We start from the raw sequence: 55398 nt of genomic DNA, 5'->3' as shown, positions 1-55398 counted from the left end.
TCGGCCGCACCCACCGGGTTCCGCCGCCGCGGATGCGCCTGGCGCTGCAGTTGCGCGATCGGACCTGCCGTTTCCCGGGCTGCACCCGTCCCGCGTCCACGTCCGAGGCCGACCACACCATCGAGTGGCGCAACGGCGGCGAGACGGCGCTCGAGAACCTGTGCTCGCTCTGCGCCGGCCACCACCACGTCCGTCACGGCGACCGCTGGACCTACGTCCTCCATCCGGACGGCACCGCGGAGTGGGCCACCCCGACCGGACGCCGAGTCACCACTCGCCCGCCCGGCCTGTCCGAGGACTCACCCGAGCCGCCTCCGTCACCGCGCTTCACGGAGGCGCCACCATCCTTCTGACCGACCTCTCGATGGGCGAGCCCGATCACGTGCGCGTCCGGATCGGTCCGATCCCCGGTGCTGACGCTGCCGCCTGCTCAGACGCCCCAGTTCGCGGACGGCGCGCGGATCGCCGAGATGGTGACCTCGTCGTCCGCGATCGCCATCACCGAATTCACCAGATCGTTGCCGTTCGAGGACCCGACCGAGGTCTCGTCGAACAGGAAGAGCCCGGCGGACTCGGGGCCCGCGCCCTCGAGGATCCCATCGGGGTGCTCCACCCGCACGTCGGCGGTCGCGTCGCCGACCGAGACCCCGCCCAGGGTGCTGACGGCGACATCGCCGACCGCGGGGGCGGTCGCGCCGACCATGAAGTCGGGCTCGGGGAACTCCAGCTCCGGATCTCCCGCGTCGTAGACCTCGGTGTCCTTGAAGTCGAATCCGGGCCACGAGTAGGCCCGCGAGCGGAAGCCTTCATAGGGCACGTCGTCCGACTCGGTCGGCGTGCTGCCGAACGCCTCCGTGAGCGCCGCGATCGCGCCCGTCCCGTCGCGGTAGTCCCAGGTGCCGAGCTCGGCCCCGGAGGCGTCCACCAGCGAGAACGAGATCGGACCGATCAGGAGGCTCGTCGCATCCGCCATCGCGGGCGTCTCGCCGGGGGTGGGCGTCCCGGTACCCGAGTCACTCGGCGCGGAGGAGGAGCTCGGCGCGGAGTCCGTCGATGTCGGCGCGGGGGCCGCCTCGCCGGCGGAGGACGTCGGGTCCGCTCCCGGCTCGGCGGGGACGCAGCCGGCCAGAGCGGTGGCGACGACGACCGTCAGGACGGCGGCGGTGAGTGTGCGGGAACGGATGTGCATGGCGGAGACCCCCGGAGAGCGGACAGCGGAGGCCCGGATCGTCCCCCTCCGCTCATCCTCGGGCCGTCGAGTCCGCGCTGCGCGCGCGGCGCGGTAACGATCCGGTAAGACCTCCCGCGGCGACGGTGATCGCCGCGACCTCATGACTGCAGGCGTGCTCCTCCGGTGTCCTGATCCGAGAAGTCGAGGAAGTCGAGATCCGAGATGTCGGTCATCTCCTCGCTCCACGCCGGCCGGGCCGGCTGCATCCGCCGCGTCTCCCGCTCGATGGACGCGATCACGTCCTCGTCGACCGGCTCGTCGCCGTGGCTCTTCTCGACCGGGATCGAGAACAGCTGGCTCCCCGGACCGATCAGGAGGTGCGCGTACGCATTGCTCCCGCCCTCGGTGACGACCGGGATCGTGACGACGTCGGACTTGCCGACATCGGCGAGAGCGCGGGCGTAGCGGAGCACGGCCTTGCACGTGATGTCGGCGACGAGGACGAACCCGCTCGCGTAGTGGAGTCTTCTCATGCCTCCCACCGTGCGCGCTCCGGGAGCCGGGGCACAGGGGGTTGCCGATCGCGAGGGCCGCGGAACGCCTGCGCGGGTAGGGTGTGACCAGCGTTCACGCCCTGCTCCTGCGGAGATGCGTCTTCATGACGACGACCGAAGGTCCTGTGGTTCCCGTGCTGATCATCCCTCCCCGCGGTGCCTCGTGACGGGCGCCGCGACCGCCCGCTCTCCTGACGGCGACGACGGGGACGGCGACGCCGGCGAGCTCGCTCCGCTGCTCGCGTCGTTCGTGACGATGCTCCCCGTCGACGACGCCGCCGCCTCCACGCTGAGTGATCCGTTCGACCCCGAGGTGCTCGTCGCGACGAGCACGCGCGCCGGTGCGCTCGACGAGGCGCAGATCGATCTCGGCGAGGGACCGGCCTGGCGGGCTTACCGGAGCGGGCGCCCGGTCGAGCTGCACGTCTCCAGCGCCGAGGACGTCGGCTCGTGGCCCTTCTTCTACTCCGATCTCGCGGCGGCCGAGGTGCAGTCGGTGCTGTGCGTCCCCCTCGTCCTCGGCACGCTCGGCGTCGGCGCCGTCTCGCTCTACTGCGACGCACCGGTCGTGTTCGAGCGCGAGGATCTGCATCTGGCGAAGGGCCTCGCCGCGGTCCTGGCCTGCGCGATCATCGCGCAGGCGCTCGAGAGGGCGCAGAGCGGCGCCGGCGCGCACGACGCGGCGCTGTCCCGCCGCGAGGTCCATCAGGCGACCGGGATGGTCTTCAGCCAGACCGGATCCTCCACCGACGAGGCACTCCTGATGATCCGCGCGCACGCCTTCGCCACCGGCACGACCGTCCGCGAGGTCGCGTCGCGCGTCGTCGCGCGAACCCTGGACTTCACTCCCGACGCTGCGTCGGACGACGGAAAGTAGGACCTCGCATGCCCACCACGACTCACGAGCAGATGCTCCTCGAGACGCTGACCGCCGTCGCCGACACCCTCGTCGACGACTTCGACATCGTCGAGTTCCTCCACGACCTCGTCGAGCGGTGCGCCGCGATCTTCGACGCCGTCGACGTCGGCATCGTCCTGGCCGACCCGCACGGCGACCTCGTGGTGATGGCCTCGACCAGCGAGCGGATGCACCTCATCGAGGCGCTGCAGCTCTCGGCCGGCGACGGCCCCTGCATGGAGTCGTACACCACCGGCTCCGCGATCACCGCGGGCACGCTCGACGACATCCAGAGCCGGTGGCCGGCGTTCGCCGAGGGAGTGGGGGAGTCGGGCTACCAGTCGGTGCACGCCGTGCCGCTGCGCCTGCGGAGCGAGACGATCGGGTCGCTGAACTTCTTCAGCGACCGCGCGGGCGAGCTCGGGCCGAGTGACGTCCGGGCTGCGCAGACCATCGCCGACGTCGCGACCATCGGGCTCGTTCAGCAGCGCACCGTCCGGGAGGCGTCCGTCGCCCGCGATCAGCTGCAGCTCGCCGTGAAGGCGCGCGTGCTCATCGAGCAGGCGAAGGGCGCCATCGCGCACAGCAGGACCGTCGACATGGAGACGGCGTGGGACATCCTCCGCGACCTCGCCCGCTCGCGCCGGGCCAGCGTCTCCGACACGGCCCGCGGCATCATCGACCGGGTCGTGCCGCTGGACGCCTAGGGCGACGGCGAGCGGTCGGCCGTCTCGGCGCGGTGGTCGAGGGCGACGATGAATCCGCCCACGAGCCGTTCGAAGCTGCGATCGATGCCGGCGCTCCACTGGAACGCCCCGGCCGTCTCGTACGAGACGAACCCGTGCAGCGTCGAGCGGAAGGCGCGGATGGCGTCGACGGCGTCGTTCCCGTCGAGCCGGTAGGCGGTGAGCACGTCGGCGATCACCTGGACCGCGGCGACCGAGATCGCCTCGTCCTCGACGTCGCCGGGAGCCGGCATCCGGTTGGCCGCCTCGTAGCGGGCGGGATGCTGCAGCGCCCATGCGCGGTAAGCGTGGGACATCGCCGAGATCGCCTCCGCTCCCGAGCGGCCGGCGGAGGCCCGCGCGAGCACCTCGCCCAGATCGCGCTTGGCCCGGACTGCGATGTCGCGGTGCAGGCCGGCCATCGAGTCGATGTGCTTGTAGAGGGAGGGCTGACGGACGCCGAGCCGCTCGGCCAGGGCGGAGAGGGTGAGCGTCGCGAGACCGACCTCGTCGGCCATCGCGGCGGCCTCCTCCGCGACGCGGTCGCGGGTCAGTCCGGCCCTAGGCACGGGGGCCGTCGTTCAGTGGAGTCATGACCTCATCCTGCTCGTCTTGTCAGCTAATATCAATAGCTAATGGCTATTGACTATAGCTTTGGGCTGGGCCACGCTGAGTCCATCACCCACCGCGAACCCGGAACGGAAGACATCATGAGCATCGTCCTCGCCACCACGGTCGACATCACCGCCACCCCCGACGAGGTCTGGGAGGTCCTCTCCGACTTCTCCTCGTACGGCGAGTGGAGCAACTTCTCCCGCATCGACGGAACGCCGGAGCTCGGCACCACGCTGACGATGCGGATGCCCGGGTTCTGGTTCTCGTCCGACGTCACCGACGTCACCGAGGGCCGCCTGCTGCAGTGGTCGGCGACGATCCTGACGGCGCGCCTCTTCCTCGGCGAGCACACCTTCACCCTCGTCGGCAACGACGCCGGCACGACCCGGGTCCACAGCACCGAGACCTTCTCCGGGATCCTCACGAAGCCGTTCGAGGGCCTCTTCGCGAAGAACCATGACGACGGCGGCTACGCGGCGTTCAACGCGGCGCTTAAGGGCCGGGTCGAGGCCCGCGCGCTGCAGGCCGCCTAGCGCCTGCTCAGTACACGAACCACTGCAGCCACTCGCGGTTGTGAGCGTGCACGAGCGCGAGGAACACGACCAGGTCGAAGAGCAGGTGCACGCAGATCACATAGGTGAGCGACTTCGTCTTCGAGAAGATGTAGCCCTGCAGCAGCGCGAAGGGGATCGTGAACGCCGGAGCCCACTCGCGGTAGCCGAGCTCCCAGAGGAACGACACGAAGACCACCGCCTGCAGGATGTTCGCCTGCCACATCGGGAGGTGGCGGCGCAGCACGGCGAACACGACGCAGATGAAGAACAGCTCGTCCCAGATTCCGACGAACCCGACGCCGACGAACAGGCGCGCGATCTCGTCGGGCGCAGAGATCGCCGGCCAGTTCAGGTAGGCGCCCGAGCGGATGAAGTAGAACGGCAGCAGGATCCAGCCGAGCACGACGACCGCCGGCAGGTAGGACTTCTCGAGGGTCGTCCAGCGCTGACCGGTCCGCAGCGGGAAGCGGATGATCCGCCGCTTCGTCCCGTAGTGGTCGATCGCCCAGGGCACGGCGACCGCCGCCGAGAGCACGAACCCCATCAGCGCCATGTTGGGGTAGTCGAGGTTGGCCTCGACCGAGATCGTGCTGACGACGACCAGCCCCGCCGCGATCAGCGACAGGTCGACGGCGAGAGTGCGGTCGATGAGGAGCGCCAGCAGGAGGCTCGCCGCGAGCACGAGGTAGCCCGCGATCGGCAGGCGCAGACCGAACAGCAGCAGTGCCGAGAGCGAGATCCCTGCGGCCGGGGCGAGCGCGGGTTTCACGGTCCCAGGGTAGGCGGAGGATCCTGCTCCGGGGTACTTTCACAGTGAAGTGTTATCACCATGAAGCTATCGTGGTCGGAGGCGGCACGAGGTCGCCTCGGAACGGAAGCGATCCACCATGCCCCCCACCTCCATTCCCCGCGTCCTCGTCACCGGCGCGAGCATCGCCGGACCAGCCCTCGCCTGGGGCCTCGAGCGGTCCGGCTTCGACGTCACACTGCTCGAGCGCTCCCCGGCCCAGCGCGAGACCGGGCAGAACATCGACATCCGCGGGATCGGCCGAGACGTCGTCGATCGGATGGGCATCCGCGAGAGGGTGATGCAGAACCTCACCGGGGAGCAGGGCACCCGGTACGTCGACGACGCGGGGCGCCCCTACGCCCTGTTCCCCCGCGCGGAGGGGGAGGACGGCCCGACCGCCGAGATCGAGATCCTCCGCGGTGCCCTCGCGCAGATCCTCGTCGATCTCGTCTCCGACTCCGTCGACCTCCGGTACGGCGACTTCATCGCGGGGGTCGAGCAGGACTCCGCCGGCGTCGACGTCCGATTCGACAGCGGAGCCGCCGAGCGCTTCGATCTCGTCGTCGTCGCCGAGGGGCGCAGCTCGCGGACACGGCGGCTCCTCTTCGCCGACGAGACCGAGTACCGCGACTTCGGCGTCAGCATCACCTACGGCACGATCGACCGCCTCGACTCCGATGTCGACCAGTGGGACTGGTACACCGCCACGAGGGGCCGGGTCGCCTCGATCCGTCCCGACAACCTCGGGACGATCCGGGCGAGCATGTCGTTCGAGTCCGAGCCGATGGGGTTCGAGACGCTGCCCGTCGACGTGCAGCTGTCGATCCTGCGCGAGCGGTTCCGCGGTGCGGGCTGGCAGACCGAGCGCATCCTCGACGGATTCGACGCTCGCCCCGACGAGTTCTACACCCAGCGGATGGAGCAGGTCGTCGTCTCGCGCTGGAGCAGGGGCCGCGTCGTCCTCCTCGGCGACGCGGCATGGGGATCGGGTCCGACGGGCATGGGCACGACGCTGTCGCTCGTCGGCGCGCACATCCTGGCCGGAGAGCTCGCGGCGGCCGCCGCTCCGCAGCAGGCCTTCGCCCGCTACGAGCGGCTGCTCCGCGGCTACGCCGACAGCGCGCAGGGCCTTCCCCCGGGCGGGGCTCGACTCCTGCACCCGTCGACCCGGGCCGGAGTCAGGGCGATGCGGACCCTGTACCGCATCGCCTCCGCTGCGCCGCTGCGCCGCTTCGCGCAGAGCACCCTGCTCACCAGCGCGCGGAACGTGCCCGACCTGCCGAGCTACCCGAGCCTCGCGAGGTGACGGGCGCCTTCCGCGACACGGCAGAATCCCAGGCATGACCGACCTCCGCTCCGAGACCCTCGAGGCCCTCCGCCGCTACGCGGTGCGCTACCAGGAGTCGTCGCACCACTTCGCGACGTGGATGCGACTCCCCACGACCGACGGCGTGGCACTGGGCGAGATCCTCTGGGCCGAGAACGCGGGCGACCCGCTCTCGGCCGCGCGACTCCGGCTGCGGATCGGTCTGACGTCGGGCGCGACGAACGCCCTCGTCAACCGCCTCGAGGAGCGCGGCCTCGTCCGCCGCAGCCGCGAGAGCACCGACCGGCGCATCGTCAGCCTCCGCGCGACCGAGACGGCACGGCGCGAGAGCAGCGGGTTCCTCGGCAGCCGTGCCGAGGAGCTGGACACCGCCCTCGCGGAGTACGACCCGGCGACCCTCGCGACGATCCGCGACTTCCTCGATCGCTTCGCCGACGTCCTCCCGGTCGGCGAGCCCACCTGATCCGCGAGCCCACCTGATCGACGAGCCGCACCCGCGGCGTGTCTCCTCCGCGTGACGCGCCTGCCGGACGCGTGCGCACGGCAGAATGGGGCGGGATGACCTCCACACCCCCGCCTCTCGGCCTCCTCCTCGACGTCGACGGCCCCATCGCGAGCCCCGTGACCCGCACGATCTCGATCCCGGCGATCGCCGACGACCTCGTCGCGCTCGCCAACGCGGGCATCCCGATCGTCTTCAACACCGGGCGCTCCGACGCGTTCCTCCGCGAGCGGGTGCTGCCCTCGCTCCTCGAGCGCGGTGTCTCGGCCGACGCCCGCATCGTCTGCGTCTGCGAGAAGGGCGCCGTGTGGTTCACGGTCGACTACCGCGGCACCTCCGAGCCGATCGTCGACGAGTCGCTCGCGATCCCGGAGGCGGTGGCGCGCGATCTCGAGCGGATGATCCGCTCCGACTACGACGACCTGGTCTTCTTCGACGAGACCAAGCGCGCGATGGTGTCGGCCGAGCAGCTCGTCGACCTCGCGAGCGAGGACTACCTCGAGCGCCAGCTCGTGTTCGACGCCGATGCGCTGCAGATCATGACGGCCGCGGGCCTCGGTGTCGAGCGACGCGGCATCCGCTACCCGGACGACTCGGGGAAGGTCGAGTACCGCATCGACCCGACCGTCATCTCGACCGACATCGAGTCGAACCGCCTGGGGAAGGACCTGGGCGCCCAGCGCGCCGTCGAGCTGCTCGGCGCGACGGGGGCGATCCCGCAGCGCTGGCGCACGGTCGGCGACTCCCGGAGCGACTACGCCATGGCCGACTGGCTCTTCGAGCACGCCTACGACGTCGCCCACGTCGACGTCCGCCCGGCCGAGGGCGTGCCCGAGAAGCCCTACCCCGTGCTCGTGGTCGACGGCCTGGTCAACGACGAGGCCGGCGCGAGCGTGCTGAAGCGCTGGACCGAGCTCGTCGCCGACGAGACGACCCCCGAGGTCGGCGGCGGGATCTCGCTCCACTCCCGCGACTGATCCGCCACCCCTCGTCCGGATCCGCGGGGGTCGCTAGCGTTCGAGGCATGAGAATCGCAGTCACCGGTGGATCCGGCAAGCTCGGCCGCAGCGTCGTCACCCGCCTCCGGGCATCGGGCCACGACGTGTTCAACCTCGATCGTGCGGGGGAGCGCGGGGCGGGCTTCGTCCGCATCGACGTCTCCGACTACGGCCAGGTCGTCGACGCGCTGCAGTCGGTGAACGACCAGTACGACGGAGTCGACGCCCTCGTGCACCTCGCCGCGATCCCGGCTCCCGGGATGGTCCCCGACATCGCCACCTTCCACAACAACATGACGTCGACGTTCAACGTCTTCCACGCGGCGATCCGCGCGGGCATCCGCACCATCGTGCACGCGTCGAGCGAGACCGTCCTCGGTCTGCCGTTCGACGAGGCGCCGCCCTACATCCCCGTCGACGAGAAGTACCCGGCCCGCCCGGAGTCGGTGTACTCGCTGACCAAGGTGCTCGAGGAAGCGCTCGCCGTCGAGCTCTGCCGCTGGCACCCGGACCTCAAGATGATCGGCCTGCGCTTCTCGAACGTCATGGACGAGGCGGACTACGCCGAGTTCCCGTCGTTCGACTCCGACGCCCTGGCCCGCAAGTGGAACCTCTGGGGCTACATCGACGGCCGCGACGGAGCCCAGGCGGTCGAGAAGGCGCTCGAGCTCGACGCGACCGGGTACGACCGCTTCATCATCGCGGCCGCCGACACCGTCATGACGCGGCCCAACGCCGAGCTGGTCGCCGAGGTCTTCCCCGGCGTCGAGATCCGCGGCGAGCTCGGAGTGAACGACACCCTGCTCTCGATCGACCACGCCCGCGAGGTCCTCGGCTACGCCCCCGAGCACTCCTGGCGCGACTCGCAGAGCTGACGCCACACCGGGAGCCCTCTCGGGAGCACCTCCGGCTCGTAGAAACACGTTCGGCTCGCAGGAATCCGCGGATTCTGCGAGCCGAACGTGGTTTCACGAGCCGGAGGTCAGGTCAGACGCTCAGTCGGGGATGTAGTTGAACGAGTCGGGGTCGGGCCCGGTCCGCTGGTCGCGGTTGAGCGCCGTGATCGCCGTCATCGACTCGTCGTCCAGCTCGAAGTCGAAGAGCGCGAAGTTCTCCTCGACGCGGGCGCGCGTCACCGACTTCGGGAAGACGATGTCGCCGCGCTGGAGGTGCCAGCGCAGCACGACCTGAGCGGGGGAGCGGCCGACGTTGCCGGCGATGCGCGTGATGGCCTCGTCGTCGAGGACGAGCCCCTGCGCGATCGGCGACCACGCCTCCGTGGCGATGCCGTGCTCCGTGCCGTAGGCGCGCAGCTCCTCCTGGGTCAGGTAGGGGTGCACCTCGATCTGGTTCACGGCCGGGACGATGGTCGCCTCGGCGCGGAGGCGGTTGAGGTGGTTGGTCTGGAAGTTGGAGACGCCGATCGCCTTCGCCTTGCCGCTGCGGTAGATCTCCTCCATCGCCTTCCAGGTCTCCAGGTAGTCGCCCACGTTCGGCAGCGGCCAGTGGATCAGGAAGAGGTCGACGTAGTCGAACTGCAGCTCGCCGAGGGTGACGTCGATCGCGGCGAGAGCGTCCTCGCGGGCGTGGAAGCCGTTGTTCAGCTTGCTCGTGACGAAGACCTCCGAGCGGTCCAGGCCGGAGGCGCGGACGGCCTCGCCCACGCCGGCCTCGTTGCCGTACATCTCGGCGGTGTCGATGTGGCGGTAGCCGACCTCGAGCGCCGCGAGGGTGGCGTCCTTGGTCTCGGCGGGGTCGATCTGGAAGACGCCGAATCCCAGCTGGGGGATCTCGACTCCGTTGTTCAGGGTGATCGTGGGGACAGTGTTCTCGTCCGTGCTCATACTCGAGCGTCCTTTCGTCGGTGTGCAGGTTCCAGTCCAGGCCCCGGAGCCTCTCGGCTGCAAGGCCTTGCGCGGCGCGCGAACACGACGAAGGCCCCGGCGCGGACGCCGGGGCCTTCGAGTCGCGTGATGCTTACGCGCGGGACTTGCGGCCCGTGATCGCGCCGTAGATCAGCAGGACGATGATCGCGCCGACCACCGCGAGGATGATGCTGACGAAGTTGAAGCCCATCGGGTCGTCGCGCCCGAAGAGCGCTCCGCCGATGAATCCGCCGAGCAGCGCGCCGACGATGCCGAGGATGATGGTGATGATCCAGCCACCGCCCTGCTTGCCGGGGAGGATGAGCTTTGCGAGTGCCCCGGCGATGAGGCCGAGGACGATCCAACCGATGATGCCCATGGTGTTTTCTCCTTAGTGTCAGTGCTCGATCGGCCGTTCCGATGCGAGCGTCGACGCCGGTCGTGATGGCGTCGTGAGTCGAGTGGTGACGGTCAGCGGAGGGAGCGCTGCACCTTGTCGCGAGCCTTGGCTGCGACCTTGGCGAAGTGCTTCGCTTCACGCTTCGAGGTCTTCTTGAGCTTCTTGCGCGTCTTCTTCGTGGCGGGGTCGTTCCACACGCCGAGCGCGAGATGGCGGAGCTCTTCGTAGCGACCACGGCCGGCGCGAGCGCCGAAGACGTAGGCGGCGAGAGCGACGAGTGCCAGCAGGACGAGGCGGGGATTCATGCAGTGACCCTTCCGACGGAGAGCACGGGGCGTGCTCGTCATCTACTGTGGCTCGCCGGGAGACTCATGACAATTCAGGGCCAGACCATTGACAGCGGCCCCTGTCGTCGTGCGACGCGGGCGCGCTCAGGGTCTCAGGCCGAGGAGCAGGCTCGCGCGCCGAGGTCCGATCCGCTCGCGAAGCGCTCGTGCAGGTAAGCGCCGTAGCCGCCCGCGACGCGGTTGTCGCGGCGGCCGGAGGTGACCACCTCGCCCCGGTCGGTCGCCCCCACCGCCGCGCCGGTCGCGCGCAGCCGGTCGACCAGGCGCACGTCCTCGTGCAGCGCCTCCGCTCCGAAGCCGCCCGCGGCGAGGTAGGCGCTGGCGCGGACGCCGAGGTTCGCTCCGTGGATGCTGCCGATCGACTCCTCCCGGGCGCGGGTGTCGAGCCACCGGCCGTACATCTCCGGGTCCAGGTCGGCGGGCTCGGGGCGCACGGTCCCCAGCAGGGCGTCGTGCTCGCGCGCGTGCTCGACGTGGGCGCGCAGCCAGTCGACCGGCACGATCGAGTCACCGTCGGTGTTCGCCAGCCAGATCCGGTCGGAGGCGGCGCTCGCGTCGGCGAGGGCGTGCGCGATCCCCGCGGCGCGGGCCGCTCCGACTCCGCAGCGCTCGATCTCGAGCACCTCGGCGCCGGCCGACCGGGCGCGCTCGGCGGTCGCGTCCGAGCAGCCGTCGGCCGCGACGACGAGCCGCACTGCGACCCAGGGGTGCGACCGCGAGAGGTGCTCGGCGCTCGCGACGACCGAGGCGACGAGCCCGCCGATGCGCTCCTGCTCGTCGTGCGCGGGGACCACGACGAGGACGTGCTCGATGGGGACCGCCTCGATCACAGCAGCCCCGTTCGCCGCGCGGCCGAGCGCCCGTCGCGGGAGTGCACCTCGAGCAGGACGTCCTCCTCCTCGTGCCGCACCAGCCGGTGCAGGCCGAGGCGCCCGACGGCGCGCTGCACCGCGTCGCCGTCGAGCTCGACGCCCTCGATCGGGTGCCGCCAGTGCACCGTGACCAGATCCCCACCGGGCGCGAGCTCGTCGAGGATGCCCGTCAGAGCGTCCTCGAGCGCCGGCTCCCCGAGGTAGTAGCCGACCTCCGAGAGCACGACGAGATCGAACGGACCCTCCGGCACGCCGCGGGTGATGTCGTGGTGCTCGACCCGGACGTGCTCGAGGGCGGCGAGACGGCGAGCGGCCCGGTCGACCGCGGCGGCCGAGACGTCGACGGCGAGCAGCCGGTCCGCGCGAGCGGCGAGAGCCTCGGCGAGCACGCCGATCGAGGCGCCGATCTCGAGGACCGATCCGTAGCGCTGCTCGGGCAGGCTCGCCAGGGTGAGGGCGCGCTTGCGCTCCTCGTACCAGCGGCTCGTGTACCCCCAGGGGTCCTCGTGCCGCGCGTACAGCTCGTCGAAGTAGCTCATCCGCGCACCCGCACCAGTCGGTCGCCGCCGGCGAAGGTCCGGAGGAAGAGCGGATGCAGCACCGCGTCCGTCCCGCCGGGTCCCGGCGAGGTCTGGCTCCGGTAGCAGTCGAGGGCCGCCCGCTTGCGCCCGGCCGCCTCCGTGTCGAGCTCGACCCGCACCAGCTCGGGCCACGGCACCTCCTCGTGCGCCGGGTCCGCCCAGTGCCACAGCCAGATCGGCGCCGCTAGCGCAGGATGCCCGAGCTCGGCGGCGACCTCGGCGCAGATCTCGCCGACGACGCGGTGGTCGCGGTGGCCGTCGCGCGCCCAGGTCGAGATCAGCAGCACGCTCCCTGCCGGTCCCGAGGCGCGTGCCCGCACCTCGTCGACGATGCGCTCGCGGTGGTCGGGCGTCGCCGAGTCGGGCACCTCGAGGTAGGCGAGTCCGATGCCCTCGCCGAGCCGCGCCAGCGCCTGCTCGGCCTCGTGTCTCCGCTCGTCGGCGAGGTCGGCGGAGGCGTCGCCGTGCGCCGCCGCTCCGTCCGTCACGATCACGACGTCCACCGGTGTCCCGAGACGGCGCGCGAGCGCGATCGTGCCCCCGCAGCCGAGCGTCTCGTCGTCGGCGTGCGCCACGACGACGAGGATCCGCTCGACGGCCGGCGCCGCGAGAAGACCCTGCTCGAGCACGGGGAGGCGGTCGAACCGGCCGTCCGCCCGCCAGACCTCGAGCGGCGTGCCCTCGAGGTGGCCGTCGAAGCTCACCACCGGGCCACCGCCCCGGAGGCGAGGACCGCGCGGCCGAGCGACTCGTCGTCGCGCTCGGCGTGGTGCTGGCGGAGGTAGAGGGAGAGGTCGGCGACCCGCTTGGCGTGCTCGGCGTCGAGGGCGAGCGGAGCCGGTCCGAGCGCCCGGCCGGCACGCAGGAGGATCTCCTCCGCGGCCCCAGCGACGCTCGCGCGGACCCGCTTGGCGAGCAGGGAGCCGTCGGGCCCCTGCGCCCGGCCGTCGTCGATCAGCGCGGCGGCCTCGTCGAGTGCGCGCCGAGCGGCCGACAGCGCCGTGTCGATCGCGCCGAGGTGCGCGAGCAGGTGCGGATCCGCGCGCAGCTCGGCCGCCCGCGCGACGGTCGCCGCCACTCCGAGGGCCCCGCCGTGCCAGCAGGCGGCCACGCCGATGCCGCCCCAGGCGAAGCCGGGCCGCGACAGGTACCAGCCCGCCTCGCCGACCGCCCGGGCCGGTGCCGCGGCGAAGCGGACCGGGCCGCTCGGGATCTCGACGAGACCCCGCGCGTGCCAGGCGCCCGCCTCCGGGACCGCCCGTCCGTCGCCGAGAGCGACGGCGAAGAGACGGCGCTCACCGGAGGCGTCGCCGACGTGCGCGGTGACCAGCGCGGCGTCGAGGCGGTCGGCCAGCGAGCACCACGGCTTCACTCCGTCGAGCAGCCAGTCGGCGCCGGAGGGGCGTGCGACGAGCGGCTCGTCCCCGCCCTCCGCGGCGAACACTCCCCAGGTCGCGTCGGCGGCGATGCCGACGTCGGAGGGGGCGAGTTGCGCCTCGGCGAGGATCGCCCGCGCGTCGAGGTGCGGCTCGACGGCCCTGGCGACCCCGAGGTCGTGCCGGGCGAGCCGCTCCAGCAGCGCGAGGAGCTCGGCGGTGCGACCCGACCCGGGCAGCGGCGCGTCGGCGCCGATCCCGCGGGCCAGGGCGAGCGCGCCGTCGACGTCGTCGGGCAGGCGGTCGTCGGGCAGGGGGGCGGGGTCGAGGGGATCCATCCCACTCGACGCTACGCAGTCCGAGAGCCCCCGGGAGCCCGATTGCCGCGGGAGCCCCCGCGGTGCTAGCGGAGGGACCGCCGTCAGACGCCGAAGTCGAGGGCGTTGATCCGCTGCAGGAGCCCCGCGAACAGCTCGACGTCGCCGACGTCCCAGCGGCGCAGCTCCTCGTGCATCAGCGCCCGGTTCGAGCTGCGGATCTCGCGCAGCCGCTCGGCCGTGCGCTCCGTCACCGCGAGGATCGTCACGCGCCCGTCCGCCGGGTCCGGTGTCCGCGCCAGGAATCCCAGCCGGTCCAGCGCCGAGATCTGGCGGCTCAGCGCCGACTTGTCCATCTCGAGCAGCTCGGCGAGGGCACCGGAGGGGAGCGGGCCGCGACGCTCCAGCGCCGACAGGATCCGGTAGCCGAGCGGCGACAGCTCCGGATGCAGCTGCTCGGCGTACGAGCGCATCGCCGCTCGGAACCGGGTGAGGAGGGTGCTCAGCTCGCCCTCGACCGAGGCGATCGCGGAGTCGGCACCGGGCGACGAGGACGGAGCGGTCATGACTCCATGATTCCCGTCCGGCCACCGCCCCGCCGACTCCGACTTGCGCCGGACCCCTGTCGCGTCGTACGCTCTCCGGAGCCAAAGACCGCCGGTTTCCGGTGTGCGCACGAGCAGGGGCCCAGGCCTCCGCGAGATCGCCACCGGACGAAGGATTCGCAGAGCGAATGGCCCGCGCAGGTGTGCAAGAGAATCAGAACCGCGATTCATCGCGACTCCCGAAGCTCCCGCGCTCCTGCGCCGGAGCTTTTTTCTTTGCCTGCTTTCGGGCTACCGGCACGAGAATTCACAGGAGTAACCATGGCGAACAAGGAAGCCTCGGTCGCCGAGCTCACGGACAAGTTCCAGAGCTCGACCGCCGTTCTGCTGACCGAGTACCGCGGTCTCACTGTTGCTCAGCTCAAGACGCTGCGCAAGGACATCAGTGAGCACGCGACCTACGCCGTGGTGAAGAACACGCTGACCAAGATCGCGGCGAACAACGCCGGGATCACGTCATTCGACGACGAGCTCGCCGGCCCCTCGGCCATCGCGTTCGTGCACGGCGACCCTGTCGCCGTGGCCAAGTCGCTGCGTGCCTTCGCCAAGGCAAACCCTCTGCTCGTGGTCAAGGGCGGTTACTTCGACGGTAACCCGCTGACCGCAGAAGAGGTGGGCAAGCTCGCCGACCTCGAGTCCCGCGAAGTTCTGCTCGGCAAGCTCGCCGGCGCCTTCAAGGCCTCGCTGTTCGGTGCCGCATATCTGTTCCAGGCGCCGCTGTCCAAGGCCGTTCGCACGGTCGAGGCGCTGCGCGAGAAGCAGGAGTCCGCGAGCTGATCCGTTCCCCTCGGGAAACGGTGCGCACGCGGTTCGTAGACAAGAAAAACTAGGAGAAAAATCATGGCAAAGCTCACGCAGGACGAGCTCATCGAGGCTTTCAAGGAGCTCACGCTCATCGAGCTCTCTGAGTTCGTCAAGAAGTTCGAAGAGGTCTTCGAGGTCACCGCCGCCGCGCCCGTCGCCGCTGCAGGCGCCGCCGGACCGGCCGCCCCCGTCGAAGAGGTCGAGGAGCAGACCGAGTTCGACGTCGTGCTCGAGGCCGCCGGCGAGAAGAAGATCCAGGTCATCAAGGAGGTCCGCGCGCTCACCAGCCTCGGCCTCGGCGAGGCGAAGGCAGTCGTCGACGGCGCCCCCAAGGCTGTCCTCGAGGCCGTCAACAAGGAGACCGCCGAGAAGGCCAAGGCCCAGCTCGAGGCCGCCGGCGCGACCGTCACCGTCAAGTAGTCAGCACTCCCCGGCTCCGGCCGGTCGCAGGGCGTCGTCTCCTCGGAGGCGGCGCCCTTCGTCGTTCCCGGGCTGCTTCCGCGCGGGCTCTAGGATCGGAGGGTGACAGCACCCGATCCGCTCGCCGGCCTGCCGGCCCGCGACGTCCCGCCCAGCGAGGTCTCGCTGAGCGAGCTCCTGAGCGACTTCGTCTCGGTCACCCACCGGATCACGCGGCTCGCGGCGCAGGCGACCGACAACCAGGAGTCGCAGGCCGTCTGGCGCACCCTCTCGGTGCTGCTGTCGATGGGTCCGATGCGGCTCGGCGAGCTGGCCGTGCAGAGCCGGGTGTCGCAGCCCACCATGACCAAGATCGTGAAGAACCTCGTCGAGGCGGGCTGGCTCGACCGCATCGCGGACCCGGCCGACGCGCGCGCCTGGCAGATCGCCCTCGCCGGAGCCGGTGCGGACGCGCTCGCGGCGTGGCGCTCGCAGCTCGGCGACGCGCTGACCCCGATCTTCGACGACCTCTCGCCGGAGGACCGCCGCGTCCTCGAGCGCGCGGTCGAGATCATGCACGAGCGCCTCGTGGTGGCCCCGCGCCCCTGACCGTCACGCCCCTGACCGTCACGCCCCTGACCGACACGCCCCTGTCCGTCAGGCCCCGGTCCGCACGCTCCTCGGCGCCGAGGTGCTCGTCCTGATGACGAGGGTGGCCGGGATCGTCGTGTGACGCGCCGGGGGAGGAGCCTCGCCCCGGGCGCCCGCCGCCAGTGCCTCCAGGAGGAGCTCGACCGCCAGCTCGCCCTGCTGCCGTGGATCCTGCCTGATCGAGCTGAGCCCGAACAGCTCGGCGAGGGGATGGTCGTCGATCCCGATCACCGAGAGGTCCTCTGGCACCGACAGGCCGAGCTCGCGCGCCGCGAGGATGATCCCGATCGCGATCTCGTCGGAGGCGGCGAAGATCGCCGTCGGCCGTGTCCTCGGGTCGCCGAGGACCTGCCGGCCCGCCCGGTGCCCGCCCGGGATGTCGAACCTCGTGGGGACGAACGAAGCCGGGTCGTACGGGAGGCCGGACGCGCGCACCGCGTCGCGGAACCCGTCGCGGCGCTTGGTGTGCACGTGGAAGTCCATCTCCTCCTCCGCGAGACCGCCGATGTGGACGATGCGCTCGTGCCCGAGGGAGAGCAGGTGCTCGGTGGCCAGGCGGGCGGCGGCGACGTCGTCGATGCTGAAGGTGGGTATGCCGGGGAGCTCGCCGCCGATGCCGACGACCGGCCTGCCCAGCGCGAGGAGCGCCTCCGTCTCATCGGGCGAGATCTCGAGGGTGACCGCGACGATCGCGTCGACGCGCTTGCGGACGAGGTAGTACTCGAAGACGCTGCGGCGCGCGTCGAGGTGCTTGTCCATCGTGTACAGCAGCAGGTCGTAGCCCGCGGCGAGGAGGGCGTGCTCGATCCCCTCGATGATGCCGCCGAAGAACCACTGGTTGATCCTGGGGATGATGACGGCGATGTTGTTGCTCCGCCCGGTGACCAGGCTCGAGGCGTTCGCCGAGACGACGTAGCCGAGGCTCGCTGCGGCGCCCTCGACCCGCTGCTTGGTGCTCGCCGAGACGTAGCCGCGGCCGCTGAGGGCGCGCGAGACGGTCGCCTTCGAGACCCCGGCGAGTTCGGCGACCTCTTCGATGCCCGGCACGGCGTCCTTCCCGACCGTCCGGCGTCGATGCTGGAAACGGTTCCAGGAATGTATACCCCGTAGGGAGGAGGACGGCCACCTCCGGATCGGCGCCCGAGGCCGAGACCCCCGCTAGAACCCCGGTTCGACGCCGAATCGTTATCTCAGAGAGCGCTCTATCGCGGCCGTTGTGATTTCATCGGAGTTGTGGAAAGGTTTCCCCCCGTGGGTCCCGCCCACAGCAACCCGGTGATCGGCTCGGAGTTCCTCCTGGCCTCGCCGTCAACAGCATCAGAGTCCTGGCGACCTCGGCTTCGAGCCGCCACAGCCCGCCGGTCCCCGGTCGGGTGCGGCTCACCCGGTCGATCCGAGGCCCGATGCTGAATCACCACTCAATGAGGAGGAAGAATGCGGTCATCCCTGCACCGCCGTATCACCGTCCCGGTCGCCGTTCTGGCAGCCGCGGGAATCGCACTCGCCGGCTGCTCCAGCAGCAGTGACCCCAACGACCCCAACGCCGGTGGCGGAAGCGGAGCCGGCTCGGTCGGCACGGCCGACGGCGTCGTCAACGTCTACGGCACCATCAACGGCGACGAGGCCACCCTCCTCGAGGAGTCCTGGAAGGACTGGGAGGACGAGTCGGGCATCGACATCCAGTACACCGGCGACAAGGGCTTCGAGCAGCAGATCGGCATCAAGGTCCAGGGCGGCGACGTCCCCGACCTCGCGATCTTCCCCCAGCCCGGACTCCTCGCCGACACGGTCGCGTCCGGCAAGGTCCAGGAGCTCCCCGAGGCCGCGCTGGCCAACGTCAAGGAGAACTGGTCCGAGGACTGGCAGAAGTACGGCCAGGTCGACGGCACCCAGTACGGCGCGCCGCTGATGGCGTCGGTCAAGGGCTACGTCTGGTACCAGCCGTCGAAGTTCGCCGAGTGGGGCGTCTCGGTCCCCACCACGTGGGACGAGATGGAGGCGCTCGGCAAGACGATCGCCGAGAAGACCGGCGGACCGTCGTGGTGCGCGGGCTTCGCCTCCGACGCCGCGTCCGGCTGGCCGGGCACGGACTGGATCGAGGACGCCGTCCTCCGCGAGGCCGGCCCCGACGTCTACGACTCCTGGGTCGCGGGCGACACCTCGTTCACCGACCCCGAGATCAAGGCCGCGTTCGACTCCGTCGGATCGATCCTCCTCGACCCGACCCAGGTCAACGCCGGCTACGGCGACGTCTCGTCGATCAACTCGACCGCGTTCGGCGACGTCGCGCAGAACATGGCCAACGGCACCTGCGCGCTGACCCACCAGGCCTCGTTCTTCGAGGGCTTCCTCACCTCCGCGGGAGCCACCGTGGCCGAGGACGGCGACGTGTGGGCCTTCCTCACCCCGCCGGTCAACGCCGATGACGACCAGGCCGTCACCGGTGGTGGCGAGTTCGTCGCCGCGTTCTCGAACGACGAGGACACCGCGAAGGTCCAGGAGTACCTCTCGAGCGCCGACTGGGCCAACAGCCGCGTCTCGCTCGGTGGCGTCATCTCCGCGAACAAGGGTCTCGACCCCGAGAACGCGGGCAGCGACGTCCTGAAGGACTCCATCGCGATCCTGCAGAACCCGGACTCGACGTTCCGCTTCGACGCGTCCGACCTCATGCCCAAGGCCGTCGGCTCCGACAGCTTCTTCAAGGGCATGGTCGACTGGATCGACGGATCGAGCACCGACCAGGTCCTCGAGTCCATCCAGGCCGGATACACCTCCTAGCAGTCACCTGGAGGGTCGTCGCTCCCCGGAGCGGCGGCCCTCCTGTGATGTCCCGAGTCGGGACCGCTGCGGCGGACCCGGGTCTAGGCTTCACCTGAGTTCAGAGTCGCACTCGAAAGGGCGTCCATGTCCGCATTCTTCCAGTGGCTGGCGAGCATCCCCCCGCTCGCTCAGATCCCGCTCATCCTGATCGCCTTCGCGGCGGTCGTGGCGATCATCCTCTTCTTCGTCGAGATCGCCCCGCGTCGCGGCACCGGCTACACCGTCATGAGGCTCGCGATCTGCGTGCTCGTGCCCGTCGCCCTGCTCTTCGCCTTCGGTCTCTACAACTCCGTGATGTGGGTCGCCGTGGTCGCGGCCGTCCTCGGCGGTGCGCTCTTCCTGCTCGACTTCCGATCCCGCAAAGGCGCGGGCTACGGTCTCCAGCTGATCGCGTTCATGGCCCCCGCGGGCTTCTTCATCCTCATCGGCCTGATCTACCCGACGATCACCACGGCGCTCAACGCGTTCATGAAGAACGACGGCTCCGGATTCGCGGGGCTCGACAACTTCGTCTGGGTGTTCACCAGCCCCGACGGCATCACGGCGTTCCTCAACACGGTCGTGTGGGTGCTGCTCGCACCGATCACGGCGACGGCGATCGGCCTCGCGTACGCGGTGTTCATCGACAAGAGCCGCGGCGAGAAGTTCTTCAAGCTGCTGGTCTTCATGCCGATGGCGATCTCGTTCGTCGGCGCGTCGATCATCTTCAAGTTCTTCTACGACGTGCGCCAGGGCGAGCAGATCGGTGTCCTGAACGGCATCCTCACCGCCTTCGGCGCCACCCCGGTCGACTGGCTGGGCCTCGAGCCTTGGAACACGCTGTTCCTCGTCGTCGTCCTGATCTGGACCCAGGCCGGCTTCGCGATGACCGTGCTCTCCGCGGCCATCAAGGGCGTCCCGTCCGAGCAGCTCGAGGCGGCGTCGCTCGACGGCACCAACGCCTGGCAGTCCTTCTGGAACGTCACCGTCCCCGGCATCCGCTCCTCGATCGTGGTCGTCCTGACGACCATCTCGATCGCGTCGCTGAAGGTCTTCGACATCGTCTCGGCGATGACCGGCGGCCGCTCCGACACCACGGTCCTCGCGTTCGAGATGGTCCGTCAGTTCCAGCTCGGCGCCCGCAGCGGCTACAGCGCGGCCCTCGCGGTCATCCTGTTCCTCCTGGTCCTGCCGATCGTCGTCTACAACGCCCGCCAGCTCGCGAAGCAGAGGGAGATCCGATGAGCGCCACCCCGATCCAGGTCCCGGTCGATCGCACCACCCAGCGCCGCCTCGCTCGAGGCGAGTCGAAGATCGAGACCGCCAGCGGCAAGGTCAAGAAGGCCACCGCGTCGCGCGGCGCCACCATCGCGGCGCTGATCATCGCGGTCATCTGGACCGTGCCGACGCTGGGGCTGTTCATCTCCTCGTTCCGCCCTGCGAACGACATCAAGACCACCGGCTGGTGGACGATCTTCGCCAACCCGGGGTTCACCCTCGACAACTACGCGAACGCGCTGAACTCGGGCGACAGCCTGACGCTCGGCAAGGCGTTCGTGAACTCGCTCGTGATCACGGTGCCCGCCGCGCTCATCCCGATCACCATCGCCAGCCTCGCCGCGTACGCCTTCGCGTGGATCGACTTCAAGGGCCGCAACACGCTCTTCGTCCTCGTGTTCTCGCTCCAGATCGTGCCGATCCAGATGGCGCTCGTGCCGCTGCTGCAGCTGTTCTCGGACGGCCTGCGCATCGGCAACCTCTACATCCTCCCCGGCCTCGGGGTGAACGGGTTGGACGGCTCGTACGCGAAGGTGTGGATCGCGCACACGGTCTTCGCGCTCCCGCTGGCGATCTTCATGCTGCACAACTTCATCTCGGAGATCCCCGGCGAGGTCATCGAGGCGGCGCGCGTGGACGGAGCCGGCCACGGCCAGATCTTCTTCCGCATCGTCCTGCCGCTCTCGGTGCCGGCGATCGCCTCCTTCGGCATCTTCCAGTTCCTCTGGGTGTGGAACGACCTGCTGGTCGCGACGGTGTTCACCTCCGGGCAGGGCTTGCCGATCACGAAGGCGCTTCAGGATCTCTCGGGCTCCTACGGCCAGTCGTGGGAGCTGCTCACGGCGGGGGCGTTCATCTCCATCATCGTCCCGCTCATCGTGTTCTTCAGCCTCCAGCGGTTCTTCGTCCGCGGCCTGCTGGCCGGCGCCACGAAGGGCTGACGCTCTCCCGCTCCGCCTCCTCGGCCCGGTGCTCCTGCTCGCAGGATCGCCGGGCCGTCGGCGTTGGTGCAGAGCACGACTTCGCCGTGGGCGGAAGCCTCGGGCGGTGTCGGCGGGCGGGGATATGGTCGAGCGATGAGCAGGATGGGTGACGTCGCGGCGGGCGGCGGGATGCGCGGCGGAGGGGCACGCGGCAGGATCTCGAGCAGCGACCCCGACCGCCAGCGGCAGGCCAACGCCGACGCCCCGCGGATCGACGGGCTGTTCCGCCGCATCGCCGAGCTGTTCCGCGATCACCGCGCCAAGCTGAGCCTCACCATCGCGCTCGTGCTGGTCGGCGCGGCGCTGACGGTCGTGCCGCCGCTGCTCACCCAGCTCGCGTTCGACCAGGGGCTCTTCCCCGCGGAGGGCGGGCCGGACTTCCCCGTGCTGCTCGAGCTCGTCGGCATCATGGTGCTCGTCTGGGTGCTGTCGGCGATCCTCGGCGTCTGGCAGACCTACCTGACGGCGACGGTCGGCAACACGGTGATGGGGGAGCTGCGGATCCGGCTCTTCCGGCACCTGCAGGCGATGGAGCTGGGCTTCTTCACCCGCACGCGCACCGGAGTCATCCAGTCGCGCCTCGCGAACGACGTCGGCGGGGTCGCGAGCGTGCTGACCAACACCGTGTCGAGCGTGCTCGGCAACACGGTCACCGTGATCGCGGCCGTGGTGGCGATGCTGCTGCTGTCGTGGCAGATGACGATCGTCGCGCTCGTGCTCACCCCCGTCCTCGTGATCGCGCAGCGCCGGGTGGGCCAGGTCCGCGCGCGCATCGCGACGAAGACGCAGGAGTCGCTGTCCGAGATGACCGCGATCACGCAGGAGACGCTGAGCGTCTCGGGCATCCTCCTGGCCAAGAGCTTCGGACGCCAGGAGTCGGAGGTGACCCGCTACGCCGACGAGAACGGCCGGCAGATCGACCTGCAGGTGCGCCAGCAGATGTCGGGCCAGTGGTTCTTCGCGACGGTGCAGATCTTCCTCTCGGTGATCCCCGTCGTCGTCTACCTCGTCGCCGCGTGGCTGATCCTCGGCGGGACGACCGTGACCGCCGGCACCGTGGTCGCCTTCACGACGGTCCAGGCGCGACTGATGTGGCCGCTGCTCGGCCTGATGCGCGTCGCGCTCGACCTGCAGACCGCCGGCGCCCTCTTCGCGCGCATCTTCGAGTACCTCGACCTCCGCCCGGCCATCGCCGACCGGGCGGACGCCCGCGAGGTCGAGGGGGAGCTCGGCCGGGTCGAGCTCGACGACGTCGTGTTCCGCTACCCCGACCAGACCGACGAGGCGCGGCCGACCCTCGACCACGTCTCGGTGTCGATCGCGCCGGGTGAGTTCGTCGCCTTCGTCGGGCCGTCGGGGGCGGGCAAGACGACCATCTCGTACCTCGTGCCGCGCCTGTACGACGTGACGGGCGGCTCCGTGCGCTTCGCGGGGGCGGATGTGCGCGAGCTGCGCCAGGAGTCGCTCGTGTCGCACATCGGGATCGTCAGTCAGGAGACCTACCTCTTCCACGCCTCGATCGCCGACAACCTCCGCTACGCGCGCCCCGATGCGACCCAGGAGGAGCTCGAGGCGGCGGCGCGCTCGGCGAACATCCACGACACCATCGCGTCCTTCCCCGACGGGTACGACACCCTGGTCGGCGAGCGCGGCTACCGCCTCTCGGGCGGCGAGAAGCAGCGGCTCGCCATCGCGCGGGTGCTGCTCAAGGATCCGGCGGTGCTGATCCTCGACGAGGCGACCAGCGCGCTCGACACGGTCTCGGAGCGGATCGTGCAGACCGCGCTCGACGACGCGTCGCGCGGTCGCACGACGATCGCGATCGCGCACCGGCTCTCGACGGTGGTGTCGGCCGATGTCATCCACGTCGTCGACGGCGGTCGCATCGTCGAGTCGGGCACCCACTCCGAGCTGCTGGTGCGCGGGGGGCTCTACGCCTCGCTGTACGCGCAGCAGGTCGAGACGGCCGTCGGCGCCTGACGGGCCGGCCGGGTCCGGACTCCGGGTCGGACGGGGTGCGATTCGCAGGCGATCGTGGCCCGGGAGCGCCCTCCATCGCGCGATTCCCGCCTGATCGGGGTGCTCCTCCTGCAGATCGCACGGCCTCTTGCAGAGTGCACGGGGCTCGTGCGCCGGGCGGACCGCGTCGGCGCCCTCCGGGTCAGGCAGCGGGGCGGTCGGCCAGCATCTGCTCCATCAGGGAGATCTCGGCCTCCTGCGCCTTGACGACCGAGGTGGCGAAGTCGGTGGCGACCGTGTCGCGGCTGCGGGCGAGGAGCGCCTCCGCCATGTCGATCGCCCCGCGGTGGTGGGTGATCATCAGCTGCAGGAACAGGCGGTCGAGGTCGCGCCCGGACGCAGCGGTCAGCTCGTCGATCTGCTCGGGGGTCGCGAGGCCGGGCATGCTCGACGGCACGACTCCGTCCTCGGTGCCCATGCCCATCGACGAGTGCTCGTCGGCGGCGCCGGCGAGGGTCGGGCGCCCCATCCACGTCATCGACGGCTCGGGGGAGGCCTGGGGGAGGCCCCACGAGGTCAGCCAGCCGAAGAGCTGCCCCGACTGCTGCTGCTGCGTGAGCAGGATGTCCTTCGAGACGGTCAGCACCTCGTCGTCGGTGCTGCGCTCGTGGGCGATCAGCGCGAGCTGGGCGCCCTGCAGGTGGTGGACCTGCATGTCGCGCGCGAAGCCCGCCTCCGCGCTGGTGCTCGACGGAGTCGCGGTCTGCGAGAACGGGGCGAGGGCGCCGAGCACGTAGCCGCCCGCCGCCCCCAGCAGCAGGGCGACGATCGCGACGGCGGCGATGAGGAGGCGGCCCTTGCTGCTCACCGGGGGCGTCACTGCTTGCCGGGGGCGTCGATGCCTCCGGTGCAGGGCGCGCCGGGCTCGGGCGCGGTGGAGGCCTGCCAGAAGCGCTCGACGAACGCGTCGATCCGCGGGTCGTCGGGGGAGTCGATGGCGACCTGGGCGTCCCAGGCGCTCAGCACGATCGGCGACTCGAGTCCCTCGTAGGGCGAGACGACGGCGTACGTGTCGGGCATCGCCTCGATCAGGGCGTCGACCTCGCTCTGCGGGAGGGAGGGGTCGTAGGTCGCCCAGACGGCACCGTGCTCGAGATCGTGCACCGCGTTCTCGTTGGGGACGGGCTGGTCGTAGACGCCGCAGTTCATCCAGACGGAGTTGTGCGGGCCGCCCGCCGGCGGCGTCTGCTCGTAGTCGACGGTGCCGGCGACGTGGGTGGCGTCGTTCTCGAAGGTCTGCAGGCCGTCGATCTGGCGCGCCTCGACGATCTGCTGGTTGCCGATGACCGTGACCGCGACGATCGCCCCGACGGCGAGGACGGCGAGGGCCGAGAGCGACCAGATCCAGATGCGGCCGCTCCGCTTGCGCTTCTCCTGCTCGCGCCGGTAGGCCTCGAGCTTCTCCTGGCGGGCGCGGTTCTTCGCGGACATCGTGTCTCTGGGCACGCGGCGTCTCTCGTTCTGGTGGTGGATGGCGCGCCGGCAGCGGGCGCAGCGCCTGAGAGGCGCTCACAGAGGATAACGAGACAGCCTCCGGATCGGATCAATGCCGGCCGGGACCCTTGATCAGGGGGCGAAGGTGAGCCAGAGGAGCAGGCCGTTCAAGACGATCAGGAAGGCGGCGGCGAGGGTGGCGCCGAGGGTCGTGAACCAGCGGTTCGCCTGGTCGCTCATCAGGCGGCGGTCGCGGGTCAGGATCACCAGCGGCACCAGGGCGAACGGGATGCCGAACGACAGCACGACCTGGCTGAGCACGAGGGCGCGCGTCGGGTCGAAGCCGATCGCCAGCACCAGCAGCGCCGGGATCAGCGTGACCAGGCGCCGGGCGACCAGCGGCACGCGGACCTGCAGCAGCCCGTGCATGATCTCGGCGCCGGCGTAGGCGCCGACCGAGGTCGAGGCGAGTCCGGAGGCGAGCAGGCCGACCGCGAAGAGCGTCGCGACGACCGGGCCGAGGGCGGCGCCGATCGCGGCGTGGGCGCCCTCGAGGCTGTCGGTGCCCGCGACTCCCGAGAGCGAGTGCGCGGCGAGCAGGAGGATCGCGAGGTTCACGGTGCCGGCGATCGCGAGCGCGACGGTGACGTCGATCCGGGTGGCGACCAGGATCCTCCGCCGGGCGCCGACGCCGTCGACGCGGCCGAAGCGGTCGCGGGCGAGCGCGGAGTGGGCGTAGATCGCGTGCGGCATGACGGTCGCGCCGAGGATCGAGGCGGCGAGGAGCACCGACTCCGACCCCTCGAACCGCGGGACGAGGCCGGCGATCGCCGATCCGGCGTCGGGCGGATCGACGACGACTCCGACCGTGAAGCCGACCGCGATCATGACCATGAGCAGCGTGATGACGCGCTCGAACGGCTGCGCGCCTCCGCGGGTCTGCACCAGGAGGAGGACGAGCGACACCGCGCCCGTCACCAGACCGCCGACCAGCAGCGGCAGGCCGAAGAGCAGGTTGAGGGCGATCGCCCCGCCGATCACCTCGGCCAGGTCGGTCGCCATCGCCACCGTCTCGGCCTGCAGCCAGTAGGCACGCCGGCCCCAGCGGCCGCGGAGGTGCTCGCCGAGCAGCTCGGGCAGGCTCCTGCCCGTCATCAGGCCGAGCTTCGCCGAGAGGTACTGGATCAGCCACGCCATCAGGTTGCCGAGGACGACGACCCAGACCAGCAGATACCCGAAGCGGGCGCCCGCCGTCATGTTGCTGGCGACATTGCCCGGATCGAGGTAGGCGACTCCGGCGACCATGGCCGGACCCAGCAGCCGCAGGAGGTGCGCATCGGCCGGACGCCGCGGCGGTGCGGCGATCGGAGAGGTCATTCGGGGTCCGTTCCGTTCACAGCGGCGGCGCTCGCGGACCCCCACGATAGGGCACTCCGGATCGCGGCGACAGCACCTCGCGCGACCCGGCCAGAGGCCTCTCGAGGGGCTGTCGGGGGCTCCCGTCATACGCTCCGAACCGGTTGGTACCCTGGCGGTATGACCCTCGATCGAGCCCTGTCAGCACGCCCGGAGACCGGGATGGCCTACGCCGAATCGGTGCTCGACCTGATCGGCGACACCCCGCTGGTGAAGCTCGGACCGACCGCCTCCGGAGTGAGCGCGACCGTCCTGGTCAAGGTCGAGTACCTCAACCCCGGCGGCTCGTCGAAGGACCGCATCGCGACCCGCATCATCGACGCGGCCGAGCGCGACGGACTCCTGAAGCCCGGCGGCACGATCGTCGAGCCGACCAGCGGCAACACCGGCATCGGCCTCGCCCTCGTGGCGCAGCAGCGCGGCTACCGCTGCGTCTTCGTGCTGCCCGACAAGGTCGGCGAGGACAAGCGCAACGTGCTCACCGCCTACGGCGCCGAGATCGTCGTGACGCCCACGGCCGTCGCGCCGGAGGACCCCGACTCCTACTACTCCGTCTCGGACCGCCTCGCCCGCGAGATCCCCGGCGCGTTCAAGCCGAACCAGTACGCGAACCTCAACGGTCCGCTCAGCCACTACGAGACCACCGGCCCCGAGATCTGGCGCGACACCGCCGGGCGGCTGACCCACTTCGTCGCGGGAGTCGGCACCGGCGGCACCATCAGCGGAGTCGGGCGCTACCTCAAGGAGGTGTCGGACGGCCGCGTGCAGATCATCGGCGCCGACCCCGAGGGCTCGGTCTACTCGGGCGGCGGCGGGCGGCCCTACCTCACGGAGGGCGTCGGCGAGGACTTCTGGCCGAGCGCCTACGATCCGAGCGTCGTCGACCGCATCATCGCCTCGAGCGATGCGGAGTCGTTCGCGATGACCCGCCGCCTCGCCCGCGAGGAGGGGCTGCTCGTCGGCGGCTCGAGCGGGCTCGCCGTCTCGGTCGCGCTCAAGGCGGCGGCCGACCTGGGGCCCGACGACGTGGTCGTCGTGCTGCTCCCGGACGGCGGGCGCGGCTACCTCGGCAAGATCTTCAACGACCGGTGGATGCGCTCCTACGGCTTCCTCGAGATGCCCGAGGAGGGGACGGTCCGCGACGTCCTCCGCGCCCGCGCCGCGAATCCGCAGACCGGCGAGCTGCCCGCGCTCGTGCACGCGCACCCGAGCGACACCGTCCGCGACGCGATCGAGATCATGACCAAGTACGGGGTCTCGCAGCTGCCCGTCCTCACCGCCGAGCCGCCCGTCGTGATGGGCGAGGTCGTCGGAGCCGTCGACGAGCGCGAGCTGCTCGACCGCGTGTTCAGCGGCGCGGCGGCGATGACGGATCCGCTCGGCGCCTCCTCCGGCGACTCGCTGCCGCTGATCGGCCTCGGCGAGAGCATCTCGTCGGCGCGCGCGGCCCTCACCGAGGTCAGCGCCCTGCTCGTCACCGACGAGGGCAAGCCGGTCGCCGTGATCACGCGGCAGGACCTGCTCTCGTTCGCCACCGGGTGACCGGCGCACCTCCCTCCCCTCCACCTCGACCCGGAAAGCATGCAGCCATGCCCAAGAAGCAGCACTTCGACACCCGCGCCATCCACGCCGGTCAGGAGTTCGACCCGACCACCGGCGCGGTCGTCCCGCCCGTCTACATGACCTCGACGTTCGTCCAGGACGGCATCGGCGGATTCCGCGGCGGCTACGAGTACGCCCGCTCGGCGAACCCCACCCGCGACTCCCTGCAGGAGCTGATCGCCTCGCTCGAGGGCGCCGACGTCGCCTACTCCTTCTCCTCGGGCCTCGCGGCGGAGGACACGCTGCTGCGCGCCGCGCTCGCCCCCGGCGACCACATCGTGCTCGGCAACGACGCCTACGGCGGGAGCCACCGGCTGATCGACCGGGTGCACGGCGCCTGGGGCATCCGCAACACCGCCGTCGACATGTCGAACCTGCGCGAGGTGCAGCGGGCGATCGTCCCCGGCGAGACCAAGATGCTCTGGGTCGAGACGCCGTCCAACCCGCTGATGACCGTCAGCGACATCGCGGAGCTGGCCGATCTGGCCCACGCGCACGACCTGATCGTCGTGGTCGACAACACCTTCGCCTCCTCGGCGCTGCAGCAGCCGCTGGCGCTCGGGGCCGACGTGGTCGTGCACTCGACCACGAAGTACCTCGGCGGGCACTCCGACGTGGTGGGCGGGGCTCTCGCGCTGCGCTCGGGGCCGCTGGCCGAGAAGATCGGCTTCCTCCAGTTCGCGGTCGGCGCGATCTCGGGGCCGATGGACGCGTGGCTGACGGTCCGCGGCATCAAGACGCTCGCGGTGCGGATGGAGCGGCACTCGAAGAACGCGCAGGCGGTCGCCGAGTACCTCGTCGGGCACCCGGCCGTGACGGCCGTCTACTACCCGGGGCTGCCGAGCCACCCGGGGCACGAGCTGGCGAAGCGCCAGATGTCGGGCTTCGGCGGGATGCTCTCGGTCGAGCTGGCGACGCCGCGGGCGGCGCGGAAGTTCGCGGAGTCGACGAAGCTGTTCCAGCTCGCGGAGTCGCTGGGCGGGGTCGAGTCGCTGATCGGGTACCCGAGCGAGATGACGCACGCCTCGGTCAAGGGCACGCCGCTCGAGGTGTCGGAGTCGCTGGTGCGGCTCTCGGTCGGCATCGAGGACGCGGACGACCTGATCGCGGACCTGGCGGCGGCGCTGCCGAAGCGGTAGCGGCTCCGGGTCGAGCTCGGGCTCGTGGAATCGGGCCGGAGGTGCCACGGCTGGCTCGATCGGTTCGGCGGCTGGCAGTTCTTCGCGGGACAGCGTGTTACTGCCACCGCCAGGATCGGACGCATGACCTCCTCCGCGCGCCGTCTCGTCGACCTCAGCCACACCGTCTCGGACGGCCTGGTGACCTACCCCGGTCTGCCGGCGCCGCGCATCCGTCCGCACCTGACTCGGGAGGCGTCGCGCGCCTCCTACGCGCCGGGCACCGAGTTCGCGATGGACGTCATCGAGCTGCTCGGCAACACCGGCACCTACCTCGACAGCCCGTACCACCGCTACGAGGGCGGGGCGGATCTGGCCGACCTCGCGCTCGAGACGCTCGTCGACCTGCCCGCGGTGGTCGTGGACGCGCGGGGGAGTGGGCGGGCGATCGACGCGGAGGCGCTCGCCGGCCTCGACGTCGAGGGCGCCGCCGTGCTGCTCTCGACCGGCTGGGACGCGCACTTCGCCACCCCGGCCTACGCCCACGGCGCGCCCTACCTGACCGAGGCGGGTGCCGAGGCCCTCGTGGCGGCGGGCGCGGTGCTGGTGGGCATCGACTCCCTCAACATCGACGACACCGAGGGAGGCGGCGCGCGGCCGGCGCACAGCCTCCTCCTCGCCGCGGGCGTGCCAGTCGTGGAGCACCTGACAGGGCTCGAGGCGCTGCCGCCGAGGGGAGCGCGCTTCACCGCGGTCCCGCCGAAGGTGCGCGGATTCGGGACCTTCCCGGTGCGCGCCTACGCGATGTTCGACGCCGACTGACCGACGTCGGGCGCCCAGCGGGCCCTGACTATCCTGGATCGATGCATCCCGCCCTCGCCGCGCTCGGCCGCCGCCTCCGGCCCCGGACCCGGCTCGCCGCGCTCGGCCGTCGGGTGCGCCCGAGGACGCGGATCCTGGCCGTGCTGTCCGGCCTGCGCGAGCGCCGCGCGGCCGCCGTCGCCGCCCGGCCCATCGACCATCCCTCCTCGCTCGCCTTCCGCCGCGAGCTGCTGATGCTCGAGCTCGCCAACCGGTTCTCGCGCCGCCCGGTGGTCGACCCCGATGGCGAGGTCCTGGTCACCATGACGACGCACGGCGAGCGCATCCACCGCGTGCACATCGCCCTCGAGTCGATCGCCCGCGGCGCCGCCCGCCCGGCGCGCCTGGCGCTCTGGCTCGACGATCCGGCCCTCGTCGCGGCGCTGCCGGCGAGCCTGCGCCGCCTCCGCCGACGGGGTCTCGAGATCCACCTCGTCGAGGGTCACCGCGTGCACACCAAGTACTACCCGCACCTGCTGTCCGGGCGCGCCGGCGAGCGCGACGTCGTCACCTCCGACGACGACATCGTCTACCCGCGGCACTGGCTCCGCGGGCTGCTCGACGCCCGGGCGCGCTACCCGCGCGAGACGGTGCTCTGCTACCGCGCGCACCGGGTCGCGGTGGTCGACGGAGCCGTCGCGCCGTACACGAGCTGGCGCCCGGTCGAGGACACCCGCGCGGGGTTCGACGTCTTCGGCACGTCGGTCTCGGGGCAGCTCTTCCCGAGCGGGCTGATGGAGGCGGTCGCCGCGCACGGCGACGCGTTCCGCGAGGTCGCTCCGGACGCCGACGACATCTGGCTGCACGTGCGGGCGGTCGACGCGGGCTACCGGATCGCGCAGATCCAGCCGCGGGCGGAGCTGTTCCCGTTCGTGCCCCGGACGCAGCAGACCGGGCTCTACCTCGTCAACTACTGGGACGGCGGCAACGACCGCCAGGCCCGCGCGACCTACACTCCGGCCGTCACCGAGCGCATCGCCGCCGATGCGGGACGGGACGCCCGATGACGACTCCGGAAGGTCCGATGCGACTCCTCTTCCTCAGCAACCTCTACCCGCCGCAGGTGCTCGGCGGCTACGAGATGACCTGCGCGCGCGTCGCCGAGGCGATGGCGGCGCGCGGGCACACCGTGCGGGTCCTCACGACGCCGACCTACCTGCCTCCTGAGCCCTCCTCGGTCGAGGTGCACCGCACGCTCGGGCTGCGGACCTACTTCCCCCTGCCGCAGACCGGCGGCGAGGTCGCGCAGCTGATGCACCACGAGAGCTCGGTGTCGCGGTTCGAGAACACGCGGATCCTGCTCGAGGAGCTGCGCGACTTCGAGCCGACGCACGTGGTCGCCTTCAACATCGTCGGGATCGGCGGGCTCGCCCTGATCGACCTGCTGCGCACGGTCGAGGCCGCGTGGATGTGGAACCTGGGCGACCGCACCCCGAACAGCCTGATCGACGGCCTCCCCGAGCGCGTCCTCGCGGTCTACGGGGCCGATGCCGCCGACCACTTCGACCGCGGCGAGATCGTGGCGGTCAGCCGCTCCCTCGTCGACGCGATCGAGGCGGGCGGGCTCGAGCTCGGCGAGGTCGAGGTGATCGGGCGCGGAGTGACGGTGCCGCCCGACTCCGGCGAGCCGCGGCGGTACCGCGAGGGCGGGATCACGCGCTTCACCTTCGCCGCGTCGCTCGGCGAGCACAAGGGCGTCGATCTCGTGCTCGAGGCGGCCGCGCTGCTCGCGGAGGAGACCCGCGACTTCATCGTCGACCTCTACGGCGACGGCGACGTCGACGGCTACCGGGCGCGCGCGGCGGAGGCGGGCCTCGACGGCCTCGTCGAGTTCCACGGGGCGACGCCGCGCGACCAGGTCCTGGCGGCGCACGCCTCGGCCGACGCCTTCCTCTTCCCGACCTGGGCGGGCGAGGCGTTCGGCGTGGCTCCCGTGGAGGCGGCGGCGGTGGGCTGCGTGCCGATCGTCACCGCGTCGAGCGGAGTGGCGGAGTTCCTGATCGACGGGGTGGACTGCCTCAAGATCACGCGCTCGACCTCGTCGCTGCTCGCGGCGATGCGCGATGTCGTGTCGGGGGCGGTCGATCTCGAGGGCCTCGGCCGGCGCGGAGCGGCCGCCGCGCGCGGACCGCTGTCGTTCGAGCGCTCGGTCGACCTCCTCGAGCGCTCGCTCGAGCGCCGGAGCCGACCGGGTCTCGGCGAGCGGACTGCCGACACCGGCATCGAGGCCGACATCATGGACAAGGATCGGCGGGCGATGGATCTGCTCCACCGCCGCCTCTCCGGACGGGACGACGACGATGACCAGTGACCACGACTTCCGCGAGAACCCCGGATCCGCGCCGACGCGCTTCGGCAAGGGCGGCGCGGCCCTGCGCGAGGCGGTGCACCGTCTGGTGGCGCCGTACTTCGAACAGGCGCGCCTGCGCACCGAGGAGGTGCGGGACGAGACCGCGGCGCTGCGGGTCGAGATCGCCGCGGTGCGCGACGAGATCGCCGGGCTGCGCGACGAGCTCGGAGTCCTCCGCTCGTCGACGAGCTCGCTGAGCGAGGCTGTCGCGTCGTGGCGGGCCTCGACGGAGGAGTCGCTCGGCGCCACTCCGCCGCTCTTCGCCGCGGCCGACGAGCGCACCGGGCTGGTGGAGGAGCGCCTCCGCGGCGTCGAGCTCGAGCTGCGCGCGGTCACCCGCCGCCTCGCGGAGGCGCTGGACGCCGACGCGTCCTGACCGTCGCCGCGGTCACGCCGGCACGCTGAGGCGCGCCAGCAGCTCCGAGATGCGGCCGTTGCAGCCACCGCAGCCGGTACCGGCCCGGGTGGCGGAGCCGACGCAGGCGACGCTGTCGGCGCCGTCGGCGATCGAGGCGGTGACGGCGGCGGTCGAGACGCCGTTGCACCAGCAGACGGTCGCGTCGGGAGCGAACGGATCGCCGGTCGGGGCCGCTCCGGCATCGGGCGCGTCGAGGCGCAGCAGGCTCGAGCGGTCGGCGGGCAGCTCGGAGCCGCGCTCGAACAGGAGCGTCAGCTCGGCGCCGGCGCGGGGCAGGCCGACCGAGACGAAGCCGCGCAGCACGCCTGCGACCGTGACGAGCTTCGCGTAGCCGCCGCGCGCGGGGTCGGCCCAGACGGTCACCTCCGCGTGCTCCGCGCAGCCGGAGGAGTGCGTGACCGCGTCCCAGGGCTCGGCCGTGGCGTCGCCGCCCGCGACCAGGTCGACCCCCTCGGCCTTCAGCATCACGACCGCCCGACGCTGCTCGGGCACCCGATCATCGGCCGGGCGGCCCGCCGCTTCCGACGCAAGGCGCGCCGCGAGACGATCGGCCTGCTCCCAGCCCGGGCCGATCAGACCGCTGGGGCCGCCGGGCACCCGGCCGTCGGGCAGGGCGGAGCCGCGCGGAGCGACGTGCGCACAGTCGCCGATCGCGTACACGTCCGCATCGCTCCAGCTGCGCTGGTGCTCGTCGACGAGGATCCCCGTCGACACCGCGAGGTCGGCGCTCGCCGCGAGCTCGGTGCGGGCGCCGACTCCGCACGAGAGCACGAGCAGGTCGCCCTCGATCTGCTTGCCGTCGGCGCAGACGAGGGCCTGGAAGCGGGCGCGCCCGTGCTCGTCGTGGGCCAGCAGGATGCTCTCGGAGCGGGCGTGCGAGACCATCTCGACGCCGGCGGAGCGAGCGGCCGCGGCGAGCATCCGGCCGCCGCCGTGATCGAGGTTGCGCCCCATCGGGATGTCGCCGTGGTAGGCGACGACCACCTCGGCGCCCTGCTCGGAGGCCGCGAGCGCGAACTCGACGCCGAGCACGCCGGCGCCGAGCACGACGATGCGCGAGCCGGCGCGGACGGCGTCGCGGACCTCGTGCGCGTCGTCGAGGTCGCGGAGCGCCACGACGCGCTCGGGCAGCGGAGTCGCTCCGCGGTCGAGGGTCTCGGGGAGGGCGGAGCGGACCCGGCGATCGCGCCGCGCCCGCTCCATGCCTGCCAGCGTCGGGACGTTGGCCCGGGCACCGGTGGCGAGGACGAGGCGGTCGTACGGCAGCCGCTCGTCGTCGTGCAGCCGCACCGTGCGGCGCGCGCGGTCGAGGCCGACCGCGGCGGAGCCGAGCCGGAAGACGACGCCCGCCTCCTCCGCCGCGAGCCGATCGCCCAGGTCGAGGCGCTCCCGGGTGGCACGGCCGACGGCGTACTCGGCCAGCAGGACGCGGTTGTAGGCGTCGTGCGGCTCGGCGCCGACGACCGTCAGGGCGACGGAGCCGGAGCGGACGGAGGGCAGCAGCTCCTCGACGAGACGCGCGCCCACGGGGCCGTAGCCGAGGAGGACGACGCGGAGCGGCTCAGGCATCGACGGCTCCCTCTGCGCGGACCCAGACCCGCGTGCGCTTGAACTCGGGCATGGACGAGATCGGATCCACGACCGCCTCCGTCAGCAGGTTGGCGCACTGCTCGCCGGCGTAGTGGAACGGTAGGAAGACCGTGTCGTGCCGGATGTCGGCCGTCACCGAGGCGCGCGCCCGCACGACTCCGCGGCCGTTGCCGATGGCGACTCGCGCGCCGTCGGAGACGCCGAGCCGGGAGGCGGTCGCGGGGTGGATCTCGAGGCGGGCCTCGGGGCGCGCGGCGTCGAGCTCGGCGACCCGGCGGGTCTGCGTCCCCGACTGGTACTGCTGCAGGTAGCGGCCGGTGATCAGCGTCAGCTCGTCGCCGCGGTCGCGCACGGGGACGGCGCGGGGAGTGACGGCGACCATCCGCGCGCGGCCGTCCGCGTGGCCGAAGCGCTCGCCGAACAGCCGCGGACTGCCGGTGCTGCCGACCGGGTACGGCCAGTAGGCCGCGACTCCGGTGTCGAGGAGGGCGTGCGAGAGGCCGGAGTAGTCGGCGATGCCGCCCTCGGACGCGCGGGCGAGCTCGTCGAACACCTCGGCGGGGACCGTCGACCAGGCGCCGGGCGCCTCGAGACGGCGGGCCAGCTCACTCAGGATCCACAGCTCGCTGCGGACTCCCGCGGGCGGCTCCAGCGCCTTCCGGCGACGCAGCACCCGGCCCTCGAGCGAGGTCATGGTCCCCTCCTCCTCCGCCCACTGCGGCACGGGCAGCACGATGTCGGCCAGCGCGGCCGTCTCGGAGAGGAAGAAGTCGCACACGACGAGCGTGTCGAGCGCCTGGAGGCCGGCGCGCACCTGATCGGCGTCGGGCGCCGACACCACCACGTTCGAGCCGTGCACGAGCAGGCAGCGCACCGAGCGGCCGAGCTCGGCGAGCAGCGCGACGGCGGGCAGCCCTGCGCCGGGGATCGTCGCGGGGTCGACGCCCCACACTTCGGCGACCCGACGGCGCGCCTCCGGATCGCGGATGGAGCGGTAGCCCGGCAGCTGATCGGCCTTCTGCCCGTGCTCGCGCCCGCCCTGCCCGTTGCCCTGGCCGGTGAGCGTGCCGTAGCCGGATCCCGGGCGGCCGACGAGGCCCAGCACCAGCGCGAGGTTGATCGCGGCCGTGGCGGTGTCGGTGCCGTCGACGTGCTGCTCGACACCGCGGCCGGTGAGTACGTACGAGCGGCCCTCTGCCAGCCGCCGGGCGGTGCGGCGCAGCAGCTCGGTCGGCACGCCGGTGACGGAGGAGGTGCGCTCGGGCCACCACGACGCGACGCTGCGGCGCACCGTGTCGAACCCGGTGGTGCGGGCGGCGAGGTAGGCGGTGTCGGCGAGGCCCTCCGCGAGGACCAGGTGGGTGAGCCCGAGCAGGAGCGCGAGGTCGGTGCCGGGGGCGGGCTGCAGGTGGGTCCCGGCGCCCTCCTCGGTGAGGCGCGCTGTGGCGGAGCGGCGCGGGTCGACGACCACGAGGCCGCCTCGCGAGCGCGCCCCCGCGAGGTGCGCGAGGAACGGCGGCATCGTCGCGGCGACGTTCGAGCCGAGCAGGAGGATCGTGTCGGCGTCGTCGAGATCGGTCACCGGGAAGGGCAGCCCGCGGTCGACGCCGAACGCGCGGTTGCCCGCGGCGGCGGCCGACGACATGCAGAACCGGCCGTTGTAGTCGATGCGGGAGGTGCCCAGCGCGATCCGCGCGAACTTCCCGAGCTGGTAGGCCTTCTCGTTGGTGAGACCGCCTCCGCCGAAGACGGCGACCGCGTCGGCGCCGTTCCGCTCGCGCGTGCCGAGCACCGCCTCCGCGACCGCGTCGAGCGCGCGGGCCCACGACACCTCGACGAAGCCGCCGTCGGCACCGCGCATCAGCGGGGCGCGGAGCCGCTGCCCGCTCGCGAGCAGCTCGGCGGCCGTCCAGCCCTTCGCGCACAGCCCGCCCCGGTTGGTGGGGAACTCCCGGCCCTCGATGCTCACCGGCGTCGCCCCGTCGGCGGGTGTCAGTGTCATCGCGCACTGCAGGGCGCAGTACGGGCAATGGGAGTCGGTGGGGGCGGGCGGATGCGTCATCGTCAGATCCGGGTCCCGGTCTTCGCCGCCAGGCGGAGGTAGACGCCCGCCGTGATCGCGAGCATCACCGCGTAGGCGCCGACGAACCAGCCGAGCGCCGTCGTGTAGTCGCCGAACGTGGTCTTGGAGTAGCCGAGCAGCTGCGGGATGACGAACCCGCCGTAGGCGCCGATCGCCGAGATGAGGCCGAGGGCTGCCGCCGCGGTGCGCTGGGCGCCGATCCCGTCGCCGCCCCTCTCGCGGGCGCGGAGGGCGAAGACGGTGGGGATCATCCGGTAGGTCGCGCCGTTGCCGATGCCCGCGGCGGCGAAGAGCACCAGGAACCCGAGCAGGAACAGCCAGAAGCTGCCCAGCGGCAGCGTCGCGATGACCCCGAGGATGCCGGCGCCCATGGCGATGAACGCCGCGATCGTGACGGGGGCGCCGCCGAAGCGGTCGGCGAGCCGGCCGCCGTAGGGGCGGGCGAGCGAGCCGACGAGGGCTCCGAGGAAGGCGAGGGTCAGGGTCGCGGAGCCGACGGTGAACTGCGAGTACTCGGGGAAGGTGTCGGCGATGAGCTTCGGGAACACCCCGGCGAAGCCGATGAACGAGCCGAACGTGCCGATGTAGAGCACGGCGAGCAGCCACAGGTGCGGTTCGCGCAGCGCGGCGAGCGAGGCGGCGACGTCGGCCTTCGCGGCGGAGAGGTTGTCCATCCGCTTGTACGCGCCGATCATCGCGACGACGATCAGCGGCACCCAGATCCAGCCCGCGAGCGGCAGGTTGAGCGTCGCGGCGGCGCCGATCGTGATGGCGATCGGCACGATCAGCTGCGCGACGGAGGCGCCGAGGTTGCCGCCGGCGGCGTTCAGACCCAGCGCGTAGCCCTTCTGGGCGTGCGGGTAGAAGAAGGTGATGTTGGCCATGGAGCTCGCGAAGTTGCCGCCGCCGAAGCCGGCGAGCGCCGCGACGAACAGCATGACTCCGAAAGGAGTGCCGGGGTTCCCGACCGCGAGGGCGAGGCCGATGCTCGGGATCAGCAGGAGCCCCGCCGACACGATCGTCCAGTTGCGGCCGCCGAAGCGCGGGACCATGAACGTGTAGGGGATCCGGAGCGTCGCGCCGACGAGGCTCGGCATCGAGATGAGCCAGAAGATCTCGCCGGTCGTGAAGTCGAAGCCGGCAGCGGGCAGCTGCACGACCACGACCGACCAGAGCTGCCAGACGACGAAGCCGAGGAACTCGGCGAAGATCGACCAGCGCAGGTTGCGGGCGGCGACCGAGCGCCCCTCCGCCTCCCACTGCGTCGCGTCCTCGGGGTTCCAGCCGTCGATCCAGCGGCCCGGCCGGCGGGTGAGGCCGGAGTCGGTGATCGGGGCGGGAATGGTGGCGGTGGTCGGCGGTGCAGCGGTCATCGTGTTCCTCCGGGGAGTGGGCGGCGCGCGCGAGGGCGCGCTCGGGAAGGGGAGGTGGAGCGGTGGTGGTGTGGGAGGGAGCGTCAGGCGTTGCGGCCGAACAGCTCCGAGACGATGTCGACCAGCTCGCGCGCGGGCGCGTCGACGGCCGTGAGGAGGGGAGCGGACGTGAGGTCGCCGCCGGCCGCGACGGCGAGGCCGGCGAAGTACCCGGGCGCGAGCAGGTAGGTCGCGACGGCGACCCGGGAGCCGGGGTGCGCAGCGCGCTCGGCGGCCACGGCCTCCGGTACTCGCGGCTCCGCAGCCGAGATGAAGGAGACGCTGACGTCGCGGCCGAGCTCGGCGGCGAGGAGGCGCCCCGTGCTCCAGCAGTCGGCGACGGCGCCGGAGTCGCTCGACCCGGCGGCCGCGAGCACGACGCGGTCGCCGTCGGCGAGCCCCGCCTCCTGCAGGCGGCGGGCGAGCACCCGGGCGAGTCGCGGGTCGGGGCCGAGTGCGCCCGACACGCGGACGGGACGCTCCGCCTCCGCCGCCGCCTCGGCGAGGTCGACGTGCACGTGATAGCCGGCGGAGAGGAGCAGCGGCACCACGACGGCGGAGCGGCCCGGCTCGAGGGTGCCCAGAGTCGCCGGCACGTCGGGCTGCTGCACGTCGACGAACGAGTCGAGGACGTCGACGGCCGGATTCGCGCGCCGCACGGCCTCGACCAGGGCGGCGACGGCCCGGCGGCCGTCGTCGTCCGAGGTGCCGTGCGAGGCGGCCACGAGCGCGGTCCGCTGCGCCACCTCGATGACGCCGTCGACCTCGCGCACGCTCCAGGTCGCGAGGTGCAGGCTCTCCTTCGTGTAGCACCGGCCCGTCTCGAGGTCGAAGACGTCCTTGTGCAGGGGCGAGGCGATCGTCGGCCGCTGCACGCCGTCGACGCTGCGGGATCCGACGATGCCGCGCGAGAGCACGGCCGCTCCGGTCGCGGGGTCGAGGTTCGAGACGGCGAAGACGCGGCCGTCGGGCACGAGGAACAGCGCGAGCTGCACGCCGCCGACCAGGGCGGCCTCTCCCCAGAGCGGCTCGAGCTCGAGGAGGCTGCAGACCGGCGCCCAGGTCGTGGCGGGGGCGAGGGCGAGTGCGGTCACGGTCGCGCCTCCTCTCCGGTTCGGGGGTCCGCTTCCGATCGGAGGCGGTGAGGCCACGGTAGAGAGCCCACGTTTCGCGGGAGCACGCGGCAGGAGTCACCTGCGTAACGAACCTCTCACGGCGGCCGATCGCGGCCGAGAGGCGCCGGTCACACAGCGTTACGTCGGGGCAACGGCGGCGAAACCCCGCGTGCCTACGGTGGAGTGCATGACCCCAGCGATCCCCGCAGCACCCCGACGCGTGCTCGTCGTCGGCGCCGGCCCCGCCGCGCACCGCCTCGTCGACGCGCTCGTCGCGCGGGCCTCGACTCCGCTCGACATCACCGTCTTCGGCGAGGAGGCTCACCACCCCTACGACCGCGTCGCGCTCTCGAAGCGCCTGGAGGGCACTGTCGACCTCACCCTCGGCGACGGTGCGCTGTGGGAGTCGGCCCGCCTGGTCACCTCCTCCCGCGTCACCGCGATCGACCCCGACGCGGTCCGCGTCGAGCTCGCCGACGGTCGCCTCTTCGACGGCGACGAGATCGTGCTCGCCACCGGATCCTCCGCCACGGTGCCGCCGATCGAGGGCGCCGAGCACGGCCGCGTCTACCGCACCCTCGAGGACGTGGACTCGCTCGTCGAGGATCTCGCCGCGTTCCGCCTCCGCAGGGGCCGCCCGGCCAACGTCGTCGTGGTCGGCGGCGGCCTCCTCGGGCTCGAGGCCGCGGGAGGCGCTCACCGGCTCGGCGCGCGCACCGCGCTCATCCACTCCGGCCGCTGGCTGATGAGCGCCCAGCTCGACGAGGGCGCAGGCCAGGCCCTCGGCCGCATCATCACCGCGCAGGGCGTCACCCTGCACCTCGGCACCAGGCCCACCGCCGTCCTCACCTCGCCCACCGGCACGGTGCTCGGAGTGACGATGACCGACGGCAGCACCATCAGCGCCGATCTCGTCGTCTTCTCGATCGGCATCACCGCCCGCGACGAGCTGGCCCGCGCGGTCGGCATCGAGACGGCGCCCCGCGGCGGCGTCGTGGTCGACGAGGCGTGCCGCACCAGCCGCGCGCACGTCTGGGCGATCGGCGAGGTGGCGGCGATCGACGGCCGCACCGTCGGGCTCGTCGCGCCGGCCAACGCGATGGCCGAGGTCGTGGCCGACCGGCTCCTCGGCGGGGACGCGACCTTCCCGGGCGTCGACGACGCGACGAAGCTCAAGCTCTCGGGAGTCGAGGTCGCCAGCTTCGGCGACGCGCTAGGAGCGAGTGCCGGCGCGCTCGAGGTGGTCTACGCCGACCCGGCCCGCGGGCTGTACCAGAAGATCGTGGTGTCGGACGACGCCCGCACTCTGCTCGGCGGCATGTTCGTCGGCGACGCGGGACCCTATTCCTCCCTGCGGCCGCTGCTCGGCCGTGAGCTGCCGGCCGAGCCGAGCGCCTACCTCGCGGCGGCCGGGGGAGAGGCGCCGTCCGGCGATCTGCCCGACGACGCCCAGCTCTGCTCGTGCAACAACGTCTCGGTCGGCGACGTCCGGCACGCGATCGGCGAGGGCTGCACCGAGCTCGGCCCGCTGAAGGCCTGCACCCGCGCCGGGACCCAGTGCGGCTCGTGCGTGCCGCTGGTGAAGAAGCTGCTCGACACCGAGCTCACCCGCGCCGGGGTGGAGGTGTCCCGCGCCCTCTGCGAGCACGTGTCGCTCAGCCGGAGCGAGCTGTTCGAGTCTGTGCGGATCCTCGGCCTGCACTCGGCCGAGCAGGTGATGGAGCGCTTCGGCTCCGGGCTCGGCTGCGACGTCTGCAAGCCCGTGATCGCCTCCGTGCTCGCGACCCAGACCAACGCCTACATCCTCGACAAGGGCCAGGCGCCGCTGCAGGACACCAACGACCGCGCCCTCGCGAACATGCAGAAGGACGGCACCTACTCGGTCGTCCCGCGCATCCCCGGCGGTGAGATCACCCCCGCGAAGCTCAAGGTGATCGCCGAGGTCGCCGAGCAGTACGGCCTCTACACGAAGATCACCGGAGGCCAGCGGATCGACATGTTCGGCGCCCGCCTCGAGCAGCTCCCCGAGATCTGGCGGCTGCTCGTCGACGCCGGCTTCGAGTCCGGGCAGGCCTACGGCAAGTCGCTGCGCACGGTGAAGTCGTGCGTCGGCTCGACCTGGTGCCGCTACGGCGTGCAGGACGCGGTCGGCATGGCGGTGTTCCTCGAGGAGCGCTACCGGGGGCTCCGCTCGCCGCACAAGTTCAAGCTCGGAGTGAGCGGCTGCGCTCGCGAGTGCGCCGAGGCCCGCGGCAAGGACATCGGCGTGATCGCGAGCGATCTCGGCTGGAACCTCTACGTCGGCGGCAACGGCGGCTACCAGCCCGCCCACGCGCAGCTGCTCGCGCAGGATCTCGACGACGAGACCCTCGTGCGCTACATCGACCGCTACGTGATGTACTACGTCCGCACGGCCGAGCGCCTGCAGCGCACCGCGCGCTGGCAGGAGGAGCTCCCCGGAGGGCTCGAGCACGTGCGCGACGTGGTCTGCGCCGACTCCCTCGGGATCGCCGCCGAACTGGAGGCCGCCATGGCGACGCACGTGGACACCTACGTCGACGAGTGGGCGGCGACCCTCGCCGATCCCGACCGGCTCCGGCGCTTCCGCTCGTTCGTGAACGCGCCCGACACCGCGGATCCGCGAGTGGCGACCGTGCGCGAGCGCGGGCAGTCCCGGCCGGCCTTGCGCGACGAGCGGCCGGACGGGCCGGTGCTGGTGGCCGGCACGACGATCCCGATCGGGCCGGGTGCCGTGGCGCCCGCCGCGTCCGTGACGGAGGCGTGATGCAGCTCTCGCTCGATCTCACCGGCCGCCGCGTGCTCGTCGTGGGCACCGCCTCCGGAGCACGCCGCGTGCTGGCCCGCTACCGCGCCGCCGGCGCGATCGTCGCCCGAGCGCAGGAGTGGCTGGACCTCGCCTGGCGGCCGGATCTCGTGGTCTGGGTCGAGGGCTCCGCGTCCCTCCGCGCGGTCGTCGACCGTCACGGGATCTGGACGGTGGATGAGGCACCCGCCGCGCTGCGCTCCGTCGGCCGTGTCAGCATCGTCGGCGGAGGCCCCGGCGACCCCGAGCTGATGACGCTCGCCGCCCACCGCGCCCTCCGCGAGGCCGACGTCGTGCTCTTCGACCGCCTCGGCCCGCACGACGGACTCGCCGAATGGGCCCCGGGCGCCGAGCTCATCGACGTCGGCAAGACCCCCGGCCACCACGCCGTCCCGCAGCACGAGATCGAGCGGCTGATGGTGTCGCGCGCCCTCGAGGGCCTCGACGTCGTGCGCCTCAAGGGCGGCGACCCCTTCGTCTTCGGCCGCGGGTCGGAGGAGGTCCGCGCCTGCCGCGCGGCCGGCGTCCCGTTCACGATCGTCCCCGGAGTCACGAGCGCGATCTCGGTCCCGGCCGCCGCGGGCATCCCGGTGACGCACCGCGAGGTGAGCCGCGCCTTCACCGTGGTCTCGGGTCACGCCCCGTTCAGCGACCAGGAGCTCGGCCACCTGGCAGGACTCGGCGGCACGCTGGTCGTCCTGATGGGCGTGAACACCCTCCCGCATCTCGTCGCGGGTCTGCAGCGCGCGGGGATGACCGGCGACATGCCGCTCGCGATCGTCGAGCGCGGCTGGTCGCGCGACCAGCGCACCACGATCACCTCGGTCGGAGGCGTCCTCGGACTGCTCCCCGACCTCGCCCCGCGCTCGCCCGCGGTGATCGTCATCGGCGAGGTCGTCCGGCAGGCCGTGTGCGATGATGCCGGGGATCCCGAGAGCATCGCCCGCGCGGTCGATGCCCTCACCACGTGAGAGGCCGCCGATGACCGACCTCGACCCGTCCCCGGGATTCCGCCCCGACCAGCTCGAGGGCTTCCGCATCGGAGTCACGTCCGACCGCCGCTCCGAGGACCTCATCGCCGCGTTCGAGCGCCGCGGAGCCGATGTGACGCACGCGCCGACCATCCGGATGCGCGCCGTCGACACCGAGGGCGTCCTCGAGGACGAGACCCGCGCGATCATCGCGGCCCGGCCCGACGTGCTCCTCGCCACGACCTCCTACGGCCTCCGCCGCTGGCTCGAGGCGGCCGACGCCGCCGGCCTCGAGCTCACCGACGCCCTATCGTCGGCCCGCATCCTCGTCCGCGGACCCAAGGCACGCGGAGCGATCCGCGCCGCCGGCCTCGACGACCACGGCATGAGCGAGCGCGAGACCACCACCTCCCTCGTCGATCTGGCCCTGCGCGAGGGGGTCGAGGGACGCACGATCGCCGTGCAGCTGCACGGCTTCACCGACCCGGCGCAGCTCGAGAGGCTGACCCGCGCGGGAGCGACCGTGCTGACCGTCGCCCCCTACCGCTGGACCGCGCACGAGGACTCCGCGCGCGTCCTCCGCCTGATCGATGCGATCTGCGGAGGCGGCATCGACGCGGTCACCTTCACCAGCGCCCCCGCGGTCGACGCCCTCTTCACCGTCGCCGAGGCGGCCGGCCGCCTCGACGACCTCCAGGCCGCCTTCCGCGAGACCGTCGTCGCCGCCGCCGTCGGCCCGGTCACCGCCGCCCCCCTCGTGGAGGCGCAGATCCTCCCGATCGTGCCCGACCGATTCCGGATGGGCGCCCTCATCCGCCTCCTCTGCGAGCACCTCGAGCAGTCCGCCCCCCGCATCGACACGGAGTACGGGACCCTCGAGCTGCGAGGCCGCCACGCGATCCTCGCCGGCACGCGCGTCGCCCTCACCCCGGTCGCCCTCGCGCTGTTCCGCACGCTCGTCGCCGCGGAGGGCGCGACGGTCGCCCGATCCGTGCTCGCCGCCTCCGCCCCCGAAGCCCTCGACGACCACGCCGTCGACGTCGCGATCAGCCGCCTGCGCCAGGCGCTGCCGGAGCCGCGCGTCATTGCGACCGTGATCAAACGCGGCTACCGCCTAGCCACCCCTTAACTGGTCCGCGGGCCTCCGCGCGGTGATCTGCGGCGTTGTCGTCGGGCGCGATACCGCCGGTATCGCTTCCTCCTCCGCCTTGCAGCTCACCGCGCGGAGGCCCGCGGACACCCTTCAGGCGGGGCGAGGTGAAGGCGAGGGGGGGCGAGGCCTTCGGCCCGCCAGGTTCGGAGGGTGGGGCTTCGGAGGGTGGCGAGGCCGGCGGCCCGCCGGCGACGGGGCGGGGCTTCGGTAGTGGGCGCGCCGTTTCGTCGAGTGGACGCTGGACGGGGTGTGCGCGAGGCGCGGAGCCCGGTTGGCGTCTGTTCGGGTGGGGAGACGGGTGCGAGTGGACGCGCGTGGGGGGCTGTGGGGCGGTCGGGTCCCCGTTGGTGTCGTCTCGAGGTTCAGACATGAGACCGGGCCTTCGAGTGGGCGCTGGTTGGGGTCTGCGGCCGAAGGAGAGCCCAGTGCGGGACCGTTCGCTAGTGAGTCGGGGATGAGTGAACCCGTAGTGGGGTTTGAAAGGGCCCCAGAGAACGGTACGCGTCGTCTCGCGGACCGGCCCAGGACCGGGACCGGGACCGGACCGGGACTCCGTGCGAGGGAGAGCAGACACGCAGTGACGGTGTGCAGCGGTCAGACGGAGGGGCGCCAGCCGTGCGCGAAGAGTGCGCGGCGGACGCGGTCGGCGCAGCCGAGAGGGTCTGCATCGAAGGAGGTGGCGGCGATCCGCACCGGTGTCCACCCGGCGGCGGCCAGACGCTCGTAGCGCACGAGGTCCCGATCCCACTGCGCTCGGTCGGTGCGATGGTGGTCGCCCTCGTACTCGACGGCCACTTTCCATCGGGGGAACAGGAGATCGATCCTGCCGATCAGCCCTTCTGCATCGAAGACCTCGCGGTTCAGCTCGGGCTCGGGGAGCCCGGCCGTCGAGAGGACGAGGCGGAGGAGGGTCTCGCGTCGGGATTCGGCGCCCTCCCGGACGAGGTCCAGCGCCCGCCGAGCCGCGCGGGCGCCCCGTCCCTCGTAGCGTTCGACTCGCCTCCGCATCTCGCGCAGCGGCACCCATGGCCGGGTGTCCCCGCCGCGCGGGTGGACGGGAGTCAGGACGAGGGCGTCGCCGACCGCGACCAGATCGTCCAGCGAGAGGACCGAGGCGAGCTGCACGAACAGACTCGCCCCGTCAGCGAGGAGGAGACCGCCCCGACGCACACCGCGCAGCTCCGGATCGGCGATCGAGTGTCCGGTGATGCCCCGGCCGCGCGGGGCGTGCGCAGGAGGCCTCACTGCGACATGGAGCGACTCCTCCGGATGCTCAGCGGGCAGATCGAGCGGCCAGAGTCTCGCGGCCGTGATCCCGCAGAACACCGAGCGCTGCATGACGGTCGCGTAGGCGCGAGCACGTTGCTCCACGGTCACGGCCTCGCCTCTCGGCACGCGCACCCCGCGGAAGGGAGCCTCCAGGTCGCGCGCCCGCAGCCGCTCCGCTCCGATGCCCGCCGCTGTCGCCTCCGCAACCGAGAACGCCCGCCCCGCGAGCGCAGGGGGGAGTGGTGCGGGACGGGGCATCGCGCCAGCCTGCCTGATTCGACTCGTTCCCGTTCCGGTTCTCCACAGGGGTCACGCGAAGGGGTGCGAAACGGGCTCCGGGTCGTTCGCAGACCCCATCTGGAGACCATTCGCCTCGGCAGGGCGGGCTGCGGCGCGCCCTGCCACACTGGGGCGCATGAGCAGTGCAGCCCTCCGCGTCGTGATCGCCCCCGACTCCTTCAAGGGGTCGGCGACCGCCGTCGAGGTGGCGGAGGCGCTCGCCGCCGGCTGGCGCGACGCGCGGCCCTCGGACGAGCTGGTGCTCGCGCCGATGGCCGACGGCGGAGAGGGCACGGTCGACGCGTTCGCGGTCGCGGTCCCCGAGGCGCACCGCCACAGCCTCACCGTGACCGGGCCCGATGACCGGCCGGTCGAGACCGCGTGGCTGATGCTCCCGGACGGGACCGCCGTGGTCGAGCTCGCGTCGGCCAGCGGGATCACGCTGCTCGACCCGCTCCGCCCGCTCACCGCGCACACCCGCGGCTTCGGGCGGGTGATCGCCGCCGCCCTCGATGCCGGAGCGCGCTCCCTCCTCCTCGCGATCGGCGGCAGCTCGTCGACCGACGGCGGCGTCGGTGCCCTGCGCGAGCTCGGCGCGCGCTTCGTCACCGTCGCGGGCCACGATCTCGGCGACGGAGGCGGCGCGCTGCACGAGCTCGCGGCGGTCGACCTCCACGCGCTGCGGCCCGTGCCGAGCGGCGGGGCGCGCATCCTGAGCGACGTCACGAACCCGCTGCTCGGCGACTCCGGCGCGGCGCATGTGTTCGGGCCGCAGAAGGGCGCGACCCTCGACGACGTCCTGCGCCTCGACGACGGGCTGCGCCACCTGGCAGCCCACCTCGACGCCGACCCCGAGGAGGCGGGCACCGGGGCCGCGGGCGGAACGGGCTTCGGACTCCTGGCCTGGGGTGCGCGCCTGGCACCGGGCTCGGCCGCCGTGGGAGAGGCTCTCGGCCTGCCGGCGCTGGTCGGGGGTGCCGACGTCGTGATCACCGGAGAGGGGCGCTTCGATGCGCAGTCGATGGCGGGCAAGGTGCCGTCGTACCTGCTCGGGCTCGCGGAGGCGGCCGGCGCGCGGGCGCTGCTGGTCGCCGGAGCGGTCCGGGCCCCCACCACGGGCTTCGCGGCGGCTGCGTCGCTGACCGAGGCGGCAGGGTCCGCCGCCGCCGCCATCGCGGACCCGCTGCCCCACCTGCGCGCCGTCGCGCGGGATCTCGCAGGCCTGGTCTGACGGCGCGCCCGACCGCCGCCGATGTCGGTGGTCGGGCCTACCGTTCGAGCATGGACACGGACTCTCGTCGACCCCTACATGTGGTGGTCGACCTGCGCCCGCGACCCCGGATGTCGGGAACAGCGACACGCCGACGAGCGTTGTACACAGGGAACCCCGAACGCTCCTCCACAGCGGTGGATAACTCTCCGCGATCCGCGTCCTCCCGCGGATCCACGGGCTCCGGCCTGTGGATGGATCGGGGACGATCGGTGGATAACTACACGAATGTAATTACTATCCCTAGTGGGCACCCGTCGGGCGCCCCCCTATATGTAGTATTGCTGAGCAGGTCGAAGCGAACGCCCCACCGGCGTCCCGCACCACCGCACACGTACCACCCACGACCGTCTCCCACCCCGATCGGCACGCCGCCGGGAAGCCTTGGAGCCGGCCCAGGACACCCTCCCGGAAAGGACGACACGCATGGCCGTGACGGTCTACACCAAGCCCTCCTGCGTTCAGTGCACGGCGACCTACCGCGCCCTCGACAGCAAGGGCATCGACTACGAGGTGTTCGACCTCTCCGTCGACGAGAAGGCCCTCGAGGCCGTCAAGGCCCTCGGCTACCTGCAGGCGCCGGTCGTCATCACGGACGACGATCACTGGTCCGGCTTCCGCCCCGACAAGATCGCGACCCTCTGAGGCACCTGAGCGGCGATCTGCGGCGTTGTCGTCGGGCGCCGTAGCGCCGCTACGGCTTCCTCCTCCGCCTTGCAGCTCACCACTCAGGCACCTCAGAGGGGGTGCTGGTGGGCAGTGACACGACTTCGTCGGTCCGGGTGAGCGGGCTCCGCCCCGGGCCGACGACGGATCCGCATCGGCGGGTCGGCACGACACGAAGAACGGGCAGCGAAGGGAGCGCACGATGAGCGGACTCGTGTACTTCTCGAGCAGCTCGGGCAACACGCACCGCTTCATCGAGAAGCTGGGGCGGCCCGCGGTCCGCATCCCCCTGCACGCCAGGCGCGACGGGACGAAGCTCGACACGCTCCACGTCGAGAAGCCCTACGTGCTCGTCCTCCCCACCTACGGCGGCGGCAACGGCGGGGGAGCGGTCCCCAAGCAGGTCATCCGCTTCCTCAACGAACCGGGCAACCGCGCCCAGCTCCGCGGCGTCATCGGCGCCGGCAACACGAACTTCGGTGAGGCCTACTGCCTCGCCGGCGACATCATCGCCCGCAAGTGCGAGGTGCCGCACCTCTATCGATTCGAAGTATTCGGAACACCCGACGACGTCCGCGCCGTCGACGAAGGATTGGACACGTTTTGGACGCAGCAGTGATCGACGCTCCCCGCGACGCCGCACAGATGGACTACCACTCGCTCAACGCGATGCTGAACCTCTACGGCCCGAGCGGAGAGATCCAGTTCGACAAGGACCGCGAGGCGGCTCGCGAGTACTTCCTGCAGCACGTCAACCAGAACACGGTCTTCTTCCACACGCTCAAGGAGCGCCTCGACTACCTGGTCGAGAAGGAGTACTACGAGCAGGCCGTCCTCGATGCGTACTCGTTCGACTTCATCCAGGAGCTGAACGACCTCGCCTACTCCAAGAAGTTCCGCTTCGCGACCTTCCTCGGCGCCTTCAAGTACTACACCTCGTACACGCTGAAGACGTTCGACGGCAAGCGCTACCTCGAGCGCTTCGAGGACCGCGTCGTGATGACCGCCCTCGGCCTCGCCCAGGGCGACGAGAAGCTCGCCATCGCCCTCGTCGAGGAGATCGTCGCCGGCCGCTTCCAGCCCGCGACCCCGACCTTCCTCAACACCGGCAAGGCGCAGCGCGGCGAGCTCGTCTCGTGCTTCCTCCTCCGCATCGAGGACAACATGGAGTCGATCGCCCGCGGCATCAACTCCGCGCTGCAGCTCTCCAAGCGCGGCGGCGGAGTGGCGCTCTCGCTCTCCAACATCCGCGAGGCCGGTGCGCCGATCAAGCAGATCGAGAACCAGTCCTCGGGCATCATCCCCGTGATGAAGCTCCTCGAGGACAGCTTCAGCTACGCGAACCAGCTCGGTGCCCGCCAGGGCGCGGGCGCGGTGTACCTCTCGGCGCACCACCCCGACATCCTGCGCTTCCTCGACACCAAGCGCGAGAACGCCGACGAGAAGATCCGCATCAAGACGCTCTCCCTCGGAGTCGTCGTGCCCGACATCACGTTCGAGCTCGCGAAGAACAACGAGGACATGTACCTCTTCTCCCCGTACGACGTCGAGCGCGTCTACGGCGTGCCCTTCGGCGACGTGTCGATCTCGGAGAAGTACCGCGAGATGGTGGACGACCCGCGCATCAAGAAGACCAAGATCTCGGCGCGCGAGTTCTTCCAGACCATCGCCGAGATCCAGTTCGAGTCGGGCTACCCCTACATCGTGTTCGAGGACACGGTGAACAAGGCGAACCCGATCAAGGGCCGCATCAACATGTCGAACCTCTGCTCCGAGATCCTCCAGGTCAACACCCCCACGACCTACAACGAGGACCTGTCCTACGCCACCATCGGCAAGGACATCTCGTGCAACCTCGGCTCGCTGAACATCGCGCTGACCATGGACTCGCCCGACTTCGGCCGCACCATCGAGACCGCGATCCGCGGCCTCACCTCGGTGTCCGACCAGTCGCACATCACCTCCGTGCGCTCGATCGAGGACGGCAACGACAAGTCGCACGCCATCGGCCTCGGCCAGATGAACCTGCACGGCTACCTCGCCCGCGAGCGGATCCACTACGGATCCGAGGAGGGCATCGACTTCACGAACATCTACTTCTACTCGGTGCTGTTCCACGCTCTGCGCGCCTCCAACAACCTCTCGATCGAGCGCGGCACCACCTTCGAGGGCTTCGCCGACTCGAAGTACGCCTCGGGCGAGTTCTTCGACACCTACACCGAGAAGGAGTGGGCACCCTCGACCGAGCGCGTCGCCCGCCTCTTCGCCGAGGCCGGCATCGCCGTCCCCACCCGGGACGACTGGCGCGCGCTCAAGGCCTCGGTCATGGAGCACGGCATCTACAACCAGAACCTGCAGGCCGTCCCGCCGACCGGCTCGATCTCGTACATCAACAACTCGACGTCGTCGATCCACCCGATCGCGTCGAAGATCGAGATCCGCAAGGAGGGCAAGCTCGGCCGCGTCTACTACCCGGCGCCGTTCATGACGAACGACAACCTGGAGTACTACCAGGACGCGTACGAGATCGGCTACGAGAAGATCATCGACACCTACGCCGCGGCGACGCAGCACGTCGACCAGGGACTCTCGCTCACGCTGTTCTTCAAGGACACCGCGACCACGCGCGACATCAACCGCGCGCAGATCTACGCCTGGCGCAAGGGCATCAAGACCATCTACTACATCCGTCTCCGCCAGCTCGCGCTGGAGGGCACGGAGGTCGACGGCTGCGTCAGCTGCATGCTGTAGCGTCCGACCCCCGATCACCCCTTTCGCACGACCGATCCGCACGAAGAAGAGATCATGACTCCCCCTGAGAAGCTCAAGCTGGTCAGCCACGTCAACGCCATCAACTGGAACCGCATCCAGGACGACAAGGACGTGGAGGTCTGGAACCGCCTGACGAGCAACTTCTGGCTGCCCGAGAAGGTGCCGCTGTCCAACGACATCCAGTCGTGGAACACGCTCACCCACGACGAGCAGCAGCTCACGATGCGCGTGTTCACGGGCCTGACCCTGCTCGACACCATCCAGGGCACGGTCGGCGCGGTCTCGCTCATCCCCGATGCGCTCACTCCGCACGAGGAGGCCGTCTACACGAACATCGCGTTCATGGAGTCGGTGCACGCGAAGTCGTACTCGTCGGTGTTCTCGACGCTCTCGAACACGCAGGACATCGACGAGGCGTTCCGCTGGTCGGTCGAGAACCCGAACCTGCAGAAGAAGGCGTCCATCGTCATGGACTACTACCAGGGCGACGACCCGCTGAAGCGGAAGGTCGCCTCGACGCTGCTCGAGTCGTTCCTCTTCTACTCGGGCTTCTACCTGCCGATGTACTGGTCCTCACGCGCCAAGCTCACCAACACCGCCGACCTGATCCGCCTGATCATCCGCGACGAGGCCGTGCACGGCTACTACATCGGCTACAAGTTCCAGAAGGGGCTCGAGCTGGTCGACCAGGCCAAGCGGGACGAGATCAAGGACTACACGTTCTCGCTGCTCTACGAGCTCTACGACAACGAGGCGCAGTACACGCAGGACCTCTACGACCAGCTCGGCCTGACCGAGGACGTCAAGAAGTTCCTGCACTACAACGCCAACAAGGCCCTGATGAACCTCGGCTACGAGCCGATGTTCCCCAAGCAGGTCACCGACGTGAACCCCGCGATCCTGTCCGCCCTCTCGCCGAACGCCGACGAGAACCACGACTTCTTCTCGGGCTCCGGCTCCTCCTACGTGATCGGCAAGGCCGTGAACACCGAGGACGAGGACTGGGACTTCTAGGCCCGCCGTCACCGTGAAAGGCCCCTCCCCGCTCAGCGGGTGAGGGGCCTTCCGCGTTCGCACCGCTCAGTCGAGCGGCAGGCGCATCACGACGCGGGGGAAGCCGGCCAGCACCGATGTGGTGTCGGCCGCGTACGTGAAGCCGGCCCGCTCGAAGAGAGCGCGAGTGCCGACGTACGCCATCGTCTGCTCGACCTTCGCGCCCCGGTTGTCGACGGGGTAGCCCTCGATCGCCGGGGCGCCGTGGGCGTGGGCGAAGTCGACGGCGCCCGCGAGCAGGGCGTGCGAGATCCCGCGCCTGCGGAAGCCGGGGCGGACGCGGATGCACCAGACGGTCCAGACGTCGAGGTCGTCGACGTGCGGGATCCTCCGCTTCTTCGCGTAGCTCGTGTCGGCGCGCGGGTGCACGGCCGCCCAGCCGGCCACCTCGTCGCCGTCGTAGGCGAGGACGCCGGGTGGAGGGTCCTGCGCGACGAGCTCGCGCATCCGCTCGCCGCGGGCCGGACCCCGCAGCGAGTTGTTCTCGGTGGAGGAGAGCAGGCGGTAGCTGAGGCACCAGCACACGCTCGCGTCGGGCCGCTTCGGACCGTTCATCGTCGCCAGGTCGTCGAAGTCGATGGCGGGGCGCACCTCGATCGTCATGGCGGCAGCCTTCCATCGCCCGCTCGCGTCGGCAAGGCGTGCACAACCGAGGGTGAGGAGCAGGATCGGGGTCTCCAGGACGCCGAGAGGGCGGCTCGACCTCGATACTGCGCGCGACACCGCGCCGATTGACCACTCCGCCGGATGAATCGCACCCGCAGCCACTGTTGGACGCCACCCAGGCGCCGCGCCTACCGTGGACGAGGTATCCAACGAAGGAGCACTCCCTTGAAGCACGTCCCCCTCGGCGCCTCCGGCCTCGACTCCCCGAACGTCGTCCTCGGCGTCATGCGCATCCCCGACATGACCGACGACGCCATCCGCGACCTCGTCCGCACCGCCCGCGACTCCGGCATCGACTTCTTCGATCACGCGGACGTCTACGGCAACTCGCTGCACCAGTGCGAGGAGCGCTTCGCCGAGGCCCTCGCGCTCACACCGAGCGAGCGCGACGAGATCGTGCTGCAGACCAAGGCCGGCATCGTCGGCGACGGACCGTACTTCGACTTCTCGTACGAGCACCTGATCGAGTCGGTCGAGGGCTCGCTGAAGGCGCTGCGCACGGACTTCATCGACGTGCTCCTGCTGCACCGCCCCGACGCGCTCGTGGAGCCCGACGAGGTCGCTCGCGCCTTCGACGAGCTGCACGCGGCGGGCAAGGTCAAGCACTTCGGCGTCTCGAACCAGACGCCGCTGCAGATCGAGCTGCTCAAGAAGTCGCTGAACCAGCCCATCGTCGCCAACCAGCTGCAGCTGTCGATCACGCACTCGCCGATCATCGCCCAGGGCGTCGCGTCGAACATGCTCGCCGAGGGCCAGTCGGTCATGCGCGACGCGGGCATCCTCGACTACTGCCGCCTCAACGACATCACCGTGCAGGCGTGGTCGCCGTTCCAGAGCGGGTTCTTCACCGGCGTCTTCCTCGACAACCCCGAGTTCGCCGACCTCAACGCGGTCATCGACCGGCTCGCGAAGCAGTACGACGTTCCCGCGATCGCGATCGCGACGGCGTGGATCACCCGCCACCCGGCGAACATGCAGGTCGTGCTCGGCACGACGAACGGCCAGCGCGTGAGCGACGCAGCCCTCGGCTCCGACATCCCGCTGACGCGGCCGGAGTGGTACGAGCTGTTCCGCGCGGCAGGACACATCGTCCCCTAGAGCTCCCACCCCGGAGAAGAAGCGCGTCGGCGCACGAGGAGGCACGGACCGGACAGGGTCCGTGCCTCCTTCTTCATGTCGCGATGACGAGCCGCAGGCGCACCGCGGAGTCGACCTCGACGTCCTCCGCGCGGCGCACCGCGGTCTTGAGCGGCACGAGGAAGCCGCCGTCCTTCGGCCAGAGCGACGTCGTCCACGTGCTCGCGCCGAGAGTCACCGTCGCGGGGATCATGCCCCAGCCGTAGGTGACGTGGGCGGCGACGGAGGCGATCGCCTCCGCCTGCTCGCCCGGCACGCTGACGAAGTGCCACGGCGCCGGCCCCCGCCAGAAGACGACGACCCCCTCGAACTCCAGCTCCACGCCCACAGCGTACGACTCTCGCTGAGCGTCGCGAGATGCCACTCGCGCAGGCGATACGCCGGTAGACACGCACCGAAGGGGCGTCTCGTGGGGCTCGCCGGCAGGTCTCAGCACGCTCCGGGAATAGGACGGCGACTCCTGCGTTGGACTTGAGCGTAACCGACTCAACTCTTCCAGGAGGACTGGTGCCCGACAACTTCAACGAGGCCGGAGCGAGCTCGTTCGACGACTTCCTCGCCCGCTACCTCGACGGCGAGCGTGCTCGCGCGGCTCGGTCGATCGACCTCAGCCGCTTCCTCACCGCTCGCACTCAGAGCATCCTGCAGGCCGCAGGACGCTTCGCCCTCGAGCGCGGCCAGACTGAGCTCGACGCCCTGCACGTGCTGCGGGTCCTCGTCGACGACGAGGCCGTCGCTCAGGCCGTCCGGCGCATCGGCGTCGACCCGGGCGCCATCGCGACCGCCACGGAGGCGCGTCTCCCGCAGGCGTCCGAGGCCGGCGCCTCGCAGAACGCCGCCACCATCACGAACAGCGCCCAGCGCGCCCTCTTCCACGCCTACCAGGTGGCCCGCTCGAGCGGCTCGACCTACATCGAACCCGAGCACGTCTTCTTCGCGCTCGTCCTCGGACAGGACGCGCCCGCCGGGCAGGTCCTGGCCCGCGCAGGTGTGACCGCGGAGGCGCTCACGCAGGGCATGCGCGAGACCGTCTCGGCGGGCGTCGCACAGGAGGAGCCCGCCGCAGCCGCCTCCGAGACCCCGATGCTCGACAAGTTCGGCACCGACCTCACCGAGCTCGCCCGCGAGGGCCGGCTCGACCCGGTGATCGGCCGCGCCGACGAGATCGAGCAGACCGTCGAGATCCTCAGCCGCCGCACCAAGAACAACCCGGTGCTGGTCGGTGAGGCCGGCGTCGGCAAGACCGCGATCGTCGAGGGCCTGGCGCGCGCGATCGTCGCGGGCGAGGTCCCCGAGCAGCTGCGCGACAAGCGCGTCGTCTCGCTCGACCTGCCGGCGATGCTCGCGGGCACCCGCTACCGCGGCGACTTCGAGGAGCGCCTCACCACGACGATGGACGAGATCGCCGCCCACGCGGGCGAGCTGATCGTCTTCATCGACGAGATCCACACCGTCGTCGGCGCCGGTGGTGCCGGTGACGGGGGTATGGACGCGGGCAACATCCTCAAGCCCCGCCTCGCCCGCGGCGAGCTGCACCTCGTCGGCGCGACCACGCTGAAGGAGTACCGCACGATCGAGAAGGACCCGGCGCTCGAGCGCCGCTTCCAGCCCGTGCGCGTCGGCGAGCCCGGCATCGAGGACGCCGTCGCGATCCTGCACGGCCTCCGCCCCGCCTACGAGGAGCACCACCGCGTGACCTTCACCGACGAGGCCCTCCGCGCCTCCGTCGAGCTGTCGGCCCGCTACCTCACCGATCGGGTGCTGCCCGACAAGGCGATCGATCTGATCGACCAGGCCGGGGCCCGCCTCCGCCTGAAGCTCGGTGCGGGAGTCGACACAGCCGCCCTGCTCGAGAGGCTCGCCACGCTCGAGGGCGCCAAGAACGCCGCCGTCTCGGGCGAGCACTACGAGGAGGCGTCGCGACTGCGCGACGAGATCACCGCGGTGCAGGCCGAGCTCGCGGCGGCCACCGGGCACGTCGCTCCGGAGGCGATCGTCGGCGAGACCGAGATCGCCGCCGTCGTCGCCCGGGCCACCGGCATCCCGGTGTCGCGGCTGACGGAGGGGGAGCGCGACCGTCTCGCGCACCTCGAGACCGAGCTGCACCAGCGCGTCATCGGCCAGGACGACGCGGTCACCGCGGTCGCCCGCGCCGTGCGCCGCAGCCGCACCGGGCTGGGTGACGCGTCGCGTCCGGTCGGATCCTTCCTCTTCCTCGGTCCGACGGGCGTGGGCAAGACCGAGCTCGCGCGCACGCTCGCGGGGTCGCTCTTCGCCGACGAGCAGTCGGTGATCCGCTTCGACATGAGCGAGTTCGGCGAGCGTCACACGGTCTCGCGACTCATCGGCGCCCCTCCCGGATACGTCGGCTTCGACGAGGCCGGCCAGCTCACCGAGCGCGTGCGGCGGAACCCCTACTCCGTCGTGCTGTTCGACGAGATCGAGAAGGCGCACCCCGACGTCTTCAACCTGCTGCTGCAGGTGCTCGACGACGGACGCCTGACCGACG

The 55398-nt window shown here is 71.4% G+C and carries 54 protein-coding genes (2 of these 54 running past the window's edge); 31 read left to right on the top strand and 23 right to left on the bottom strand.

Translation table 11 applies throughout. The features are described from left to right. A protein-coding gene (locus GRS92_RS06025; RefSeq protein ID WP_159854273.1) for an HNH endonuclease crosses the window boundary here: on the top strand, positions 1-353 show its 3' portion. The gene continues 994 nt to the left of window position 1, outside the view; the window shows 353 of its 1347 coding nt (coding positions 995-1347); the start codon falls outside the window, past its left edge; it ends in the stop codon at positions 351-353. 77 nt (positions 354-430) lie between these two features. On the opposite strand, the gene GRS92_RS06020 is transcribed toward GRS92_RS06025, so the two are convergent. Then, a complete protein-coding gene (locus GRS92_RS06020; protein WP_159854271.1) occupies positions 431-1189 on the bottom strand; it encodes a hypothetical protein in 759 nt (252 codons plus the stop codon). Positions 1190-1329: 140 nt separating this feature from the next. Next, positions 1330-1704: a hypothetical protein gene (locus GRS92_RS06015; protein ID WP_159854269.1), complete on the bottom strand. Its 375-nt coding sequence runs from the start codon at positions 1702-1704 to the stop codon at positions 1330-1332. A gap of 184 nt (positions 1705-1888) precedes the next feature. Here GRS92_RS06015 and GRS92_RS06010 point away from each other — a divergent pair, with 184 nt between their 5' ends. Next, the gene (locus GRS92_RS06010; protein ID WP_159854267.1) at positions 1889-2602 is read left to right on the top strand and encodes a GAF and ANTAR domain-containing protein; all 714 of its coding nucleotides are present in this window, start codon (positions 1889-1891) and stop codon (positions 2600-2602) included. 8 nt (positions 2603-2610) lie between these two features. Then, a complete protein-coding gene (locus GRS92_RS06005; protein WP_159854265.1) occupies positions 2611-3330 on the top strand; it encodes a GAF and ANTAR domain-containing protein in 720 nt (239 codons plus the stop codon). Here GRS92_RS06005 and GRS92_RS06000 read toward each other — a convergent pair. After that, positions 3327-3917 carry a TetR/AcrR family transcriptional regulator gene (locus GRS92_RS06000; RefSeq protein ID WP_204162359.1) on the bottom strand — a complete coding sequence of 197 codons (591 nt, stop codon included), beginning with the start codon at positions 3915-3917 and terminating at the stop codon, positions 3327-3329. The genes GRS92_RS06005 and GRS92_RS06000 overlap by 4 nt on opposite strands. A gap of 141 nt (positions 3918-4058) precedes the next feature. Here GRS92_RS06000 and GRS92_RS05995 point away from each other — a divergent pair, with 141 nt between their 5' ends. Continuing rightward, positions 4059-4496 carry an SRPBCC domain-containing protein gene (locus tag GRS92_RS05995; RefSeq protein WP_159854263.1) on the top strand — a complete coding sequence of 146 codons (438 nt, stop codon included), beginning with the start codon at positions 4059-4061 and terminating at the stop codon, positions 4494-4496. Between the two features lie 7 nt (positions 4497-4503). Here the strand turns inward: GRS92_RS05995 and GRS92_RS05990 are convergent, their stop codons facing one another. Further along, positions 4504-5286: a CPBP family intramembrane glutamic endopeptidase gene (locus GRS92_RS05990; protein ID WP_159854261.1), complete on the bottom strand. Its 783-nt coding sequence runs from the start codon at positions 5284-5286 to the stop codon at positions 4504-4506. Between the two features lie 118 nt (positions 5287-5404). On the opposite strand from GRS92_RS05990, the gene GRS92_RS05985 reads away from it, so the two are divergent. From GRS92_RS05985 to GRS92_RS05970, 4 genes are all read left to right on the top strand, one after another. Beyond that, positions 5405-6613, top strand: coding sequence for an FAD-dependent monooxygenase (locus tag GRS92_RS05985; protein WP_159854259.1), 1209 nt, complete (start codon positions 5405-5407; stop codon positions 6611-6613). Positions 6614-6647: 34 nt separating this feature from the next. Then, entirely contained in the window at positions 6648-7097 is a 450-nt protein-coding gene (locus GRS92_RS05980) for a MarR family winged helix-turn-helix transcriptional regulator (RefSeq protein WP_159854257.1), read from the top strand. Between the two features lie 95 nt (positions 7098-7192). Beyond that, entirely contained in the window at positions 7193-8113 is a 921-nt protein-coding gene (locus GRS92_RS05975; protein WP_159854255.1) for a hypothetical protein, read from the top strand. Positions 8114-8160: 47 nt separating this feature from the next. Continuing rightward, entirely contained in the window at positions 8161-9009 is an 849-nt protein-coding gene (locus GRS92_RS05970; RefSeq protein ID WP_159854253.1) for an NAD-dependent epimerase/dehydratase family protein, read from the top strand. Between the two features lie 120 nt (positions 9010-9129). Here GRS92_RS05970 and GRS92_RS05965 read toward each other — a convergent pair whose 3' ends face one another. The 8 genes from GRS92_RS05965 to GRS92_RS05930 form a co-directional block, all read right to left on the bottom strand. Further along, complete coding sequence (locus GRS92_RS05965) at positions 9130-9978, bottom strand: aldo/keto reductase (RefSeq protein ID WP_159854251.1); 849 nt, start codon at positions 9976-9978, stop codon at positions 9130-9132. Positions 9979-10111: 133 nt separating this feature from the next. Continuing rightward, positions 10112-10378 carry a GlsB/YeaQ/YmgE family stress response membrane protein gene (locus GRS92_RS05960; protein WP_085476966.1) on the bottom strand — a complete coding sequence of 89 codons (267 nt, stop codon included), beginning with the start codon at positions 10376-10378 and terminating at the stop codon, positions 10112-10114. 92 nt (positions 10379-10470) lie between these two features. Then, positions 10471-10704: a hypothetical protein gene (locus GRS92_RS05955; RefSeq protein ID WP_159854249.1), complete on the bottom strand. Its 234-nt coding sequence runs from the start codon at positions 10702-10704 to the stop codon at positions 10471-10473. Between the two features lie 134 nt (positions 10705-10838). After that, positions 10839-11576, bottom strand: coding sequence for a glycosyltransferase (locus GRS92_RS05950; protein ID WP_159854247.1), 738 nt, complete (start codon positions 11574-11576; stop codon positions 10839-10841). Continuing rightward, positions 11573-12157, bottom strand: a complete 585-nt coding sequence (locus GRS92_RS05945) for an SAM-dependent methyltransferase (protein WP_159854245.1) — start codon at positions 12155-12157, stop codon at positions 11573-11575. The genes GRS92_RS05950 and GRS92_RS05945 overlap by 4 nt, the downstream gene beginning before the upstream one ends. Beyond that, positions 12154-12906 (bottom strand): PIG-L deacetylase family protein, encoded by a 753-nt coding sequence (locus GRS92_RS05940; RefSeq protein ID WP_159854243.1) that lies wholly within the window; start codon positions 12904-12906, stop codon positions 12154-12156. Before GRS92_RS05940 ends, GRS92_RS05945 begins: the two co-directional genes overlap by 4 nt. After that, positions 12900-13913 (bottom strand): acyl-CoA dehydrogenase family protein, encoded by a 1014-nt coding sequence (locus GRS92_RS05935; RefSeq protein WP_159854242.1) that lies wholly within the window; start codon positions 13911-13913, stop codon positions 12900-12902. The genes GRS92_RS05940 and GRS92_RS05935 overlap by 7 nt, the downstream gene beginning before the upstream one ends. Before the next feature lie 83 nt (positions 13914-13996). Beyond that, positions 13997-14458: a MarR family winged helix-turn-helix transcriptional regulator gene (locus GRS92_RS05930; protein ID WP_159854240.1), complete on the bottom strand. Its 462-nt coding sequence runs from the start codon at positions 14456-14458 to the stop codon at positions 13997-13999. Positions 14459-14758: 300 nt separating this feature from the next. Here GRS92_RS05930 and rplJ point away from each other — a divergent pair, with 300 nt between their 5' ends. The 3 genes from rplJ (at position 14759) to GRS92_RS05915 (ending at position 16309) form a co-directional block, all read left to right on the top strand. Next, positions 14759-15274 carry a 50S ribosomal protein L10 gene (gene rplJ, locus GRS92_RS05925; protein ID WP_056041671.1) on the top strand — a complete coding sequence of 172 codons (516 nt, stop codon included), beginning with the start codon at positions 14759-14761 and terminating at the stop codon, positions 15272-15274. 63 nt (positions 15275-15337) lie between these two features. Next, positions 15338-15721, top strand: a complete 384-nt coding sequence (rplL, locus tag GRS92_RS05920) for a 50S ribosomal protein L7/L12 (RefSeq protein ID WP_056041673.1) — start codon at positions 15338-15340, stop codon at positions 15719-15721. A 102-nt stretch (positions 15722-15823) separates the two neighbouring features. Beyond that, a complete protein-coding gene (locus tag GRS92_RS05915) occupies positions 15824-16309 on the top strand; it encodes a MarR family winged helix-turn-helix transcriptional regulator (protein ID WP_235021840.1) in 486 nt (161 codons plus the stop codon). 48 nt (positions 16310-16357) lie between these two features. Here the strand turns inward: GRS92_RS05915 and GRS92_RS05910 are convergent, their stop codons facing one another. Then, on the bottom strand, positions 16358-17398 hold the full coding sequence (locus GRS92_RS05910) for a LacI family DNA-binding transcriptional regulator (protein ID WP_159854238.1): 1041 nt from the start codon (positions 17396-17398) through the stop codon (positions 16358-16360). A gap of 387 nt (positions 17399-17785) precedes the next feature. Between GRS92_RS05910 and GRS92_RS05905 the strand changes: the two genes are divergently transcribed. The 4 genes from GRS92_RS05905 (at position 17786) to GRS92_RS05890 (ending at position 23391) form a co-directional block, all read left to right on the top strand. Beyond that, positions 17786-19129 carry an ABC transporter substrate-binding protein gene (locus tag GRS92_RS05905; RefSeq protein ID WP_159854236.1) on the top strand — a complete coding sequence of 448 codons (1344 nt, stop codon included), beginning with the start codon at positions 17786-17788 and terminating at the stop codon, positions 19127-19129. 126 nt (positions 19130-19255) lie between these two features. Beyond that, positions 19256-20395 (top strand): carbohydrate ABC transporter permease, encoded by a 1140-nt coding sequence (locus GRS92_RS05900; RefSeq protein WP_159854234.1) that lies wholly within the window; start codon positions 19256-19258, stop codon positions 20393-20395. After that, positions 20392-21369 carry a carbohydrate ABC transporter permease gene (locus GRS92_RS05895; protein WP_159854232.1) on the top strand — a complete coding sequence of 326 codons (978 nt, stop codon included), beginning with the start codon at positions 20392-20394 and terminating at the stop codon, positions 21367-21369. The genes GRS92_RS05900 and GRS92_RS05895 overlap by 4 nt, the downstream gene beginning before the upstream one ends. Before the next feature lie 144 nt (positions 21370-21513). Next, on the top strand, positions 21514-23391 hold the full coding sequence (locus GRS92_RS05890) for an ABC transporter ATP-binding protein (RefSeq protein WP_159854828.1): 1878 nt from the start codon (positions 21514-21516) through the stop codon (positions 23389-23391). A gap of 181 nt (positions 23392-23572) precedes the next feature. On the opposite strand, the gene GRS92_RS05885 is transcribed toward GRS92_RS05890, so the two are convergent. From GRS92_RS05885 to GRS92_RS05875, 3 genes are all read right to left on the bottom strand, one after another. Beyond that, positions 23573-24238, bottom strand: coding sequence for a DUF305 domain-containing protein (locus GRS92_RS05885; RefSeq protein ID WP_159854219.1), 666 nt, complete (start codon positions 24236-24238; stop codon positions 23573-23575). Between the two features lie 8 nt (positions 24239-24246). Then, positions 24247-24876, bottom strand: a complete 630-nt coding sequence (locus GRS92_RS05880; protein ID WP_235021839.1) for a DUF3105 domain-containing protein — start codon at positions 24874-24876, stop codon at positions 24247-24249. A 120-nt stretch (positions 24877-24996) separates the two neighbouring features. After that, entirely contained in the window at positions 24997-26241 is a 1245-nt protein-coding gene (locus GRS92_RS05875) for an Nramp family divalent metal transporter (RefSeq protein WP_159854217.1), read from the bottom strand. A gap of 201 nt (positions 26242-26442) precedes the next feature. Here GRS92_RS05875 and GRS92_RS05870 point away from each other — a divergent pair, with 201 nt between their 5' ends. The 6 genes from GRS92_RS05870 to GRS92_RS05845 all read left to right on the top strand — a co-directional run bounded on the left by GRS92_RS05870 (position 26443) and on the right by GRS92_RS05845 (position 32587). Then, positions 26443-27822, top strand: coding sequence for a cystathionine beta-synthase (locus tag GRS92_RS05870; RefSeq protein ID WP_159854824.1), 1380 nt, complete (start codon positions 26443-26445; stop codon positions 27820-27822). A 47-nt stretch (positions 27823-27869) separates the two neighbouring features. Next, complete coding sequence (locus tag GRS92_RS05865) at positions 27870-29021, top strand: cystathionine gamma-synthase (RefSeq protein ID WP_159854215.1); 1152 nt, start codon at positions 27870-27872, stop codon at positions 29019-29021. A 123-nt stretch (positions 29022-29144) separates the two neighbouring features. Then, the gene (locus GRS92_RS05860) at positions 29145-29822 is read left to right on the top strand and encodes a cyclase family protein (protein WP_159854213.1); all 678 of its coding nucleotides are present in this window, start codon (positions 29145-29147) and stop codon (positions 29820-29822) included. Positions 29823-29863: 41 nt separating this feature from the next. After that, the gene (locus GRS92_RS05855) at positions 29864-30868 is read left to right on the top strand and encodes a glycosyltransferase (RefSeq protein WP_159854211.1); all 1005 of its coding nucleotides are present in this window, start codon (positions 29864-29866) and stop codon (positions 30866-30868) included. 17 nt (positions 30869-30885) lie between these two features. Continuing rightward, the gene (locus GRS92_RS05850) at positions 30886-32172 is read left to right on the top strand and encodes a glycosyltransferase (RefSeq protein WP_159854209.1); all 1287 of its coding nucleotides are present in this window, start codon (positions 30886-30888) and stop codon (positions 32170-32172) included. Beyond that, positions 32162-32587 carry a hypothetical protein gene (locus tag GRS92_RS05845; RefSeq protein WP_159854207.1) on the top strand — a complete coding sequence of 142 codons (426 nt, stop codon included), beginning with the start codon at positions 32162-32164 and terminating at the stop codon, positions 32585-32587. Before GRS92_RS05850 ends, GRS92_RS05845 begins: the two co-directional genes overlap by 11 nt. Before the next feature lie 12 nt (positions 32588-32599). On the opposite strand, the gene GRS92_RS05840 is transcribed toward GRS92_RS05845, so the two are convergent. The 4 genes from GRS92_RS05840 to nirD form a co-directional block, all read right to left on the bottom strand. Beyond that, complete coding sequence (locus GRS92_RS05840) at positions 32600-34198, bottom strand: FAD-dependent oxidoreductase (protein WP_159854205.1); 1599 nt, start codon at positions 34196-34198, stop codon at positions 32600-32602. Next, positions 34191-36281: a molybdopterin oxidoreductase family protein gene (locus GRS92_RS05835; RefSeq protein WP_159854203.1), complete on the bottom strand. Its 2091-nt coding sequence runs from the start codon at positions 36279-36281 to the stop codon at positions 34191-34193. Before GRS92_RS05835 ends, GRS92_RS05840 begins: the two co-directional genes overlap by 8 nt. A 2-nt stretch (positions 36282-36283) precedes the next feature. Beyond that, positions 36284-37675, bottom strand: a complete 1392-nt coding sequence (locus GRS92_RS05830) for an MFS transporter (protein ID WP_159854201.1) — start codon at positions 37673-37675, stop codon at positions 36284-36286. An 83-nt stretch (positions 37676-37758) separates the two neighbouring features. Continuing rightward, positions 37759-38808, bottom strand: a complete 1050-nt coding sequence (gene nirD / locus GRS92_RS19170; protein ID WP_159854199.1) for a nitrite reductase small subunit NirD — start codon at positions 38806-38808, stop codon at positions 37759-37761. A gap of 208 nt (positions 38809-39016) precedes the next feature. Here nirD and nirB point away from each other — a divergent pair, with 208 nt between their 5' ends. From nirB to GRS92_RS05810, 3 genes are read left to right on the top strand one after another with little or no spacing between them, the layout of a single operon-like run. After that, the gene (nirB, locus tag GRS92_RS05820; RefSeq protein WP_159854197.1) at positions 39017-41614 is read left to right on the top strand and encodes a nitrite reductase large subunit NirB; all 2598 of its coding nucleotides are present in this window, start codon (positions 39017-39019) and stop codon (positions 41612-41614) included. After that, on the top strand, positions 41614-42624 hold the full coding sequence (cobA, locus tag GRS92_RS05815) for a uroporphyrinogen-III C-methyltransferase (protein WP_159854195.1): 1011 nt from the start codon (positions 41614-41616) through the stop codon (positions 42622-42624). Before nirB ends, cobA begins: the two co-directional genes overlap by 1 nt. Positions 42625-42634: 10 nt before the next feature. After that, entirely contained in the window at positions 42635-43753 is a 1119-nt protein-coding gene (locus GRS92_RS05810; RefSeq protein WP_235021837.1) for a uroporphyrinogen-III synthase, read from the top strand. A gap of 618 nt (positions 43754-44371) precedes the next feature. Here the strand turns inward: GRS92_RS05810 and GRS92_RS05805 are convergent. Further along, positions 44372-45304: an endonuclease domain-containing protein gene (locus GRS92_RS05805; protein WP_204162055.1), complete on the bottom strand. Its 933-nt coding sequence runs from the start codon at positions 45302-45304 to the stop codon at positions 44372-44374. A 157-nt stretch (positions 45305-45461) separates the two neighbouring features. Between GRS92_RS05805 and GRS92_RS05800 the strand changes: the two genes are divergently transcribed. From GRS92_RS05800 to nrdF, 5 genes are all read left to right on the top strand, one after another. After that, positions 45462-46556 carry a glycerate kinase gene (locus GRS92_RS05800; RefSeq protein WP_159854193.1) on the top strand — a complete coding sequence of 365 codons (1095 nt, stop codon included), beginning with the start codon at positions 45462-45464 and terminating at the stop codon, positions 46554-46556. A 465-nt stretch (positions 46557-47021) separates the two neighbouring features. Beyond that, a complete protein-coding gene (gene nrdH / locus GRS92_RS05795; protein WP_068255139.1) occupies positions 47022-47240 on the top strand; it encodes a glutaredoxin-like protein NrdH in 219 nt (72 codons plus the stop codon). 223 nt (positions 47241-47463) lie between these two features. After that, positions 47464-47880: a class Ib ribonucleoside-diphosphate reductase assembly flavoprotein NrdI gene (gene nrdI, locus GRS92_RS05790; protein WP_159854191.1), complete on the top strand. Its 417-nt coding sequence runs from the start codon at positions 47464-47466 to the stop codon at positions 47878-47880. A gap of 26 nt (positions 47881-47906) precedes the next feature. Then, positions 47907-50012 (top strand): class 1b ribonucleoside-diphosphate reductase subunit alpha, encoded by a 2106-nt coding sequence (nrdE, locus tag GRS92_RS05785; RefSeq protein ID WP_159854818.1) that lies wholly within the window; start codon positions 47907-47909, stop codon positions 50010-50012. Positions 50013-50066: 54 nt separating this feature from the next. Next, positions 50067-51047, top strand: a complete 981-nt coding sequence (gene nrdF / locus GRS92_RS05780; protein ID WP_085476995.1) for a class 1b ribonucleoside-diphosphate reductase subunit beta — start codon at positions 50067-50069, stop codon at positions 51045-51047. Between the two features lie 66 nt (positions 51048-51113). On the opposite strand, the gene GRS92_RS05775 is transcribed toward nrdF, so the two are convergent. After that, positions 51114-51689 carry a GNAT family N-acetyltransferase gene (locus GRS92_RS05775; RefSeq protein WP_159854189.1) on the bottom strand — a complete coding sequence of 192 codons (576 nt, stop codon included), beginning with the start codon at positions 51687-51689 and terminating at the stop codon, positions 51114-51116. A 228-nt stretch (positions 51690-51917) separates the two neighbouring features. Between GRS92_RS05775 and GRS92_RS05770 the strand changes: the two genes are divergently transcribed. Beyond that, complete coding sequence (locus tag GRS92_RS05770; RefSeq protein WP_268817137.1) at positions 51918-52850, top strand: aldo/keto reductase; 933 nt, start codon at positions 51918-51920, stop codon at positions 52848-52850. A 73-nt stretch (positions 52851-52923) separates the two neighbouring features. Here the strand turns inward: GRS92_RS05770 and GRS92_RS05765 are convergent, their stop codons facing one another. Further along, entirely contained in the window at positions 52924-53211 is a 288-nt protein-coding gene (locus GRS92_RS05765) for a DUF1905 domain-containing protein (protein ID WP_159854185.1), read from the bottom strand. A 185-nt stretch (positions 53212-53396) separates the two neighbouring features. Here GRS92_RS05765 and GRS92_RS05760 point away from each other — a divergent pair, with 185 nt between their 5' ends. Next, a protein-coding gene (locus GRS92_RS05760; protein WP_159854183.1) for an ATP-dependent Clp protease ATP-binding subunit crosses the window boundary here: on the top strand, positions 53397-55398 show its 5' portion. 536 nt of this gene lie beyond the right edge of the window; the window shows 2002 of its 2538 coding nt (coding positions 1-2002); it begins with the start codon at positions 53397-53399; its stop codon lies beyond the right edge, outside the window.

Origin of the sequence: Rathayibacter sp. VKM Ac-2754 (assembly GCF_009807095.1) — a bacterium.
Classification (GTDB): domain Bacteria; phylum Actinomycetota; class Actinomycetes; order Actinomycetales; family Microbacteriaceae; genus Rathayibacter.
This window is presented reverse-complemented; position numbering and strand designations above follow the sequence as displayed.

Excerpts from the sequence above, each read along its gene's own strand:
- GRS92_RS06020 (WP_159854271.1), bottom strand. The coding sequence starts at position 1,189 with ATGCACATCCGTTCCCGCACACTCACCGCCGCCGTCCTGACGGTCGTC.
- GRS92_RS06015 (WP_159854269.1), bottom strand. The coding sequence starts at position 1,704 with ATGAGAAGACTCCACTACGCGAGCGGGTTCGTCCTCGTCGCCGACATC.
- GRS92_RS06005 (WP_159854265.1), top strand. The coding sequence starts at position 2,611 with ATGCCCACCACGACTCACGAGCAGATGCTCCTCGAGACGCTGACCGCC.
- GRS92_RS05995 (WP_159854263.1), top strand. The coding sequence starts at position 4,059 with ATGAGCATCGTCCTCGCCACCACGGTCGACATCACCGCCACCCCCGAC.
- GRS92_RS05985 (WP_159854259.1), top strand. The coding sequence starts at position 5,405 with ATGCCCCCCACCTCCATTCCCCGCGTCCTCGTCACCGGCGCGAGCATC.
- GRS92_RS05980 (WP_159854257.1), top strand. The coding sequence starts at position 6,648 with ATGACCGACCTCCGCTCCGAGACCCTCGAGGCCCTCCGCCGCTACGCG.
- GRS92_RS05975 (WP_159854255.1), top strand. The coding sequence starts at position 7,193 with ATGACCTCCACACCCCCGCCTCTCGGCCTCCTCCTCGACGTCGACGGC.
- GRS92_RS05970 (WP_159854253.1), top strand. The coding sequence starts at position 8,161 with ATGAGAATCGCAGTCACCGGTGGATCCGGCAAGCTCGGCCGCAGCGTC.
- GRS92_RS05965 (WP_159854251.1), bottom strand. The coding sequence starts at position 9,978 with ATGAGCACGGACGAGAACACTGTCCCCACGATCACCCTGAACAACGGA.
- GRS92_RS05960 (WP_085476966.1), bottom strand. The coding sequence starts at position 10,378 with ATGGGCATCATCGGTTGGATCGTCCTCGGCCTCATCGCCGGGGCACTC.
- GRS92_RS05955 (WP_159854249.1), bottom strand. The coding sequence starts at position 10,704 with ATGAATCCCCGCCTCGTCCTGCTGGCACTCGTCGCTCTCGCCGCCTAC.
- GRS92_RS05945 (WP_159854245.1), bottom strand. The coding sequence starts at position 12,157 with ATGAGCTACTTCGACGAGCTGTACGCGCGGCACGAGGACCCCTGGGGG.
- GRS92_RS05935 (WP_159854242.1), bottom strand. The coding sequence starts at position 13,913 with ATGGATCCCCTCGACCCCGCCCCCCTGCCCGACGACCGCCTGCCCGAC.
- GRS92_RS05930 (WP_159854240.1), bottom strand. The coding sequence starts at position 14,458 with ATGACCGCTCCGTCCTCGTCGCCCGGTGCCGACTCCGCGATCGCCTCG.
- rplJ (WP_056041671.1), top strand. The coding sequence starts at position 14,759 with ATGGCGAACAAGGAAGCCTCGGTCGCCGAGCTCACGGACAAGTTCCAG.
- rplL (WP_056041673.1), top strand. The coding sequence starts at position 15,338 with ATGGCAAAGCTCACGCAGGACGAGCTCATCGAGGCTTTCAAGGAGCTC.
- GRS92_RS05905 (WP_159854236.1), top strand. The coding sequence starts at position 17,786 with ATGCGGTCATCCCTGCACCGCCGTATCACCGTCCCGGTCGCCGTTCTG.
- GRS92_RS05900 (WP_159854234.1), top strand. The coding sequence starts at position 19,256 with ATGTCCGCATTCTTCCAGTGGCTGGCGAGCATCCCCCCGCTCGCTCAG.
- GRS92_RS05895 (WP_159854232.1), top strand. The coding sequence starts at position 20,392 with ATGAGCGCCACCCCGATCCAGGTCCCGGTCGATCGCACCACCCAGCGC.
- GRS92_RS05890 (WP_159854828.1), top strand. The coding sequence starts at position 21,514 with ATGGGTGACGTCGCGGCGGGCGGCGGGATGCGCGGCGGAGGGGCACGC.
- GRS92_RS05875 (WP_159854217.1), bottom strand. The coding sequence starts at position 26,241 with ATGACCTCTCCGATCGCCGCACCGCCGCGGCGTCCGGCCGATGCGCAC.
- GRS92_RS05870 (WP_159854824.1), top strand. The coding sequence starts at position 26,443 with ATGGCCTACGCCGAATCGGTGCTCGACCTGATCGGCGACACCCCGCTG.
- GRS92_RS05865 (WP_159854215.1), top strand. The coding sequence starts at position 27,870 with ATGCCCAAGAAGCAGCACTTCGACACCCGCGCCATCCACGCCGGTCAG.
- GRS92_RS05860 (WP_159854213.1), top strand. The coding sequence starts at position 29,145 with ATGACCTCCTCCGCGCGCCGTCTCGTCGACCTCAGCCACACCGTCTCG.
- GRS92_RS05855 (WP_159854211.1), top strand. The coding sequence starts at position 29,864 with ATGCATCCCGCCCTCGCCGCGCTCGGCCGCCGCCTCCGGCCCCGGACC.
- GRS92_RS05850 (WP_159854209.1), top strand. The coding sequence starts at position 30,886 with ATGCGACTCCTCTTCCTCAGCAACCTCTACCCGCCGCAGGTGCTCGGC.
- GRS92_RS05845 (WP_159854207.1), top strand. The coding sequence starts at position 32,162 with ATGACCAGTGACCACGACTTCCGCGAGAACCCCGGATCCGCGCCGACG.
- GRS92_RS05840 (WP_159854205.1), bottom strand. The coding sequence starts at position 34,198 with ATGCCTGAGCCGCTCCGCGTCGTCCTCCTCGGCTACGGCCCCGTGGGC.
- GRS92_RS05835 (WP_159854203.1), bottom strand. The coding sequence starts at position 36,281 with ATGACGCATCCGCCCGCCCCCACCGACTCCCATTGCCCGTACTGCGCC.
- GRS92_RS05830 (WP_159854201.1), bottom strand. The coding sequence starts at position 37,675 with ATGACCGCTGCACCGCCGACCACCGCCACCATTCCCGCCCCGATCACC.
- nirB (WP_159854197.1), top strand. The coding sequence starts at position 39,017 with ATGACCCCAGCGATCCCCGCAGCACCCCGACGCGTGCTCGTCGTCGGC.
- cobA (WP_159854195.1), top strand. The coding sequence starts at position 41,614 with ATGCAGCTCTCGCTCGATCTCACCGGCCGCCGCGTGCTCGTCGTGGGC.
- GRS92_RS05810 (WP_235021837.1), top strand. The coding sequence starts at position 42,635 with ATGACCGACCTCGACCCGTCCCCGGGATTCCGCCCCGACCAGCTCGAG.
- GRS92_RS05805 (WP_204162055.1), bottom strand. The coding sequence starts at position 45,304 with ATGCCCCGTCCCGCACCACTCCCCCCTGCGCTCGCGGGGCGGGCGTTC.
- GRS92_RS05800 (WP_159854193.1), top strand. The coding sequence starts at position 45,462 with ATGAGCAGTGCAGCCCTCCGCGTCGTGATCGCCCCCGACTCCTTCAAG.
- nrdH (WP_068255139.1), top strand. The coding sequence starts at position 47,022 with ATGGCCGTGACGGTCTACACCAAGCCCTCCTGCGTTCAGTGCACGGCG.
- nrdI (WP_159854191.1), top strand. The coding sequence starts at position 47,464 with ATGAGCGGACTCGTGTACTTCTCGAGCAGCTCGGGCAACACGCACCGC.
- nrdE (WP_159854818.1), top strand. The coding sequence starts at position 47,907 with ATGGACTACCACTCGCTCAACGCGATGCTGAACCTCTACGGCCCGAGC.
- nrdF (WP_085476995.1), top strand. The coding sequence starts at position 50,067 with ATGACTCCCCCTGAGAAGCTCAAGCTGGTCAGCCACGTCAACGCCATC.
- GRS92_RS05775 (WP_159854189.1), bottom strand. The coding sequence starts at position 51,689 with ATGACGATCGAGGTGCGCCCCGCCATCGACTTCGACGACCTGGCGACG.